This is a genomic window from Pseudonocardia sp. TRM90224 (genome assembly GCF_021245725.1).
GTDB lineage: Bacteria > Actinomycetota > Actinomycetes > Mycobacteriales > Pseudonocardiaceae > Pseudonocardia.
The window spans coordinates 1-53,086 of sequence record NZ_JAJGSX010000049.1; the positions used below are offsets into that span (position 1 = coordinate 1).

General features: G+C 71.9%; 52 protein-coding genes, 1 pseudogene and 1 riboswitch. Of the genes and pseudogenes, 26 read left to right on the top strand and 27 right to left on the bottom strand.

Annotated features, from left to right (window positions below; genetic code table 11):
* Both LL648_RS37630 and LL648_RS37635 read left to right on the top strand, forming a co-directional pair.
* Positions 1-214 (top strand): hypothetical protein (locus LL648_RS37630; protein ID WP_232667670.1); only part of this gene is annotated, 214 nt, incomplete at its 5' end.
* 90 nt (positions 215-304) lie between these two features.
* Positions 305-2,044, top strand: coding sequence for an ATP-binding protein (locus tag LL648_RS37635; protein ID WP_232667671.1), 1,740 nt, complete (start codon positions 305-307; stop codon positions 2,042-2,044).
* Between the two features lie 29 nt (positions 2,045-2,073).
* On the opposite strand, the gene LL648_RS37640 is transcribed toward LL648_RS37635, so the two are convergent.
* Entirely contained in the window at positions 2,074-3,270 is a 1,197-nt protein-coding gene (locus tag LL648_RS37640; protein ID WP_232667672.1) for a cytochrome P450, read from the bottom strand.
* A gap of 124 nt (positions 3,271-3,394) precedes the next feature.
* Complete coding sequence (locus LL648_RS37645) at positions 3,395-4,579, bottom strand: MFS transporter (protein ID WP_232667673.1); 1,185 nt, start codon at positions 4,577-4,579, stop codon at positions 3,395-3,397.
* An 87-nt stretch (positions 4,580-4,666) separates the two neighbouring features.
* On the opposite strand from LL648_RS37645, the gene LL648_RS37650 reads away from it, so the two are divergent.
* Positions 4,667-5,239: a TetR/AcrR family transcriptional regulator gene (locus tag LL648_RS37650; RefSeq protein WP_232667675.1), complete on the top strand. Its 573-nt coding sequence runs from the start codon at positions 4,667-4,669 to the stop codon at positions 5,237-5,239.
* Between the two features lie 17 nt (positions 5,240-5,256).
* Here LL648_RS37650 and LL648_RS37655 read toward each other — a convergent pair whose 3' ends face one another.
* The gene (locus tag LL648_RS37655) at positions 5,257-6,084 is read right to left on the bottom strand and encodes a TIGR03620 family F420-dependent LLM class oxidoreductase (protein ID WP_232667676.1); all 828 of its coding nucleotides are present in this window, start codon (positions 6,082-6,084) and stop codon (positions 5,257-5,259) included.
* Positions 6,085-6,192: 108 nt separating this feature from the next.
* On the opposite strand from LL648_RS37655, the gene LL648_RS37660 reads away from it, so the two are divergent.
* Both LL648_RS37660 and LL648_RS37665 read left to right on the top strand, forming a co-directional pair.
* A complete protein-coding gene (locus LL648_RS37660; RefSeq protein ID WP_232667677.1) occupies positions 6,193-6,570 on the top strand; it encodes a nuclear transport factor 2 family protein in 378 nt (125 codons plus the stop codon).
* 103 nt (positions 6,571-6,673) lie between these two features.
* Entirely contained in the window at positions 6,674-8,566 is a 1,893-nt protein-coding gene (locus tag LL648_RS37665; RefSeq protein ID WP_232667678.1) for a serine/threonine-protein kinase, read from the top strand.
* 80 nt (positions 8,567-8,646) lie between these two features.
* On the opposite strand, the gene LL648_RS37670 is transcribed toward LL648_RS37665, so the two are convergent.
* Positions 8,647-9,204 (bottom strand): dihydrofolate reductase family protein, encoded by a 558-nt coding sequence (locus LL648_RS37670; RefSeq protein WP_232667679.1) that lies wholly within the window; start codon positions 9,202-9,204, stop codon positions 8,647-8,649.
* 49 nt (positions 9,205-9,253) lie between these two features.
* Entirely contained in the window at positions 9,254-10,486 is a 1,233-nt protein-coding gene (locus LL648_RS37675) for an MFS transporter (protein ID WP_232667680.1), read from the bottom strand.
* Positions 10,487-10,599: 113 nt separating this feature from the next.
* On the opposite strand from LL648_RS37675, the gene LL648_RS37680 reads away from it, so the two are divergent.
* A complete protein-coding gene (locus LL648_RS37680; RefSeq protein WP_232667681.1) occupies positions 10,600-11,322 on the top strand; it encodes a class I SAM-dependent methyltransferase in 723 nt (240 codons plus the stop codon).
* Positions 11,323-11,325: 3 nt separating this feature from the next.
* Here LL648_RS37680 and LL648_RS37685 read toward each other — a convergent pair whose 3' ends face one another.
* The gene (locus tag LL648_RS37685; protein ID WP_232667682.1) at positions 11,326-11,916 is read right to left on the bottom strand and encodes a TetR/AcrR family transcriptional regulator; all 591 of its coding nucleotides are present in this window, start codon (positions 11,914-11,916) and stop codon (positions 11,326-11,328) included.
* Between the two features lie 104 nt (positions 11,917-12,020).
* Here LL648_RS37685 and LL648_RS37690 point away from each other — a divergent pair, with 104 nt between their 5' ends.
* Complete coding sequence (locus LL648_RS37690; RefSeq protein WP_232667683.1) at positions 12,021-12,815, top strand: SDR family NAD(P)-dependent oxidoreductase; 795 nt, start codon at positions 12,021-12,023, stop codon at positions 12,813-12,815.
* A gap of 5 nt (positions 12,816-12,820) precedes the next feature.
* On the opposite strand, the gene LL648_RS37695 is transcribed toward LL648_RS37690, so the two are convergent.
* Both LL648_RS37695 and LL648_RS37700 read right to left on the bottom strand, forming a co-directional pair.
* Positions 12,821-14,740, bottom strand: coding sequence for a serine hydrolase domain-containing protein (locus tag LL648_RS37695; RefSeq protein ID WP_232667685.1), 1,920 nt, complete (start codon positions 14,738-14,740; stop codon positions 12,821-12,823).
* Between the two features lie 135 nt (positions 14,741-14,875).
* Positions 14,876-16,027, bottom strand: coding sequence for an MFS transporter (locus tag LL648_RS37700; RefSeq protein ID WP_232667686.1), 1,152 nt, complete (start codon positions 16,025-16,027; stop codon positions 14,876-14,878).
* A gap of 71 nt (positions 16,028-16,098) precedes the next feature.
* Here LL648_RS37700 and LL648_RS37705 point away from each other — a divergent pair, with 71 nt between their 5' ends.
* Complete coding sequence (locus tag LL648_RS37705) at positions 16,099-17,088, top strand: ROK family protein (protein ID WP_232667688.1); 990 nt, start codon at positions 16,099-16,101, stop codon at positions 17,086-17,088.
* Between the two features lie 25 nt (positions 17,089-17,113).
* Here the strand turns inward: LL648_RS37705 and LL648_RS37710 are convergent, their stop codons facing one another.
* Entirely contained in the window at positions 17,114-17,737 is a 624-nt protein-coding gene (locus LL648_RS37710; protein ID WP_232667689.1) for an LppU/SCO3897 family protein, read from the bottom strand.
* A gap of 140 nt (positions 17,738-17,877) precedes the next feature.
* Here LL648_RS37710 and LL648_RS37715 point away from each other — a divergent pair, with 140 nt between their 5' ends.
* Positions 17,878-18,951 (top strand): DUF2855 family protein, encoded by a 1,074-nt coding sequence (locus LL648_RS37715; RefSeq protein ID WP_232667690.1) that lies wholly within the window; start codon positions 17,878-17,880, stop codon positions 18,949-18,951.
* Between the two features lie 86 nt (positions 18,952-19,037).
* Here the strand turns inward: LL648_RS37715 and LL648_RS37720 are convergent, their stop codons facing one another.
* The 7 genes from LL648_RS37720 to LL648_RS37750 all read right to left on the bottom strand — a co-directional run bounded on the left by LL648_RS37720 (position 19,038) and on the right by LL648_RS37750 (position 27,058).
* Positions 19,038-20,486, bottom strand: coding sequence for a phenylacetate--CoA ligase family protein (locus LL648_RS37720; RefSeq protein WP_232667692.1), 1,449 nt, complete (start codon positions 20,484-20,486; stop codon positions 19,038-19,040).
* Complete coding sequence (locus LL648_RS37725; RefSeq protein ID WP_232667693.1) at positions 20,476-21,936, bottom strand: purine-cytosine permease family protein; 1,461 nt, start codon at positions 21,934-21,936, stop codon at positions 20,476-20,478. The genes LL648_RS37720 and LL648_RS37725 overlap by 11 nt, the downstream gene beginning before the upstream one ends.
* Before the next feature lie 137 nt (positions 21,937-22,073).
* The gene (locus LL648_RS37730) at positions 22,074-23,642 is read right to left on the bottom strand and encodes a PucR family transcriptional regulator (RefSeq protein ID WP_232667695.1); all 1,569 of its coding nucleotides are present in this window, start codon (positions 23,640-23,642) and stop codon (positions 22,074-22,076) included.
* Positions 23,643-23,651: 9 nt separating this feature from the next.
* A complete protein-coding gene (locus LL648_RS37735; RefSeq protein ID WP_232667696.1) occupies positions 23,652-24,566 on the bottom strand; it encodes a polysaccharide deacetylase family protein in 915 nt (304 codons plus the stop codon).
* Positions 24,548-25,654 carry an oxidoreductase gene (locus tag LL648_RS37740; protein WP_232667697.1) on the bottom strand — a complete coding sequence of 369 codons (1,107 nt, stop codon included), beginning with the start codon at positions 25,652-25,654 and terminating at the stop codon, positions 24,548-24,550. The genes LL648_RS37735 and LL648_RS37740 overlap by 19 nt, the downstream gene beginning before the upstream one ends.
* A complete protein-coding gene (locus LL648_RS37745) occupies positions 25,651-26,277 on the bottom strand; it encodes a DUF1989 domain-containing protein (protein ID WP_232667698.1) in 627 nt (208 codons plus the stop codon). The genes LL648_RS37740 and LL648_RS37745 overlap by 4 nt, the downstream gene beginning before the upstream one ends.
* Before the next feature lie 193 nt (positions 26,278-26,470).
* Positions 26,471-27,058, bottom strand: coding sequence for a TetR/AcrR family transcriptional regulator (locus LL648_RS37750; protein ID WP_232667699.1), 588 nt, complete (start codon positions 27,056-27,058; stop codon positions 26,471-26,473).
* A gap of 66 nt (positions 27,059-27,124) precedes the next feature.
* On the opposite strand from LL648_RS37750, the gene LL648_RS37755 reads away from it, so the two are divergent.
* Genes LL648_RS37755 through LL648_RS37775 form a run of 5 tightly spaced genes read left to right on the top strand, consistent with a single transcriptional unit; the run spans position 27,125 to position 31,446 of the window.
* A complete protein-coding gene (locus tag LL648_RS37755) occupies positions 27,125-27,571 on the top strand; it encodes a hypothetical protein (RefSeq protein ID WP_232667701.1) in 447 nt (148 codons plus the stop codon).
* On the top strand, positions 27,568-27,939 hold the full coding sequence (locus LL648_RS37760) for a nuclear transport factor 2 family protein (protein WP_232667702.1): 372 nt from the start codon (positions 27,568-27,570) through the stop codon (positions 27,937-27,939). The genes LL648_RS37755 and LL648_RS37760 overlap by 4 nt, the downstream gene beginning before the upstream one ends.
* Positions 27,933-29,969 (top strand): molybdopterin-containing oxidoreductase family protein, encoded by a 2,037-nt coding sequence (locus tag LL648_RS37765; RefSeq protein WP_232667703.1) that lies wholly within the window; start codon positions 27,933-27,935, stop codon positions 29,967-29,969. Before LL648_RS37760 ends, LL648_RS37765 begins: the two co-directional genes overlap by 7 nt.
* A gap of 52 nt (positions 29,970-30,021) precedes the next feature.
* Complete coding sequence (locus LL648_RS37770) at positions 30,022-30,405, top strand: MmcQ/YjbR family DNA-binding protein (protein WP_232667704.1); 384 nt, start codon at positions 30,022-30,024, stop codon at positions 30,403-30,405.
* Positions 30,406-30,450: 45 nt separating this feature from the next.
* Entirely contained in the window at positions 30,451-31,446 is a 996-nt protein-coding gene (locus tag LL648_RS37775) for an AraC family transcriptional regulator (RefSeq protein ID WP_232667705.1), read from the top strand.
* A gap of 65 nt (positions 31,447-31,511) precedes the next feature.
* On the opposite strand, the gene LL648_RS37780 is transcribed toward LL648_RS37775, so the two are convergent.
* Positions 31,512-32,426 (bottom strand): ROK family protein, encoded by a 915-nt coding sequence (locus LL648_RS37780; protein WP_232667706.1) that lies wholly within the window; start codon positions 32,424-32,426, stop codon positions 31,512-31,514.
* Between the two features lie 87 nt (positions 32,427-32,513).
* On the opposite strand from LL648_RS37780, the gene LL648_RS37785 reads away from it, so the two are divergent.
* Entirely contained in the window at positions 32,514-33,224 is a 711-nt protein-coding gene (locus LL648_RS37785; protein ID WP_232667707.1) for a copper homeostasis protein CutC, read from the top strand.
* A 4-nt stretch (positions 33,225-33,228) separates the two neighbouring features.
* On the opposite strand, the gene LL648_RS37790 is transcribed toward LL648_RS37785, so the two are convergent.
* Genes LL648_RS37790 through LL648_RS37805 form a run of 4 tightly spaced genes read right to left on the bottom strand, consistent with a single transcriptional unit; the run spans position 33,229 to position 38,426 of the window.
* Positions 33,229-34,809, bottom strand: coding sequence for an ABC transporter ATP-binding protein (locus tag LL648_RS37790; RefSeq protein WP_232667708.1), 1,581 nt, complete (start codon positions 34,807-34,809; stop codon positions 33,229-33,231).
* Positions 34,806-35,672: an ABC transporter permease gene (locus tag LL648_RS37795; RefSeq protein WP_232667709.1), complete on the bottom strand. Its 867-nt coding sequence runs from the start codon at positions 35,670-35,672 to the stop codon at positions 34,806-34,808. The genes LL648_RS37790 and LL648_RS37795 overlap by 4 nt, the downstream gene beginning before the upstream one ends.
* Positions 35,669-36,622, bottom strand: coding sequence for an ABC transporter permease (locus LL648_RS37800; protein ID WP_232667710.1), 954 nt, complete (start codon positions 36,620-36,622; stop codon positions 35,669-35,671). Before LL648_RS37800 ends, LL648_RS37795 begins: the two co-directional genes overlap by 4 nt.
* A gap of 7 nt (positions 36,623-36,629) precedes the next feature.
* On the bottom strand, positions 36,630-38,426 hold the full coding sequence (locus LL648_RS37805) for a peptide ABC transporter substrate-binding protein (RefSeq protein ID WP_232667711.1): 1,797 nt from the start codon (positions 38,424-38,426) through the stop codon (positions 36,630-36,632).
* Positions 38,427-38,579: 153 nt separating this feature from the next.
* Between LL648_RS37805 and LL648_RS37810 the strand changes: the two genes are divergently transcribed.
* On the top strand, positions 38,580-39,701 hold the full coding sequence (locus tag LL648_RS37810; protein ID WP_232667713.1) for an ROK family transcriptional regulator: 1,122 nt from the start codon (positions 38,580-38,582) through the stop codon (positions 39,699-39,701).
* Positions 39,702-39,709: 8 nt separating this feature from the next.
* Positions 39,710-41,125, top strand: coding sequence for a M81 family metallopeptidase (locus tag LL648_RS37815; protein WP_232667715.1), 1,416 nt, complete (start codon positions 39,710-39,712; stop codon positions 41,123-41,125).
* A gap of 95 nt (positions 41,126-41,220) precedes the next feature.
* Here LL648_RS37815 and LL648_RS37820 read toward each other — a convergent pair whose 3' ends face one another.
* Positions 41,221-41,970 (bottom strand): SDR family oxidoreductase, encoded by a 750-nt coding sequence (locus LL648_RS37820; RefSeq protein ID WP_232667716.1) that lies wholly within the window; start codon positions 41,968-41,970, stop codon positions 41,221-41,223.
* 100 nt (positions 41,971-42,070) lie between these two features.
* Between LL648_RS37820 and LL648_RS37825 the strand changes: the two genes are divergently transcribed.
* Both LL648_RS37825 and LL648_RS37830 read left to right on the top strand, forming a co-directional pair.
* On the top strand, positions 42,071-42,691 hold the full coding sequence (locus LL648_RS37825; RefSeq protein ID WP_232667717.1) for a TetR/AcrR family transcriptional regulator: 621 nt from the start codon (positions 42,071-42,073) through the stop codon (positions 42,689-42,691).
* The gene (locus LL648_RS37830) at positions 42,688-43,791 is read left to right on the top strand and encodes a hypothetical protein (RefSeq protein ID WP_232667719.1); all 1,104 of its coding nucleotides are present in this window, start codon (positions 42,688-42,690) and stop codon (positions 43,789-43,791) included. The genes LL648_RS37825 and LL648_RS37830 overlap by 4 nt, the downstream gene beginning before the upstream one ends.
* Before the next feature lie 10 nt (positions 43,792-43,801).
* Here LL648_RS37830 and LL648_RS37835 read toward each other — a convergent pair whose 3' ends face one another.
* Both LL648_RS37835 and LL648_RS37840 read right to left on the bottom strand, forming a co-directional pair.
* Positions 43,802-44,248 (bottom strand): nitroreductase family deazaflavin-dependent oxidoreductase, encoded by a 447-nt coding sequence (locus tag LL648_RS37835; protein WP_232667720.1) that lies wholly within the window; start codon positions 44,246-44,248, stop codon positions 43,802-43,804.
* A gap of 84 nt (positions 44,249-44,332) precedes the next feature.
* Complete coding sequence (locus LL648_RS37840) at positions 44,333-44,668, bottom strand: hypothetical protein (RefSeq protein WP_232667722.1); 336 nt, start codon at positions 44,666-44,668, stop codon at positions 44,333-44,335.
* A gap of 120 nt (positions 44,669-44,788) precedes the next feature.
* Here LL648_RS37840 and LL648_RS37845 point away from each other — a divergent pair, with 120 nt between their 5' ends.
* Entirely contained in the window at positions 44,789-45,415 is a 627-nt protein-coding gene (locus LL648_RS37845; protein WP_232667723.1) for an RNA polymerase sigma factor, read from the top strand.
* Positions 45,402-45,920: a hypothetical protein gene (locus LL648_RS37850; RefSeq protein WP_232667725.1), complete on the top strand. Its 519-nt coding sequence runs from the start codon at positions 45,402-45,404 to the stop codon at positions 45,918-45,920. Before LL648_RS37845 ends, LL648_RS37850 begins: the two co-directional genes overlap by 14 nt.
* 9 nt (positions 45,921-45,929) lie before the next feature.
* On the opposite strand, the gene LL648_RS37855 is transcribed toward LL648_RS37850, so the two are convergent.
* Positions 45,930-46,793 carry a mycofactocin-coupled SDR family oxidoreductase gene (locus LL648_RS37855; RefSeq protein WP_232667726.1) on the bottom strand — a complete coding sequence of 288 codons (864 nt, stop codon included), beginning with the start codon at positions 46,791-46,793 and terminating at the stop codon, positions 45,930-45,932.
* A 108-nt stretch (positions 46,794-46,901) separates the two neighbouring features.
* On the opposite strand from LL648_RS37855, the gene LL648_RS37860 reads away from it, so the two are divergent.
* The 3 genes from LL648_RS37860 (at position 46,902) to LL648_RS45575 (ending at position 49,313) form a co-directional block, all read left to right on the top strand.
* Positions 46,902-47,381, top strand: a complete 480-nt coding sequence (locus LL648_RS37860; protein WP_232667727.1) for a MarR family winged helix-turn-helix transcriptional regulator — start codon at positions 46,902-46,904, stop codon at positions 47,379-47,381.
* Between the two features lie 115 nt (positions 47,382-47,496).
* Positions 47,497-48,123 (top strand): isochorismatase family protein, encoded by a 627-nt coding sequence (locus LL648_RS37865; protein ID WP_232667728.1) that lies wholly within the window; start codon positions 47,497-47,499, stop codon positions 48,121-48,123.
* Between the two features lie 26 nt (positions 48,124-48,149).
* Positions 48,150-49,313: an alpha/beta hydrolase family protein gene (locus tag LL648_RS45575; RefSeq protein WP_232667730.1), complete on the top strand. Its 1,164-nt coding sequence runs from the start codon at positions 48,150-48,152 to the stop codon at positions 49,311-49,313.
* A gap of 270 nt (positions 49,314-49,583) precedes the next feature.
* Here the strand turns inward: LL648_RS45575 and LL648_RS37875 are convergent.
* A pseudogene (locus tag LL648_RS37875) lies at positions 49,584-49,907 on the bottom strand (low temperature requirement protein A); the annotation flags it as partial.
* A gap of 59 nt (positions 49,908-49,966) precedes the next feature.
* On the opposite strand from LL648_RS37875, the gene LL648_RS37880 reads away from it, so the two are divergent.
* Positions 49,967-50,770 (top strand): alpha/beta fold hydrolase, encoded by an 804-nt coding sequence (locus tag LL648_RS37880; RefSeq protein ID WP_232667731.1) that lies wholly within the window; start codon positions 49,967-49,969, stop codon positions 50,768-50,770.
* Between the two features lie 12 nt (positions 50,771-50,782).
* Here the strand turns inward: LL648_RS37880 and LL648_RS37885 are convergent, their stop codons facing one another.
* Positions 50,783-51,634 (bottom strand): hypothetical protein, encoded by an 852-nt coding sequence (locus LL648_RS37885; RefSeq protein WP_232667732.1) that lies wholly within the window; start codon positions 51,632-51,634, stop codon positions 50,783-50,785.
* Between the two features lie 53 nt (positions 51,635-51,687).
* A riboswitch (cobalamin riboswitch) is annotated at positions 51,688-51,899 on the top strand.
* A gap of 53 nt (positions 51,900-51,952) precedes the next feature.
* Here LL648_RS37885 and LL648_RS37890 point away from each other — a divergent pair.
* The gene (locus tag LL648_RS37890; protein ID WP_232667733.1) at positions 51,953-52,906 is read left to right on the top strand and encodes a methylenetetrahydrofolate reductase; all 954 of its coding nucleotides are present in this window, start codon (positions 51,953-51,955) and stop codon (positions 52,904-52,906) included.
* Positions 52,907-53,086: the final 180 nt, after the last annotated feature.

Below are 53,086 nucleotides of genomic sequence, written 5' to 3' on the forward strand. Positions count from 1 at the left end.
GGGGAGACCGTCGACAACGACGTTCTGGTCGTTTGTGAACGCTAACAACAGCCAAAACGTCGTTGTCGACGCCCAAGGCCGGGCCTGCGTCGAAGGCGAGGGCGCCTTAAGGAACGCGACTACCAAGACCAACAAGACCACCACCCGCAAGCCACCGGCGGACCAGCTACTGCAGAACCCGAACCGAGACATGATCACGATCTACAAATGGTAGTACTGGCCCGACGCCACCCAGGCCACCCTCGCTTGCACCTGGCACCACCTTGGTGCCATAGTGGCGCCAACAGGCGTTGGGGGTGATCGGGTGGGCATCGAGCTGACGCTGCTCCCCCGGGTCGCCTTCCGCGGCCAGGACATCAGCGGGCCTCGGCGCCGCGCGCTGCTCGCCCTGCTGGCGACCGACCTGCGCACGGGTTGCGACACCGCCCGGCTCATCAACGAGCTCTGGCCGGACGGCCCGCCGGACCGGCCGGCGAAGGCGCTGCAGAGCCTCGTCTCGCGCACCCGCACCCAGCTGGGACCGGACGTCATCCTGAGCACACCCACCGGCTATCGACTCGCGCTCGACGAGGAGCAGGTGGACGCCGCCGCCATCGCGGTGCGGGCAGCCGCCGCCGAACGGGCGACCCGCGCGGGCGATCCCGCGGCGGCACTGGCACAGGCCGAACGTGGCCTCCGGCTGTGGGACGGTGCCGATCCCGCTGATCCCGCCGATCCCGCTGAGCCGGCGGACCCGGTGGCCGCCCTGCGGCGGCAACGTCGGGGCACGCACCGGTCGTTGCATCGGCTGCGCGCGCTGGCGCTGGCGCGGCTGGGCCGCTGTGCGGCGGCGCTCGGGCCGCTGACCGCACTGGTCGACGCCCACGCGGGCGACGAGGAACTGCTGCTGGAGCTGCTGCGTTGCGAGGCGGCGGAGCTGGCGCCGTCGGCCGCTCTGCGCAGGTACGACACGTACCGCCGGACGCTGCGCGCCGAGCTCGGGCTCGACCCCGGCGTCGAGCTGCAGGCCCTGCACCGGCAGCTGCTCGACAGCGACCGCCCGCCGATCCGGGAGGGCGTCCCGCACGAGCCGAACCAGCTGCTCGGCCGCGCCGCCGACGTCGCCGCGGTGGCCGAGCTGCTGCACACCTCGCGTGTGGTGTCCATCGTCGGCACCGGCGGGCTCGGGAAGACCCGCTTGGCGGTCGCCGCGTGCCACCGCAGCGACCACCGGGCGATCTACATGGTCCCGCTCGCCGCCGTCGGTCCAGATGGAGACGTGGCCCGGGAGGTCGCGGCGGCGCTCGGGCTCGCCCCGGCTCCGGGCGAGCACCGGGCCGACGTCGCCGGTCGTATCGTGCGCGCGATCGGGCCCGGTCGGGCACTGCTCGTGCTCGACAACTGCGAGCACGTCACCGACTCCGTCGCGGAGCTCGTGGGCGCGCTGGTCGCGTTGAGCCCCACGCTGCAGGTGCTCACCACCAGCCGGGCCCCGCTGGGCCTGACGTCGGAGGCGGTGCACGACCTGCCGGGGCTGAGCATCGACGCCGCCGTCGAGCTGTTCGAGCAACGCGCGCGGGCGGTGCGGCCCGGGGTCGAGCTGCGGCCGGACCCGCTGGCCCGGCTGTGCGCGCACCTCGACGGGCTACCGCTCGCCGTCGAGCTCGCCGCGGCGCGGGTGCGCACGATGTCGGTCGCGGAGATCGCCGACGGCATGGCCGAGCGACGGTTCGTGCTGCTGCGAGGCGGCGCCAAGGACACCCCGGAGCGCCACCAAACGCTCGCCGCGGTCGTCGGCTGGAGCTGGAAGCTCCTCGACGCGACCGGCCGGCAGGCCATGCGGACGCTCTCGGTGTTCCCCGACGGCTTCACTCCCGCTGCCGCCGGCGCGCTGCTGGGCGAGGCCGACGCGCCGGCGGTCCTCGAGCGCCTGGTGGGCCAGTCGCTCCTGATCGTCACCGACACGCCGTCGGGCACCCGGATGCGCATGCTGGAGACGGTCCGGCAGTTCAGCGCGAGCGCACCTCACACAGCGCCCCACAAAGCGCATGGTGTTGTTGCATAGGTCATGCCGTGTGTGGCGTCAGTCGCCGATCACCACTGCATTGGGAACGTGTTCAGGCCGTAGACGGCGCTGAAGATCCTCGCGTCCATCTCGTCGGGGTGCACCGCCTGCAGGGTCGGGAACCGCCGCAGCAGTGCCGGGAACGCGAGCCGCATCTCCATGCGGGCGAGCGGTGCGCCGAGGCAGTGGTGCACGCCGTGGCCGAAGCCGAGGTGGCCGAGCGCGCCGCGCCGGACGTCGAGCTCGTCGGGCCGCTCCACCAGCGCCGGGTCGCGGTTCGCCGGCGGCAGCACGCTCATCACGAGCTCGCCCGCCCCGAGCTGCTGGCCGCCGAGCTCGGTCGCCTTCGTCGTCATCTTCGCCGGCCCGGAGTGCAGGACGCTCAGCCAGCGCATCAGCTCCTCGATCGCGGGCTCCACGGCCGCGGGGTCGTCACGCACGAGCGCGAGCTGGTCGGGGTGGCGCAGCAAGGCCATCGTGCCCAGGCTCAACATGTTGGACGTCGTCTCGTGCCCGGCGACCAGCAGCAGCGCGGCGACGCCGATGAGCTCCGCCGTCGTGATGTCGTCGCCGTGCTCGCGCACGAGCATGCCGAGCATGTCCTCCCCGGGCTCCGCCTGCGCCTTCGCCACGAGGCCCGCCATGTAGGTGCGGACGTCGAGCGACGCCTGCACCTGCTCCTCGGGCGGCAGCGACTGGTCCAGCTGCCGCACGCTCAGTTCCTGGAACTGCTCGCGGTCGGCGTAGGGCACCCCGAGCAGCTCGCAGATCACGAGCGACGGGACGGGCAACGCGAAGTCGGCGACGAGGTCGGCCGGCGGGCCCTTGCTCTCCATCGCGTCCAGGTGGTCGGCGATGATCTCGGTGATCCGCGGCTCCAGCCGGCGGATGCGACGCATCGTGAACTCAGGGGTGAGCATCCGCCGCAGCCGGCCGTGCTCCGGCGGGTCGAGCGAGAGCAGGCTGCCCACCTGCGTCTCGGCGATCTGCTCGGCCGTGGCCTCGTCGAACGCCGCGAGCTGCGCCTTCGCCGCGAGCGCATTGCTGAAGGTCGCGGGATCGCTGAACACGGTGCGGATGTCCTCGAACCGCGTCACCACCCAGCCCTCGAACCCGCCACCGAAGTCGACCTTCCGCACGCCCTCGTCGCGCATCGCGCCGAGCTCCGGAGTCGGGTCGAAGCCGTTCCGCGCCATGAAGAACGGCACAGCAGGCGTCTCTGTCACTGGAATCCCCACTCGGTCCACCGCGGCACCGGTCGCCGCGCTCAGACCCGATCATGGCTGCCCCCCGATGCAAAGGGGATGCATCGTGGATGCAGAGCGGATGCATCCACCCGATCGCGTCCGGTCATCCGGCCGACCCGCCTACCGCCTCCTGCACGGCCGGTGCCTCGATCCGGCTCGTGACTGCGGCCAGCACGACGGCGACGGCGGCGATGCCCACGGCGGTGAACACGGCCGCCGTGACGTCGAGCCGGTTAATCGCGATACCGCCGACGAAGGAACCGAGCGCGATCCCGAGGTTGGCTGCGGACGCCGGCAACGACTGGGCGAGCGCCGCGCCCGGCCCCGCCAGGCTGATGGTCCGGTACTGGATGGACGGCACGCTGCCCATCCCGAACAGCCCCAGCGCCAGCAGCGCGAGCGCCACGGCGAACGCGTGTGCGCCGAGCAGGTAGAGCGCCAGCAGTGCGGCCGCCGTTCCGATGGTGCCGACGACCAACGTGAGCGCGGCGTTGCGGTCGGCGAAGCGACCGCCGCCGACCGAGCCCAGCGCCGTGGCCACGCCGTAGGCGAGGAGGAATGCGCTCACCAGCGCCCCGGACACCCCGGTCACCTCAGCCAGGAACGGCGCGAGGTAGGTCAGCGCCGCGAACACGGCCGCGAACAGGACGACGCTCAACAGGAGCACGGCGAGCACCCGCGGCGCGAACGCGTGCCGGGCCTGGCTGCCGAGGGCGGTGCCGGTGGCGACCACCGACGGCACCAGCACCGCTGTCGCCGCCAGCGCGGCCACGCTCAGCACCGCGAGCGCGAGGAAGGAGCCTCGCCACCCCAGCTGCTGCCCCACCAGCGTGCCCAGCGGCACCCCGAACGCCGCCGACGTCGCCACGCCGCCGAACACCGCCGATATCGCCTGCCCCGCCCGCTCCGGCGCCACCACCGAGATGCCCACCGAGAAGCCCGCCGCGATGAACAGGCCCTGCAACGCACCGGTCACCACCCGAGCCGCCAGGAACAGCCCGTAGCTGGGGGTCAGCACCGCGACAAGGCTGCCCACGACGCACAGGACGAGGGCTCCGATCAGCACCGTGCGTCGGTCGAGCCGGATGGTCAACGCCGTCAGCAACGGCCCGCCGATGGCCAGCCCCAGCGCGTAGGCGGTCACCAGCGCTCCCGCGGCCGGGATGGACACCTGCAGGTCGGCGGCGATCACGGTGAGCACGCCCACCACCAGCATCTCCGCGCTGCCGAGCACGAACATCCCCAGGAACAACGCGGCCAGCACCAGGTTCGGACTCCGCCTGCTCATGCGCACTCTCCATTCGTAAGGGAACGATCCCTAACATCGCACGTTAGGGTACGATCCCTAACAAGGCAAGCCGCATTGGAGACCCTCATGCCCCGGACGTCCGTCCAGACCCGCAGCCACCTGCTGGAGATCGCGGGCCGCCTCTTCTACGCGAACGGGATCCGGGCCACCGGTGTCGATCTGGTCGCCGCCGAGGCCGGTGTCGCCCCCACCACCCTCTACCGGCAGTTCGCCTCCAAGGACGACCTGGTCGGCGCCTACGTCGAGCACGCGTTCGACGACTTCCGGGCAGCGTTCGACGCGGCCGTGGCAGCCGCGGGCGCCGACCCGCACGAGCGGATCATGGCCGCGGTCGACGTAGTGTGCGCCGAGGTCGACTCCGAGCACTTCCGCGGCTGCTCGTTGATGATGACGCTGGCCGAGTTCCCCGATCCCGAGCTGCCCGCCCACCGCAACGCCGTCGCCGCGAAGACGTGGATGCGGCAGAGCTTCGGCGAGCTGGCCGCTCAGCTGGGCGTCGAACGGCCCGACGAGCTGGCCGACCACCTCATGCTCGTCGTCGAAGGCGCCAGGGCGACCGGCCAGGCCCTCGGCCCCACCGGGCCGGCCCGGCAGGCCCGCGATCTCGCCGGGTCGATCGTCGCCGCTGCGCAGAGATAGCGGGCGTCACAACGCTGCTATCCGAGCAGGTGCGCGGCGAGCAGCCCGGTCGTCTCGACCTCGCTCGGACCGCCCTCGACGCCGAGCGGCGCGACCACGACGTGATCGGCCCCGGCCGCCACCTGCTCGCGCAGCCGCGCGACCACCTGGTCGATCCCGCCCCACGCGACCGCTGCGTCGACGAGCCCGTCGCTCACCTCGGCGATCTCGGCGTCGCTGAACCCCATCCGGGAGAACGCGGCGGCGTACCCGCGCACCTGCGACAGGAAGCCGAGGATCTCCCGTGCCGCGGAGCGGGCGGCCTGCGGGTCCGCCACCACCGTGACCATCTGGTCGGCCACGAGCGTCGGCCCGTCCCCGAGGCGCTTGCGGGCCCATGCCGTGAACTCCGGGTTCACCAGCAGCGTGACCGCCCCGCCGAACCGGTCCCCGGCCAGGTCCAGCTTGCGTGGTCCCATCGCCGCCAGCAGCCTGCGCTCACGCGGCGCCACGCCGGCAGCGTCCAGCTCGTCGACGGCCTTCTCCAGCGCCGCGAGCCCGCCGACGAGCACACGTTGCGGGCCACCCAGCCCCACCACGAGACGGCCGGGCGCGATCCGCTCGGCCTCCGCGTACAGCTCGGCGATCGCAACGGGGTCGTGCACGTCGAGCGGAATGATCCCCGGCACGACGGCGACCCTGGTCGTCGCACGCAGGATCCGCAGCAGCGGCTCCAGCGACTCCAGCTGCCCGCCGGCCACCCAGATCGCCGAGTACCCCTGCCGCTCGACGGCGGCCGCGCTCGCCTCCAGCTCGTCGTCCACGGTGAGCGCGACGCCGTAGCGCCCCAGTGCTTCGATCGTCATCTGCCGAACGTAGGAGTTGAACGCAACTTCAGGTCAACCCGGGCCGGGTAACGGCAGCCGACCGGGGCGCGACTTCGCACCCGGGTCGGGGCCACGAGGAGGCTGGTCATGTCGGATCGGGTCGAGGTGTTGCAGGCGATCACGGCGGCGTTCAACGCCCACGACCTCGACGCCATCATGGGGTTCTTCGCCGACGACTGCTCGCTGGACATGCCGCGCGGCACCGAGCCGTGGGGCCGGCGCCTGACCGGCAAGACCGCGGTGCGCGACGGCCTGGCGTCCCGGTTCGCGGGCCTGCCCGACGTCCACTACGGCGAGGGCAGGCACTGGAGCAGCGGTGATTTCGGCGTTTCCGAATGGCTCCTCACCGGCACGACACCCGATGGTCAACAGGTGCGCGTGCGCGGCTGCGACCACTGGACGTTCCGCGGGGACAAGATCGTCCGCAAGGATTCGTACTGGAAGATCGTGGAAAGGCCGAGCTGACGCCGTTTCCCGGACCGGGTCGTGCGCCGGCCCACACCGGAGGCCGTAGTCTCCAACCAGAGGCCCGGTCGACGCACCGTGCTCGCAAGGATGACCACGGGACGTGTCGAGAGGAGGACCGGGGGCCAGCCGCGAGCCGGCACCCGGACTGCTGGTGCCGGAGCAGCAGAGGACAGCCGCCGCAGGCCTGGTGGGGCGCGTCGTGGCCGGCCACCGCATCGACGCGCTCGTCGGCGAGGGCGGGATGGGCGTGGTCTACCGGGCGACCCACCTGCGGCTGCAGCGAGCGGTCGCGCTGAAGGTGCTGCCGCCGCCGCTGGCCGCCGACCAGGACTACCGGCGGCGGTTCGAGCGCGAGGCCGCCATCGCGGCCAGCCTCGAACACCCGAACGTCGTGCCGATCTACGACGCCGGCCACGCGAACGGGCTGCTCTACCTGTCGATGCGCTTCGTCGACGGCGAGGACTTCGGCTCGCTGCTGCGGCGGGAAGGTCCGCTCGGCGTCGAGCGGGTCTGCGCGCTGCTCGGTCCGGTGGCCGACGCGCTCGATGCCGTCCACGAGGCCGGGCTCGTGCACCGCGACGTCAAGCCCGGCAACGTCCTCATCGGGCGGACCGTGCGCCCGAACGGGCACCGGCAGGTGTACCTCTGCGACTTCGGGATCGCCAAGAGCCGCGCCGCGGGGCCCGACCTCACCTCGGCCGGCCAGTACATCGGCACGCTGCAGTACTCCTCGCCCGAGCAGATCGAGGGGCGGTGGCTGGACGGGCGATCCGACCAGTACGGGCTCGCCTGCCTGGTGTTCCGCGCCCTCACCGGACAGGTGCCCTACCCGCGCGACGACAGCATCCGGGCGGTGATCTACGCCCACCTCGCGGCCGACCCGCCCCGGCCGCGGCTGCACCGCCCCGACCTGCCGCCCGCGGTCGACGCCGTCGTCACGCGGGCTGCCGCGAAGCACCCGGACCACCGGTTCCCTACGTGCTCGGCGTTCATCGCCGCGCTGCACTCGACGCTGGTCCCGTCGCCGCGCCAGCGGTCCAGGCCGGCCGCTCCCCCGCCTTCGCCGCCGCCCCCGCCCCCGGTTGCGCCCGCCCGGCCGCAGGCGGAACCGGTCCGTGACGTCGGCCATGACGACGGTGGCCGGTCGCAGCCCGCCCCTCGCCGGCTGCCTCCGACGTTGCCGCTCCCCCAGCCGCCCGACCCCGACCGGCCGACCCGCCGGGCGGAGCAGGGCGAGCCGCCGCCCGTCCCGCCGGCCCCGGAGTCCCGGGCCCCGGAGCCACCGGCACCAGAACCACCGGCACCGGCACCGGCACCACCGCGCCCGGTTTCGGACCCGGCATCGGCGTCCGTGCCACCGTCGAGGCCACCGTCGGGGCCGACGGCCCTGCCCACGCCCACCGAAGTGCGGGCGACGCGGGACGGCACCGACCCGTCGATCACGATCACGTGGACGCCCGGCGGCCCGGAGGACGTCGAGTACAAGATCAGTCGGCGCACCGCGGACGGCCGCTGGCAGGTCGTCGGGCGCACTGCGTCCACCTCGATCCTCGACGGGGCCATCGCGCCCGATGCGGCGATCCCCGTCTACGGCGTGGTCGCCCGGCTGGGGTCGGACGTCTCCGACGTCGCGGAATCGCAGTCCTTCACCGACAGCGCCGACGAACCCAGGGTCGACGAGCCGTCCGGCATCCCGCCGGCCCGCCACCTCACCGTGACCGTGGCGGGCCCGCTGCTGTTCGAGTGGCCGTCCGGCGTGACCGAGGCGATGGTCGTGATCCGGCCGGACCGGGCGCCCGAGTCGCCCGGCGACCCCGCCGCGACCTCGTGGAAGATCACCAACATGCGCTACGAGCTCGACGGCGGCCTGGTGCTGCCCCCGTCGATCCCGCGGCCCTGCCACGTCGCCGTGGCGTCGTGCGAGCGGGCCGGCGGCACCCTGGTCGTCGCGCCGAGGTTCGACCCGACCGCACACACCGTCGTCGGAGCCTGACGAGCGTCGACAACGACGTTCTGGCTGTTTGTTAGCGCTCACAACAGCCAAACCGTCGTTGTCGACGGGTCGGCCACCCTTCAGCGGCGGACGCGGTAGCGGATGTGCGTCGCCTCCGGGGTGTCGATCACCCCGAGCACCTCCAGCTCGACCAGGGACGGGAGCACGTCGAACAGCCGCCGGCCGCCGCCGAGCAGCACCGGGACCTGATGGATCTGCACCTCGTCCAGCACACCGGCCTCGAGCGCCCGCTGGGCCACGTAGCCGCCGCGGACCTGGACGTCCCGCTCTCCGGCGGCCGCCTTCGCCTGCGCCATGGCGCTCTCGATCCCGTCGCTCACGTACGTGACCAGCGGGTAGCCCCAACGCGCTGCCGGCGGGGGCGGGCGGTGGCTCGGCACGAAGATCGGGGCGCCGTTGTGGCTGCCGCCCCAGTGATCCATGAGCTCGGCGGTCCGCCGCCCGGCGACGATCGCGCCCGCAGCACCCCACTCCTGCTCGAACCGGTGGGTCGTCGCGGCCTGCGGAGCGGCCGCCCAGGCATGCAGGCGCTCCCCGTCGGCACCGCCGAGGTAGTCGTCGTGATCGGCGACGTACCCGTCGAGCGACATCGACATGTCGAGAATGGAGACGGACATTGCATCCTCCTGATGATCGGGTTCGCTGTTGCGCGAGCCTTCACCAGACCTACGAACGCGACCCGTCCCGTTCGACACCCTCTCGGTCGACACCGCGCCACCGCGCTTCGATCGCGACCGTCCCGATCCCGGCGAGCGCAGCGATCGCGCACACCCAGGCCACGGCGGTCAGCTGCCCGGTCGCGGCGATCGCGCGGCCGCCGAGCAGGGCGGCGAGGGTGATGCCGATCTGGAACGCCGAGACGTTGACGGCCCCGGCGAGGGTGGGCGCCGCGGCCCCGACGGCGAACACTCGGCCGTGCACGGCGGGGTTGAGCACAAACGCCGCGAACCCGAGCAGGAAGAACAAGGCGATCATCGCCACGGGGCTGCGCGCCCACCACAGCATCGCCACCGAGACGGCCGCGATGGCGGCGAGCCCGCCGGCCAGCAGCGGGTACGGGTAGCGGTCGGCGACCCGCCCGCCCACGGCCAGCCCGAGCACGGCACCGATGCCGAACAGGGCCAGCACGACGGGCACCACGCTCTGGGCGACGCCGCTGACCTCGGTGAGGACACCGGCGATGTAGCTGTAGACGGTCATGTACGACCCGGTGCTGAGCACGGTCGTGGTGTAGGCGACCCACAGCCGCGGCTGCGCCATCGCACGCAGCTCGCGGCGAACGTCGGCCCGCTCGTCGTGGCGCCCGTCACGCGGCAGCACCACCAGCACGGCAACCGCGGTCGCGGCCGTCGCCACCGCCAGCGCCCAGAACCCGGCCCGCCAGCCCGCGAGATCGCTGACGACGGAGCCGAGCGGGCCGCCGAGCACCATCGCGAGGCTGAGCCCGCCGACCACGACCGCAAGCGCCCGCGCGGCCCGGTCCGGCGCGACCAGCCGCAGCGCCGTCACCATCGCGGCCGCCCAGAACCCGGCGTAGGCCAGCCCGACCACCACCCGGGAGACGAGCAGCGGCCAGTAGCCGTCGACCACCATCCCGAAGATCGTCGCGGCGACGTACACGAGCTGGCTGGCCACCAGCGTCGTCCGCCGCGACCACCGCAGCGTCAGCAACGCCAGCGGCGGCGCACCCACGACGACCCCGATCGCGAACGCCGAGATCAGGGTCCCCGCGGTCGGCAACGACACCCCGAGGTCCCCGGCGACAAGCGGGAGCACCCCTGCGATGAGGAACTCCGAGCTGCCGATGGCGAACAGGCTCAGCCCCAGCAGGTACACCGCGGCCGGCATCCGGTCCGCCGTTACCCGTACAACCCGATCATCGAGCTGCTTCTCGATCATCACACCACCTCCTGCGCGTCACGATCACCGCGATTCGCACGGGACGGCAAAACGGTTTGCGGGTTCCGCAAACCGCCGAGCCCGGCAGACCAGAAGATGGTAATCATTGTCATATGACGACAGAGTGGTCCGAGTACGCGGACTCCGCCGAGTACCTGCACCTGCTCAGCAAGCCGATGTGGACGGGGATGGCCGGCCGGCTGCACGCTGTCCTGCGCGGCGTCGACCCCGCCGCGGGGCCGGTGCTGGAGCTCGGCGCCGGCACGGGCCTGGGCACCGACATCGTCCTGGCCGCCACCTCCAACGAGGTGTTGGCAGCCGAACCCGCTCCCGGGCTGCGCGCAGTGCTGCTGGCGCGGCTCGCCGACCGCGACGAGCAGCGGGTGACCGTCCTGCCCTGTGGCGCACTCGACGTACCACTCCCCGAGCGGCTGGCGGCGGTCGTCGGGATGCACATGGTCGGCCACCTCCCACCCGACGACCGCCGCCGGCTGTGGCCAGAGCTCGCGCGGCGACTGGCCCCGGATGCACCAGCCGTGTTCAACGTCCAGCCGCCGGCCACCGCGACGGCCGTTCCGGCATGGCCGTGGACCGGTGCCACCATCGGCGGCTCGACCTACGAGGGCACCGGCGAGGCCGAGCCGACCGGGCCGGCCGAGGTGCGTTGGCGGATGAGTTATCGCACCCGCCGCGGCGAGACGTTGCTCGCATCGGCCCGAGCCACCTACCGCTGGTGGACCATCGACGCGGAGTCGCTGGCCGCAGAGCTGGCCGAGGCGGGTATCGAACCGACAGTGGACGACGACCTGGTCATCGGACGGGCAACCGCCGGGTAGCAGTCAGCCGAGGCCGCTGCTCGCGCCGATCCCCCTCAGCAAGGTGTCGACGACGAGCGTCGCGAGCGTGTCCGTGTCCGTCGTGTCCGGCTCCTGCGTCGCCTCGAAGATCAGTGCGTAGTAGACGCGCCGAGCCCAGTCGAGGTCGGTGTCGGCCCGGAACACCCCGGCGTCGCGCGCCCTGAGGAGCAGCCGGTCGCACTGCTCGCGCACGCCGGCGTGCACACCCGCCACCTCGGAACCGCCGGCTGCGGCGCGGCCCATCGCGAACGACCAGCCGATCTTGATCTCCAGGACGTTCGCGGTCACCTGGTACAGCGCGACGAGGGGCGGTGCGGTCTCCGGGCGGGCGCGGCGCACGGCGTCGCCGAACCGGCGGGCCGCCGACACGGTCAGCTCGTCGATGAGCGCCTCCCGCGAGGCGAACCGCCGGTGGACGGTCGTCCGGGCGACACCGGCCGCGGCGGCGATCTGCTCCATCGACGCGCCCGGCTCTGCGCTGAGCACCCGCTCGGCCGCTTCCAAGATCGACTGCACGGTGCGCTCGGCGTCGGCACGGCGGGGCCGTCGCGTCACCGTTGTTTCCTCCGTCACACCGAAACAGTACAGCGGCGTACCTTGAATCTTACTACTTGCATCAGTACTGTCGCAACTAGTACGCCAGATGCATCGAGATTGACGCAATCGAGGAGAAGGTCATGGACCTGCAGCTCAGCGGCAAGACAGCCCTGGTGACCGGCGCCAGCCGAGGGATCGGACTGGCCGTCGTCAGCAGGCTGATCGAGGAAGGCATGCGGGTGGTGGCCGGTTCGCGCACGCTCACCCCGGAGCTGGCCGCAACCGGGGCGAACACGAAGCAGGTCGACCTGGCCACCGCCGACGGCCCGAATCTGCTCGTCCAGCACGCGCTGGAGGAGCTGGGCGAGCTCGACGTGCTGGTCAACAACGTCGGCGGCGGTGACAGCGACGGCAACGGCAACCTGGCCGCCGGCTTCGCAGCCTTCAGCGACGAGCAGTGGGCGCAGATGTTCGAGCTGAACTTCTTCAGCGCAATCCGCACCACCCGCGCCGCACTGCCCAGCCTGCTGCGCCGCCGGGGCGCGATCGTGAACATCTCGTCCAACGGCGCGCGGATCCCGCACGCCGGGCCGATGCCGTACACCACCGCGAAGGCTGCGATGACGGCGTTCAGCAAGGCGCTGACGGAGGAGGTCGGGCCGCAGGGCGTGCGCGTGAACGCCGTCTCCCCCGGCCTGGTGCGCACTGCGTTGTGGGAGTCCCCGCAGGGGTACGGCGCCGAGCTCGCCCAGTCGCTCGGCGCCCCGCACGAGCAGCTCCTGGAGCAGCTGCCCGGCAGCATGGGTGTGCTCACCGGACGGTTCGTGGAGCCTGCGGAGGTCGCGGCGCTGGTCGGCTACCTCGCATCGCCGCTCGCCGCCAGCGTCACCGGCGCCGACCACATCATCGACGGCGGCTCGATCAAGACCGTCTGAGTGCGTCACGCCCAGGGCCACGCCAGCAGGTTGTACTCGCGCAGCAGCACCACGAACGTCGTCAGCGCGGCGGCGACCAGCGTGAAGTGCAGCCTGGCCGGCCGGCTCCACCAGCCGCGGCGCCAGGCCAGCACGGCCCCGACGAGCACGGCGGCCGTCATGATCGCGGCGATGCCCGCCGCGATGTGCAGCGCGCCCAGCTCCCAGGTGGCGCCGAGGATGGCGTCGAGAGCGCGGTCGATGTCGCCCAGCAGGTAGGCACCCATCGCGAGGAGCAGCCCGACGGCGACCACGGCCACCATCGCCACCAGGTGGGCGAACCGCCCGTCGGGGTGGCGCCAGGTGCCGGTCCGGATCCGGCGAACGGCGGCCGCGACCGGCCACCCGAACGTCGTGAGCAGGACGGCGAGGCAGCCGGCGGCCACCGCGATGTGCACACCGAACGACTGCCACCACGCGACGCGTTCCCACGCGATCGTGGGGTCGTCGCCCACGCCCATGGCCGTCACCCGGCCGTCACGGTCGACCTGGAACGCGAGCAGCTCGTCCATGCCGTCGGCGCGGAACAGGTTCTCGCCGACCGGCAGCCAGCGCTGGACGTCCGGAGCGTTCGGGCTGGTGCCGATGGAGCCCGTGGTGACGATCGTGCCGTCGGCACCGGCCTCCACCTGCACGGGGTTCAGCGCCGCCGCGGGGAACCGCGAGGCGTCGCTCCCGCTCATGCGGGTGTATCGGTAGTCCCCGGCGAACCGTTCGGTCGCGGCCGGGACGGCGGCCGGTGGTGCGGCGGCAGCCGGAGCAGGCACGAAGTGCTCGGCGAACCGCCTGGTCAGCTCGATGAGACCGCCGCCGGCGCCGATTCCGGTGCCGTCGCCGTTGGCGACGAGGTAGATGCCGACCCCGCTCTCGGGGTAGAGCGTGAGCAGCGAGTGCGAGGCGAGCCCGTCGCCGCCGTGCCCGGTGGCGCGGCGCCCGCCGTGCGACTCGTTGATGAACGTGTACGACATCCCCGGCAGCCGCGGGTCGAGCGCGTGGTGCCGGGCCTGCATGTCGGCGGTCGTGGCCGGCTGCAGGATCCGCGCGCCGTCCGCGAGCGCGCCGCCGCCCAGGTGGGCCAGCATGAAGCGGCTCATGTCGGCAGCGGTCGTGACGGCGTTGCCGGCCGGCCCCATCGCACCGAACGAGGGCGGCAGGTCGACCATGCCGTCGTCGCCCTCCGGCCGGTAGAGGCGGGTCAGGGCCTGCAGCTGCGGGCCGGTCGGTGTTATGTCGAACGTCGTCGTGGTCATGCCGAGCGGGCCGAAGACGTGCTCGGCGACGTACTGCTCGAAACGCATCCCGCTGGCGACCTCGACGATGTGCCCGGCCAGCGCGACGCCGTAGTTCGAGTACGCCGGCACCGTGCCGGGCGGCCACAGCCGGGCCGGCTGGTGCGCGGCGAGGTAGGTTCCCAGCGGCGCATCGCCGCCGCGCAGGATCCCCACGTTGCGCTCCTCGAACCCCGCCGTGTGCGTGAGCAGGTGGCCCAACGTGACCGGTCGGCCCGGGAACGTGTCGGCCAGCCGGAACTCGGTGAGGTACTCGTTCACGTCGCGGTCGAGGGCGAGCGCGCCCCGCTCGACGAGCTGCATCACGGCGGTGCCCGTGAACAGCTTGCTCACCGAGTCGGTCGGGAAGGTCGTGGTAGCGGGGTCGACGCGGCGGCCGGTGGCCACGTCGGCAACGCCGTAGCCCGCGGTCAGCACCGGACGGCCACCGGCGACGACCGCAACCGCCAACCCCGGCACCCGCAGCTCATCCAGCACCGTCGGCACCTCACGATCCAGGAATGCCGCCACCGCTGCCGGGTCGATCGGGTCGGGCGCGGCGACCGCCGGACCCGCCCACCCGACCGTCGCGGCGCCCACCCCCACCACGACCGACACCGTCGCAACCACCTGCCGCCAACGCCCCATCACAACCCCCCGATTCGGCACGATCGCCGAAGGTAGGGATCGGGGCCGGCGGGAACCATCCGGCCAGCCACCCGATGCGCTCACCGGGTAGCCACCTGCGCGCGCCTACCGGCCGGTGCGCATCGCCCCGGCTCCGACGGCGAGCAGCGCCGCCAGCGCGGTCACGACCATGAACGAGACGGTCAGGCTCGTGCTCTGCGCGATCAGCCCGATCAGCGACGGCGCCACCAGCCCGGACGTGTAGGTGATCGTGGCGACGCCGGCAATGGCCTGGCTCGGGTCGGGGCCCTTGTGGCCGGCCGCGGCGAAGGCGAGCGGGACGACGACCGCGATCCCCAGCCCGATCAGGCCGAACCCCGTGACGGCCACCGCAGGGTGTGGCGCGACGACCACGAGCAGGCCACCCACGGCGGCGATCAGCCCGCTCGCGCGCACCGAACGGACCGGGCCGAACCGGTCGACCGCGCGGTCGCCGAGCAACCGGGCGATCGTCATCGTCAGGGCAAAACCCGTGGTCGCGACGGCGGCGGTGCCCGCCGACGTCGAGAGGACGTCGCGCAGGTAGACCGCCGACCAGTCCAGGCTCGCACCCTCGGCGAACACCGCGCAGAACCCGACCGCGCCGACGAGCAGCGCCGACCGCGGCGGCAGCGCGAAGCGGGGCGGCGGCACGTCGTCGGCCTCCGGGTGCAGGTCGAGGACCTGGCGGCAGACGAGGAGTCCCGCGACCGTGAGCACAGCCGCGGCCGCGATGTGGTGGAGCATCACCGGCACGGCGAAGTGCGCCGCGACCGTGCCCGTCGCGGAGCCGGCGAGCGCGCCCGCGCTCCACATCCCGTGCAGCCCGGACATGATCGAGCGGCCCATCCGCTTCTCGATCTCGACGCCCAGCGCGTTCATCACGACGTCGGCCAGCCCCGACGCCGCCCCGTACGCGAACAGCGCCGCGCAGAGCGCGAGCAGCGACGTCGCGAGCGATGGCAACACGAGCGACAGCGTCCAGAGCGCGAGCAGGCCGCTCAGCGCGGTGCGGGTGCCGAAGCGGTGGCTCACGCGCCCGGCCAGCGGCATCGCCAGCGCGGCACCGATCGCGGGGAACGCCAGCGCGAGCCCGAGCTGCCCGGCGCTCGCCCCGGTCTGGTCCTGCAACGACGGGATCCGGGTGGCGAAGGAACCGACGACGCTGCCGTGCACGAGGAACACGGCCGCCACCGCTACCCGGGCGCGCCGAACCGCCGCCGTGCTCGTCTCCCCCACCACTGCACACAACCACAGGCCATCCGCAAGCCGACCGACCGGGTCGACGAGTGACCACACGGGTGCGCGTCGTGCCCGAACGCCAGCTCGACGAAACCGACCACTACGCTACCCACCCGAGTCCAAAGAGGAGAGCGCTCGATACCTGGAAGGGCGGCCGTTTGACTGCGCGAATCGGCGTCGACATCGGCGGCACGAAGATGCTCCTGCTGGCCAGCGGGCCCGATGGCCAGCTGATCGGCGAGCGTCTGCTCAAGACCGGCCCGACCATCGCCCCGTCCCGGATCGAGCGCCACATCAATCAGTTCGCGGACGACTTGCCGACACCTGTCGACGCCATCGGCATCGCGGTTCCGGGCCTCGTGCACCGCGACACCGGGCAGGTCGAGATGTCCGACGTGCTGCCACAGCTCAACGGTTGGCAGCCTCGAAGGCTGCTCGGCGAGGACGTCACGCAGGTGCTGGTCAACGACATCCGTGCCGCTCTGATCCACAGCAGTCGATCCCTGCGGTCGGACGCGACCGCCGCGATCATGCTGGCAGGTACGGCGATCGGAATGGCGGCGATGAGCGGCGGCCGCGTCGTGACCGGCGTCAACGGATGGGCGGGCGAGATCGGCAGCGTGCCCATGCCCACACCGAACGGCATCCGCCGGCTCGACCAGATCGCCGGTGGTTTCGCGATCGTCGCGGCGGCCGGCATGCCGGCCACGCAGGTGCACGCGGCTCTGGCTGCAGGAGACGTGCGCGTTACGGAGATCGTTCGCTCCGCAGGCGAAGCCTTCGGACTGGCGATCGCCACAGTCGTCAACCTCTTCAACCCGGAGGTCATCACACTGGCGGGCGGGACGTTGAAGTACGACAGATACCTCGACGCGGCGCTCCTCGTCGCGGAGCAGACGTCGCTGCCGCCTTTGTGGCAGGCATGCTCAGTGCGGCGGGCCGAGGACGCGGACCACGTCGTCGCACTGGGGGCGCTCCTGCTGGCGGACCGGGCCAACGCGGGGTTGCACATCGAGAACGACGCTATTGCTGATTCTGCGGTAGCCGAACAGCAATAGCGTCGTTCTCGACGGTGCTATCGCCTCAGGACTTGGCACCCACGCAGAGCACGGTGTAGTCCGTCTTGCCGTTGGACACCTCGACACCGGCGACCTCGGAGCTCTCGGTCCAGCCCATCGGGAACAGGCCAGTGGCACCCTCGACGCCGTCGCAGGAGCGGTCGACGGCGTCCTCCGCCACGGCGTCGACCCGCTTCAAGATCGTGTACGCCGCTGCCGGATCGGAGCACGGCCTCCGCTCCGCGCCGGTTTCGGTCAGGCACTCCCCCGCCGCGGCGGTGTTGAGCGAGGTGGCCGGGTCGACACCCTTCGGACCGAAGCAGGTGAGCTTGGCGTAGCGGCCGTCGACGGTGGACTGCTCGGCGCCGGCCACCGTGCGGCAGTCGCCGGCCCGCGGCAGCTGGGCGAGCACGGTGAGCGTGGCCTGCGGATCGCCGCAGTCGCGCACCTCGTAGCTGGCGCTGCTCCCGGTGCCGACGATCGCGGCGCAGGCGCCGACCTCGGCGCCGCTGATCCCGTTGGCCGTTGCGACAAAGCGGTAAATGACGAACCCGGCACCGATGACGATGATCGGTAGTGCACTGATCAGACGCTTCCGGTAGCGCGCCCAGAAGCCTTGCTGTGAAGACGGCGGACCGTCGACGCTCATGTTCCCCCCAGGAAAATTTGCCGTAGGTACGAAAACTGCCCGCAGGCACTTGACCTGCGGGCACGTCTCGCCCGAGCAACATATCGACGCCTGCGCGCGCCCGTTACAGAGCGCTTGCCTGGAGAACTAGTCTCGGCGTGGTGACCGACTTCCTGGTACGGCGCGACGACCTGCGGGTCTGGCGGACCGTCGAGAGCGACCCCGCACCCGCCCCCGCGGCCGGCGAGATCCAGCTACGGGTGGAGCGGTTCGGCCTCACCGCGAACAACATCACCTACGGCGCGTTCGGCGACCAGCTCGGCTACTGGCGGTTCTTCGCGGCCCCGGAGGGCTGGGGTCGGATCCCGATCTGGGGATTCGGCGCGGTCACGGCATCGGGTGTCGACGGAATCGCGGTCGGCGATCGGTTCTACGGCTACCTCCCGATGTCCAGCACGGTGACGATGCGGCCGCACGTCGACGCCGCCGGGTTCGTCGAGCAGTCGCCCGCCCGCGCCGACCTGGCGGTGTTCTACAACCGCTACCTGCGCGCTCTGCCGGAACTGGGCTTCGCGCCCGCGCACGACGACGTGAACGCCATCATGCGGCCGCTGTTCATGACGGGATGGCTGCTCGCCGACCAGCTCGAAGAGGCCGGCTGGCACGGCGCAGGCGCGGTCGTGCTCGCCAGCGCGTCCAGCAAGACGGCGTTCTCGACGGCGTTCGAGCTGGCGGCGCGCAGCGAGCGACCCGCCGTCGTCGGCCTCACCTCTCCCGCCAACCTGGAGTTCACCCGGGGCCTCGGGTGCTACGACCAGGTGCTGACCTACGACGAGGTGTCGACGCTGCCGGTCGAGGATGGCGTCGTCTTCGTCGACATGGCCGGCTCGCCCGCGGTGCGCCAGGCCGTGCACGAGCACGCGGCCGATGCGTTGCTGGCGTCGATCGCGGTAGGGGCGACGCACTGGGAGAGCGGCGGGCTCGGCGGGGGCGAACTCCCCGGCCCGACCCCGGAGTTCTTCTTCGCCCCGACCCGCGGCGAGCAACGCGCCGCAGAGCTGGGGGCGGGCCGCTTCCAGCAGCAGGTCGGCGCGGCCTGGGCGGCCTTCGCAGACCGCCTCCCGCAGCTGCTGGAGATCGAGTCCGGCAGCGGAGCCGACGCGCTCGGTGGCGCGTACGACGCGTTCCTCAACGGCAACGCCGACCCGCGGAAGGGCCACGTCTTCACGCTCTGAGCCACGAACTTCCCCACCGTTTTGCCAACCTGCACACCCTGGAGGCCGTGCAGGTTGGCAAAACGGTGGGGAACTTGGGCGGGTGTTCAGCCACCGCGGGTGTAGCGGTGCTTCACGCCGACCGGGAAGTACTCGGGGTCGCCGGCGGGGAGCAGGCGGACCTCCGGCAGCTGGCGCTCGGCGGGGACGTAGTGGGCGTACTCGCTGTTGAGCCGCACCAGCTGGTCGCGCACCGAGGCGGCGAGCACGGTGGCATCGCCCGTGCGGCCCGGGGCGAGCTCGACGGTCACCCGCAGCACCCGGTCGCGGTCGGCGTCCTCGACGGTCTCCAGCACGAACTTGCCGGTGACCCACGAGCTCACCTCCGGCTGCTCCAGCCCGACGGTCACGTTCTCCGGGTACACGTTCGCCCCGAAGAACGACACCGTGAACAGCGAGCGGCCGAAGACGAACACGAACGGCAGGTCCGGCCCGGCGTCCTCGGGATCGAAGCCGTTCGCCGCGCAGAAGTCGAGCATGGCGGCATGCGCGACGAGCCCGCCCTCGTCGGCGATGTGGTAGCGGACGAGCGGGATCCCGTTGTCGGCGGTGAAGAGCAGCGTGCCCTCGTGCGTCTCGAAGAAGCGGCTCGCCGGGTCGTACTGGGCGAGCGTGGGCAGGCGGGAGTCGCCGAACAGCTCGCGGGCGAGGTCCGGGCGACCGGCGAGGAACCGGCGGATCGACACCGACAGCGGTGTCTCGGTGGCGAGCACCCCGGCGTCGGCGGTGCCGTAGAGCGACGCGACGTCGCGCACGGGGTCGCGCATGCCGGTGCGTTCGGCCATCAGGTTCCGCCACTCCTCGCTGAACACCTCACCTGCTAGCACGAGCTTCACCGCGTAGGCCAGCCAGTCGATCCCGGCCGCGACGCCCGTGTCGACGACGTCCTTGACGAACGGCGGGTAGCCCAGCAACACCGTCTGGTCGAAGTGCGGCGCGAGCTCGGGGAGCACACGCAGGATCTCGGCCTTGTTGTTGCCAGGGGCCACCACGGTGATCGGGTAGCCCTTGATCGTCAGCTGTCGCAGGCAGGCGAGCGTGAACAGCCCGCCCACCCAGGTGCCGAGCGGGAAGCACACCACCGCGAGCGTGCTGCGCTCGTGCGCGGCGAACCCGTCGCGGAACACCTGCTCGAACCGCGGCGTGACCGCCAGCTCGTCGACGGGTGACCGCGGCCAGATCGTCGGGGTGCCGCTCGACCCGGACGACACCGCGATCATGTCGTTGGCGTCGAGCCGGCCGTGCCTGCAGAGCAGCGGCAGCGGGTACCGGCTGTGGTAGGACGCCTTGTCGATGATCGGCAGCGCCCGGAAGTCGGCCATGGTGCGCACCGCGTCCGGGCTGATCCCGCGCTCGGCCAGCAGCGCGCGGTAGGCCGGCACCTCGGCGCTGACCTGGCGGAACAGGGCCAGCGGCCAGTTCTGCTCCACCGGGTCGGGCGCGCCGACGAACGTCTGGAGGGCTTCGACGTACCGGGCGGGGCGGTCAGCGTCCACGCGGATGATCGTCGGCGACGACCGGGGCCGGCGTCCAGTGGCTCCCCGCCCGTCGTGCCTGCTGTCGAGTGAGCAGGAAGTACAGCCCGCCGGCCACCAGCGAGCCGGACAGCCACGACAGGTCGGTCCCGCCCATCGCGGTCGCGACGGGCCCTTGCATGGCCGGCACCAGCCCGAACTGCCAGCTCCACCCCGCAACGATGCCGGCACCGAGGCACAGCAGCGCGCCGACGTTCGTCGAGCCGTGGGGCGAGGCCGCCGCCGGCGCGTAGAGGGACGTGACGTCCAGCCGTCCACCGCGCACCACCCAGAAGTCGACGAGGACGATCGCGGCCCACGGGCTGATCCACACCAGGATCGAGACCATCCAGTGGTCGAACGCGAGCGCGAAGCTGTCGGCCTGGACGAACACGACGAGCACGGCCGAGGCGACGAGGCCCGCGACGAGCGTCAGCTTCCACCGCGCCACGGTGATCCCGATCGACAGCGCCGCCAGTGAGCACGAGTACAGGTTCAGAATGTTCGTCGCGACCGGCCCGTGCATGATCAGCAGCAGCACCGGTATCGCCATCACACCGAACGTGCTGATCACCAGCGCCGACGGGTCGGCGCTCGCGCCACCGCTCGCCAGGCACGCGCCGAGCGCCGCGAGCCAGACGGTCGGCAGGTACATGCCCAGCGCCGACGCCCAGAAGACCGACCGCGGGCTCGCCGACGGCCGCACGAAACGGCTGTAGTCGGCCGAGTACGGGATCCACGACACGCCCCAGCCGACCCCGATCGCCGTCAGCAGCTGGGTGATCGCGGTGACCTTGTCGACCTCCGCGTCGCTCCCCCGCGTCCAATCCACGTCGGTGCCGGCCAGCGCCAGTACCGTCATGACCGCCATCAGCGCCACCGTCACGGGCACCGTGTACTTCTCGAAGCTGCGGATCGCGTAGAACCCGTACAGCGCGAGCACCAGCTGCAGGATCATGATCACGGCGGCGACCAGGTACTTCGTGCCCAGGCCGACGTCGAGGCCGAGCTGGCGGAGGATGCCGAGCACCAGGTCGAGCACCACCCAGGTGTTCACCCCGACCCACGCCATCGTCAGCACGCCTTGCACGACACCCGGCACGACCGCGCCGCGCCGCCCGAACGGCGCCCGGCCCAGCACCATCTGGTTGACGGCCGTGCGGTGGCCGATCACGTTGAACACACCGAAGACGGCGCAGCCGACGACGTTGCCGAGCGCGACGACCACGAGCGTCTCGACCAGCGAGAGGCCCAGCGTCACGCCGAGCGCGCCGAGCACCCAGTTGATCGGCGCGATGTTCGCGCCCGCCCAGATCCAGAACTGCTCCATCGGCGTGGAGTCGCGCGCGCCGTCGGGGATGGGCTCGATCCCGTGGCGGTCGAACGGGACGGCATCGGGGGTCGAGGGCGGGGTGGTTGTGGGCGGGGACATCGGTGGCCTCCCTGATGGCTCGGCGAACGAGCGCCGTTGTGATGCACCGACCGAACCAGCCGCGGTGGGCCGCGAACACTGGCGGAACGTCCTGACCTGCACCGATGTCGGTGGAGGTTCACACACCGACCGTCGGTTCAGCTCATCCCGTCGGCTTCGAGCGCGAGGTAGAGGTCGACGAGGTCCTCGATCCGGCCGGGGTCGCGCCCGGTCAGCTCCGCGATCTTGTCGAGCCGGTTGCGCAGCGTGTTGACGTGCACGAACAGCGCTGCGGCGGTGGCGGCGAGGTGCCCGTCGTGCTCGAAGAAGGTGCGCAACGTGCGTTCGAGCTTGCCGCCCCGGCTCTCGTCGTGGGCGCGCAGCGGCGTGATCACGCCGGCGGCGAACCCGCGCAGCTCGGCCGGGCTGTGCAGCCCGAGGATCAGCCGGTGGGTCCCCAGCTCCGCGAACCGCGCGATGTCCGGGGCCGTGGTGCGGCGCCGCAGCACGGCGCACGCGTCGCGGGCCTGCACCAGCGACTGTTGCAACGTCGTGGAGTCCGGCGCGGGCTCGCCCAGACCCAGCACCGGGTGCACATCGGGCAGCCGCCGGCGCACGGCGTCCAGCACCCGCCGGCCCAGCTCGGGCAGGCCCTCCGGCGGCCCCCGCCACGGCAGCACCGCCACCACGTCCTGGCTGCCCCCGACGACGACCGCGGGGATCCCGTCGGCCAGGAACGCGTCGGCCACGGCGTCCGCGGCCCCCGCCCAGCCCGGGTGGTCGGCGCGCCCGTCCTGCGCCCCGCGCACGCCCATCGCGAAGACGACGAGTGGGCCGGTCGGGTCGATCCCGAACGCCCGCAGCCTGCCTTCCAGCTCGTTCGCGCGCTGCATCCCGGAGAGGATCATGTCGATGACCTCGCCCGCGAAGCGCGACTCGATCGCCTGCACGGCCTGGCGCTTGGCCACCTCGACGCTCAGGAACCGCGCGCTCTGCTCCAAGGCGCTGCGCTCCCCCGCCTCCAGCTGCGCGATCGAGCGCAGGCAGAGCAGGCCGGCGTCGACGTCGCCGATCGCGCCGACCAGGTACAACGCGGCAAGCCGGCCGCCCAGGTCGATCTCCAACGGTGGCGGCCGCATCGCCAGGGCGGCCGCGACGCGGGCGCGCTCGTCGACGTCCAGCCCGGTGCCCGAGGTGGCGGCGAGCTGCCGGCCCATCCGGTCGACCACGACGAGCGGCAGGTCGTGCTCGGAGCGCAGCACGTCCAGCACGCCGGTGGCGCCGGCGCCGTGCGCGATCGCGTCGGCGAGCGCTTCGCCCCGGCGCAGCATCCCGACCAGCTCGTCCTGCCGCGACCGCGCAGTCAGCGCCGCGGCAGCCATGGAGATCGCGGTGAACGGCACCCGCGGCGAGATCTCCACGAGCGCCATCCCGGCGTCCTCGCAGGCCCGCACCAGCTCCGGTGGGGTCAACGGCATCTCCGGGCGCAGACCGAAGACGAGCCCGGACGCGCACGCGATCCGCTCGACGAACTCCGCCGGCGTCGCCTCGTCGAGCCACAGCCCGTTGGTAAGCACCAGCTCGCGGTCCCTGACGTACGGGGAGGGGTCGGGCAGCTCCGTGTTGTGCACCCACAGGACCGGCGCGTCCAGCGCCCCGCCCGCCCCTTCGGCGAGCACGCGCAGCTCCAGGCTCGCGTCCTCGACCAGAGCCCGGATCGTCAGCACTGAGCCAATCTACGGATGCTCGGGAAACACCGACGGGTCGACGTTCGGCGGGCGCGGCCGGCGCGTCGCCAGTTCGGGGTCCGCCATCGCAGCGGCCGCGACGTCGCGGCAACGGCTGAACCGGACGTCACCGCGGTCGAGCGCGAACTCGATCAGGCTGCGCAGCGCGACGATCCGGCCCGGCCGCCCCGACAGGAACGGGTGCACGCACAGGTTGAACAGGCACCGGTAGCGGCGCATGGCGTCGAGCTCGTCGCGCCACATCGCCAGCACCGTCGACGGCGCCGTGATCACCGATCCGACCTGCGGCGCCGGCAGGAACGCGTACTGCTCCCAGTCGTCGAGCGACCAGTGCACCGGCAGCTCGACGATCTCCTGCCCCGACTCCGTCGCGAGCCGGTAGGGCCGATCGTCGGCCATCAGCGACGAGTCGTAGAGCAGGCCGTGCTCCGCGACCAGCTCTGGCGTCAACCAGCTCGCCTCCCAGAGCGCCGCGCGGTACCCGCTGATCTCGACGCCCTGCTCGGCGAACACCGCGAGCGCCCGCTCGAAGTCGGCCCGCTCCTCCTTCGGCGTGAGCGATGTCGGCGCGCGGTGGCTGTAGGAGTGGTGCGCGACCTCGTGCCCACGCTCGACGATCGACGCCGCGAGCCCCGGCCGCTGCTCGGCCACCCAGCCCGGCACGAAGAACGTCGCCGGCACCTCCAGCTCGTCGAGCATCTCCAGGATCCGCGGAACCCCCACGTCAGGGCCGTAGGACTGGTGCGACATCGTCGACATGTGGCCGGCGTAGCCGCGGCCCTGGGCGAGGATCGGGGTCTCGGCGTCGACGTCGAACGTCAGCGTGGCGACCGCCGCCGCGCCCCCGTGCCAATTCGACCCGTGCCAGCTCGACCCGCTCACGGTCAACTCCCGTTCCGCCATCGCCGCACGTTCGCCAGCGTCACAGACGGCGAGAGCATCGTCGAGTCGAAGCGGATCGGTGTCTCGCCCGCCTCCAGCTTGCGCGGCAGCTGCGGGTCGCCCAGGGCGCCGCGGGCGATCGACAGGATGTCGGCGTGGCCGCCGGCCAGCACCTCACCGGCCTGCACCGGGTCGTGCATACCGCCGTTGACGATCACCGGCAGGCCAGTCGCCGAGCGCGCGAGCGCGGTGACTGTCGTCCCGCTCGCCAGCCGTGCGGTGTCGATCCAGTTGCGGCCCTCGCTGGCGATGTGCAGGTAGTCGGCGCCGGCGGCGGCCAGCTCGGTGAAGATGGTCTCCGCCTCGCGGTGGCCACCGGGCCAGCGGTACTCGAAGTCGTTCACCTTGGTCTGCGAGAGCCGGACCCCCACCAGGGCACCCAGCTCCTTGACCGCCGTGACGATCTCCGCCGTCAGCCGCGCCCGGTTCTCGACCGTGCCGCCGTAGGCGTCGGTGCGCTGGTTCGTGTAGACGGTCAGGAACTGGTCGAGCAGGTAGCCGTTGGCCGCATGCAGCTCCACGCCGTCGAATCCGGCCGCGAGCGCGTTGCGCGCGGCGGCCACGAAGCCCGCGACGACCTCGTCGATACCGGCCGTGGACAGCTCGGCGGGGGCGCTCCACGGCCCCTCGCCGCCGTACTCCTCCATCATCACGCCGAGCGGGGTCACCGCCGACGGCCCCACCGTGCCGTGGCCGAAGGCGTTGCCCTGCGAGATCGCTCCCGCGTGCATGAGCTGCGCGATCATCACGCCGCCCGCCTCGTGCACGCGCCGGGTGACGTGCCGCCAGCCATCGACGTGCTCGGGCGACGCCAGCCCCGGCTGGTTGAGGTAGCCCTGGCTGTGGGCGGTGTCGGTGTAGGTGCCCTCGCTGATCACCAGGCCGAAGCCGCCCTCGGCGAACGCGGCGTAGTACTCGGCCATGTCGGCGGTCGGGACGCCGTCGGGGGTCGCGGAGACGCGGGTCATCGGCGCGACGGCGTAGCGGTTGGGCAGGACGTGCCCGGCGAACTCGATCTTGCTGAAGGCGGGGTGGGAGCTGGTGCTCATGACTGCTCTCCTGCACGGATCTCGATGGCCAGCGGGGTCGGGCCGGCGCCGTTGACGTCGATGAGGTCCTGCGGGCACGCCGACACCACGACGACGCAGTCGAGCTCGGCCCTGAACGTGATCGCGTCGCCCGGCGCCGTGCGGGCCGACAGCCAGCTGAGATCGCCCTTGGCGTCGACGGGGATGCGCATGAAGACGTTGATCGGCTGTGGCGCGGGCCCGGCGAACCCGATGCCCACGTCGGCCAGCGCCTCACGCAGGTTCTGGGAGCACGAGCGGTGCACCTGCGCGCCCAGCGCCGCGTAGCGCTCGGGGTCGCAGGCGGCGATCAGCATGTCGTGGTCGCCCGGCGACGTGTCCTCGACCAGCGTGAGCACCGGGCGCCGCCGATCGGTCACGAACGACTCCCCGACCGCCGGGAACAGCCGGTTCGTCACCCCCCGGGTGTGGGACGCGCTGTGGTGCTCCAACGACCCGTCGGCGCCCGGGACGACGACGAACACGTCGCCGACCTGGCTGCCCTCGACGTCGACGATCCGGACGTGCTGGCCCGCGGCGACGCGGACCGCCCGCCCCGTCGAGGCCGGGACGTCGATGCGGTCGATGAGTGGTGTGGCGTGCATGGTTCCCATGGAAGCGCCCGCCGGGCCCGGGCAACAGTGGAGGAAAGTCCACTGTTCGCGGCGCCTGGTGGCGAGACCTCCAGCGAAATGCGTGCGTCCCGCACGCGAGGGCAGGAAAGCCACTTTCATGCCCTGTGAGGGCCGGAAAGTGGCTTTCCTGCCCTCCGCGCACCGCAGCCCGGTCGACCAGGCCTCACCCCCGCCCGGCGGCCCCCACCAGCACTCGCAGCGCGTCGGCCGCCCGTTCCAGCGCCTCGCGGGACCCGCGCACGCGGGAGATCATCTCCGCCCCCTCGATCAGCGAGAGTGCAGTGAGGGCCAGCTCGTCGGCCTGGTCGGCCGCGAGCCCCGACCCGCGCAGGTGCTCCGCGAACAGCTCCTGCCAGGCGGCGAACGTCTCGGCGGCCGCCGCCTGCAGCCTCGGGGACCGGCCGATGGTCTCCAGTGCCGTCGTCGCGACCGGGCAGCCGTCCTGCCACTCCGTGTCCTCCAGCCCGTCGGCGAGCAGGAGGGCGCAGGCGGCGAGGGCGTCGCCGGGCCGTTCGTGCGCCGCGAGCGCGGCCGCGAACTTCACCTTGACGTCGTCGCCGCCGCGGCGCATCGCGGCCGCCGCGAGCTCTTCCTTGCCGCCCGGGAAGTGGTAGTAGAACGAGCCCATGGGCGCGCCCGACTCGCGCGCGATCTCCTTCACGACGGTGGCCTCGTAGCCCTGCCGCGAGATCAGCCGCAGCGCGCCGTCGACCAGCCGGTCGCGGCTGCCGGACAGATCCTGTCTTGACATGCGCGCAGCCTACCAACAACTATGACGAGCGCTCTAATATAGCGAGCGCTCTAGTTGGGAGCCGCCATGTCGTACCGCACTCGCCCGATCCGCTTCCTCGAGCTGTGGCCCGTGGACGGCTGGCGGGTGAAGATCTACGGGATCACCGCCGTCGGCGAGCGGCCCGACCCGGAGCTCGTGACAGCGGCCAAGGCGGTCGCCCGCGATCGGCTCCCGACGCCGACCGACGGCGGGCGCCACGGCATCGCGTTCCTCACCGTCCACCAGGGCGCGCAGAGCGCCTGGGCGCTCGTCGACTGGTGGGTCGACGGCCACCTGCTCCACCACCACCTCTACGGCAGCGGCGACCCGTCGTCGTTCGACCTGCGGCCCGTCACCGACGGGCTCACCGCCTGCACGTGGGAGCTCGCCGTCATCGGGTTCGAACGGCAGGTCTGGCTGGACACGGTGTACGCGGCCGACGAGCCCGACATCGACGCGTACCTGAACACCCGACTGGAGGCAGATGCATGAGCGACACCCTGGAGATGCTCGACGCGTTCTCGGCCGCGTGGGGCGACGGCGACCTCGAGAAGGTGCTCGCGTTCGTCGACGACGACGCCGTCTACCTCGGGTCGTTCGGCGACGACCTCGACGGCACCGCGTTCGTCGGAAAAGCGGCGATCCGCGAAGGCGTCGCGCAGTACATGGCGAAGTTCCCCGGCGGCCGGTACGAACGGACCGCGGCGATCATCGACGGCGACCGGGCGGCGATCGCGTGGACGTTCACCTGGCCGACGTCCGACGGCGAGGAGAGCGTCCGGGGCTGCGACTTCTTCCTCGTGCGCGACGGGCGCATCCTGCGCAAGGACGCCTTCCGCAAGGAACGCCGGGCGTGGTGAAGGGACCGGCGGAGACCGTGGTCCGCGGCGCCTGCCCGCTCGACTGCCCGGACACCTGCGGCTGGACGGTCACCGTCCGCGACGGCACCGCCGTGGCGTTGCGCGGCGACCGCGACCACCCGTTCACCCGCGGCGCGCTGTGCGTGAAGGTCAACAACTACCTGGAGCACACCACCGCACCCGATCGCCTCCTGCATCCGCTGCGGCGGGTCGGCCGCAAGGGCGAGGGCCGCTTCGAGCGGATCACCTGGGACGAAGCCCTTAACGAGATCGCCGAGCGGCTCACCGGCGTGATCGACGAGCACGGCGGCGAGTCGATCTGGCCGTACTACGGCACCGGCACGATGGGATACGTCCAGGGTCTCGGCGGCGGCGCGTTCGCCCGCTTCTGGAACGTGCTCGGCGCCTCGCGGCACGACCCGTACGGCATCTGCTCGAAGGCGGGCGGCACCGGCCTCACCTACACGGTCGGCACCTCCGGCGGGATGGACCCGGAGGAGATCCAGCACGCGCGGCTGATCATGCTGTGGGGCACCAACACGCTGACCAGCGGACATCACCTCTGGAAGTTCGTCCAGGCCGCTCAGCGCGAGGGCGCGCACGTCGTCGCGATCGACCCGATCCGCACCCGCACGGCGGAGCAGGCCGACGAGCACATCGCGCCCATCCCCGGCACCGACGCAGCGCTCGCGCTCGGGCTGCTGCACGTCGTCGTCGAGATGGGCGCGCAGGACCGCGAGTACCTCGCCGCGCACACCGTCGGCTGGGATGCGTTCCGCGAGGAGATCCGGCAGTGCCCGCCCGCGCGGGTCGCCGCGATCACCGGCCTGCCGGAGGCGACGATCGTCGCGCTCGGCGAGCGGCTCGCGCGCACGCGTCCGACCGCGATCCGGGCGACCATGGGCCTGCAGCGGCACGCCGGCGGGGGCATGGCGCTGCGCACGCTGGCCTGCATCCCGGGTGTGACGGGCGATTGGGGTCGCGTCGGCGGCGGTCTCACGTACTCGACCGGCGCGTGGTTCCCGCTGAACACCGCGGCGGTGGAGCGCGACGACCTGCGCGCCCGCCCGGCGCGCACGTTGCTGATGACCCGGCTCGCCGAAGGTCTGCTCGACCGCAGCGACCCGCCCGTGCACGCGCTCTTCGTGATCGCGGCCAACCCGGCGGCGAGCGTCGCCGACCAGAACCGGGTGCGGCGCGGGCTCGCGCGGGAGGACCTCTTCACCGTGGTGATGGAGCAGTTCCCGACCGAGACCGTCGACTACGCCGACATCGTGCTCCCGTCGACCATGCAGACCGAGCACGCCGACCTGCACGCCGGCTGGGGGCACTTCTACCTCTCCTGGAACGAGCCCGCCGTCGCGCCTCCGGGCGAGTGCCTCCCGACCACCGAGACGCTGCGCAGGCTGGCCGAGCGGATGAAGCTGGACGAGCCGTGCATCGCCGACACCGACGAGGAGATGGGCCGGCAGCTGCTCGACGGGTCGGGGATCGACTTCGACGAGCTGCGCGCCAGGGGCTGGGCGCGGATCGAACGGCCGCGGCCGTTCAGCGACGGGTTCCCGACGCCGTCGGGGAAGCTGGAGTTCACCTCGGAACGGGCCGCCGCGGACGGACACGGGCTGCTGCCCGGCTTCACGCCGTCCGCGGAGGTCGACGACCCCGGGCTCGCTGCGCGCTTCCCGCTCGTCCTGATCGCGGGCGCGTCGCACTACTTCCTCAACACGGTGTTCGGCAACGACCCGCGGCAGCAGCGGCGCGCGGGTGGCCCGCGGATCCGGCTGCACCCCACCGACGCCGCCGCGCGCGGGATCAGCGACGGGCAACCCGTCCGGATCTTCAACGACCGTGGGGAGTTCACCGCGACCGCGGAGATCACCGACCGGGTGCGGCCCGGCGTCGTCGCCACCACCAAGGGCCACTGGCCCAAGCTGCTCGGCGGCGACGGTGTGAACGCCACCGTCGACGAGCGTGACACCGACATGGGCGGCGGCGCCGTCTTCCACGACAACCGCGTGCAGGTCGCATAGCCACAGTTCTGTCGGTGGAGTTTCTGTCGGTGGGGTCGTGCAGGATGTCCCGATGACCGACGAGGAGCTCGCCGCGGTCCTGATCGGCCTTCCGCACACCACCGTCGGGGAGCCGTTCGGGCCCGACGTGTTCGTGTACAAGGTCGCCGGCCACCAGGTCGCCGGGAAGGTGTTCGCCCTGCATCGGCGCAAGGCCGCGCCGGCGCAGCTCACGCTCAAATGCGACCCGGCCCGTGCCTTGCTGCTGCGCGACCACTACCCGGCGGTCACCCCCGGCTACCACACCAACAAACGCCACTGGAACACCGTCGTCCTCGACGGCTCCGTGCCCGACGACGACCTGCTCGACTTCGTGCACCACTCCTACGAGCTGGTGGTCGCCGGGCTGCCGGCGCGGCTGCGCGCCACCGGTGAGTACGACCTCGAGGTCACCTGACTCCGAGCCCGCGCCGGGCGGCGTCAGCAGGCAGAATGTCCTGTTGTGTCCATACAGCCGTCGTGCGCACCGCTGCTGGCCACCTCCGACCTGGACGTGGTGCGCCACGCGTTGAGCCGGCACGTCTCGCCGTCGATGGTGGATCTCAACCTGTCCGGCTCGACGACGGGTGAGTACCGGCTCTCGCGCGTGGCCGGGTCGGCCGACTCGGCCGGCAGCAGGATCGGGCTGATGCAGTGGGAGGTCGAGCCGCAGCTGCGGATCAGGGCGACGAGCACCCAGCGGTACACCGTCGCCGTCGGCTTCGCCGGGCAGAACGAGGTCGCCGTCGACCGGCGGCAGCTCTCCTCGTCGTCGTTCACGGTGACGTCGCCCGGTCAGGAGCTCGACACCCGGCACCGGACGACGCGGAAGTGGTTGTTCTTCGTCGGGCAGGAGCTGATCGACGAAGCGGTGCGCGGCCGGCTGGGCGACGTCCCGAACCGGCGGCTCGTCTTCGACCCGATCCTGCACGGTGAGGACCCCGCGGCAGCGGCATGGCTGCGGACGCTGCACAGCTACGCCGAGATGTCACAGACGGGGGTGCTGGCCCGCTCGCCGCTCGGCTCGGCCCACCTCGAACGCGCGCTGGTGCAGAGCCTGTTGGACGTGCAGCCGCACACGTTCACCGGCACGCTCACCCGCGACGAGGCGTTGCCGGGCCTGCGCACCCTCCGTCGTGCCGTCGAGTTCTGCGAGGCGAACCTCGCGCACCCGATCGTGGCCGCCGACATCGCGACCGCCGCGCACACGAGCCTGCGGACCATCCAGCGCCTGTTCCGCACCGAGTTCGGCATGACCCCGATGGAGTACGTCCGGGAACTGCGGCTCGACCGGGTGCGACGCGACCTCATGCGCATCCGCATGGGGGACACGACCGAAACGGTCACCGACGTCGCGTGCCGGTGGGGTTTCGTGCACCTGGGGCGGTTCAGCAGCTACTACGGCTCGCGCTTCGGCGAGCGCCCGTCGGAAACGGCCGGGTTCCGCGCGCCGGGCTGAGCGTCGACAACGACGAAATGGCTGTTTGTGAGCGCTAACAACAGCCAGAACGTCGTTGTCGACGGTCAACGCCGGCCTGCCTTGCGGGCCAGCGCCGCGCCGCCCAGCGCTGTCGCGCGCGGTCCGAGCTCCCCGAGGCGGACCGTGATGCCCACGCCGCCGCCCAGCGTCGAGGCCCGCAGCGCGGCCGCGCAGGCGTCCTCCATCAGCGCCCACGACCGCATCACGCCCCCGCCGAGCACGACGACCGGGCAGTCCAACAGCACCGCCGCCATCCCGACGGCCCGGCCGATCGCCGCTCCGGCGTCGTCGAGGACACCGCGGGCGACGACGTCGCCTGCCGCGGCGAGCCGGGCGATCTCCGCGACGCCATGACGCTCCCCGGACCGCGCCGTGTAGCGCCGCACGATGGACGGGCCCGCGGCGATCGTCTCCAGGTGTCCGACGGCCCCGCACGTGCAGATCTCGTCGCCGTGGCCCGGCGTGTGCCCGATCTCCCCCGCCATGCCGCGCGCGCCCCGCCAGATCTCGCCGCGCAGCATGATCGCGCCACCGACGCCGGTGCCGACGGCGATCGCGAGCACGTCGGGGTGCCCGGTGGCGGCGCCGGCCAGCGCCTCACCGAACAGGAACGCGTTGGCGTCGTTGTCGACCGTCACGGGTGCCCGGAACCGCGCCCCGAGCTCGGTCGCCAGCGAGCGGCCCGACCACCGCGGGAACGTCGAGCTGGCCAGCCCCACCTCGCCGGTGGCCGGGTCGATCACCCCCGCCGCCGCCACGCCGACCCCACGCACCGCGCTCTGGGTCGGCTGAGTCCGCTCGGCCAGCCGGTGCGCCGCGGTGATCGCGTTGTCCAGCATCCGGTCGCCGCCGAGCCCGGCATCCGACGAGACCTGCAGCGCGTCCAGCACCTGCAGCTCGTCGTCGCACAGCACGATGTCGATCTTCGTGCCGCCGATGTCGATGCCGAGCCAACTCATTCCGCACTCCCGATCGCCGTGATACCCAACGCCGCCAACCCGCACGCCGTGCACAGCGGCTCCGGATGGCTCAATACAGTGACTCCCGTGGCCCAGCTCGAGATCAGCGTGGAGACCCTCGACGGGGTCGTCACGGCCGCTGCCGCCGACCGGATCGAGCTCTGCTCGGCCCTCTCCGAGGGCGGGCTCACACCCAGCATCGGGCTGGTCGAGGCGGCCGTGGCCGAAGCCGACACCGCCGAGGTCCACGTGCTGGTGCGGCCGCGACCAGGCGGTTTCGCGTACTCGTGGGCCGAGCTCGCGCTGATGCGGGCCGACATCCGCCATGCCGTCGCCGCGGGCGCCTCCGGGGTGATCGTGGGCGCGCTCGACGGGGATGACATCGATCTTGACGCGACCGCGGGCCTCGTCGAGGCCGCCCGCGGCGCGTACGTGACGTTCCACCGCGCGTTCGACCAGCTCACCCGCCCGCTCGACGCGCTCGACGCGCTGGCGAAGATCGGCGTCGAACGGGTGCTGACCTCCGGCGGGCCCGCCGCGATCGACGTGGAGGCCGTGGCCGCGCTCGTCGACCACAGCCGCACCATCGGCGGCCCGACGATCATGGCTTGCGGTGGGATCCGGCCGCACAACGTCCGCGCGGTGCTCGAGCAGACCGGTGTCACGGCCGTGCACGCCGCGCCCCGCACGCCGATCGGCGCAGCGAGCGGGTACCCGGGCATCGGCGTCCCCGCAGGCCACGACCGCTTCGCCACCGACGCCGCGGCCGTCGCCGAACTGCGTGCGCTGACCCGCTGACGCCTCATCGCTTCCGCTGGGCGCGGGGGTCGGGCACCGGGACGGCCGCGAGCAGCGCCCGCGTGTAGTCGTCGCGCGGTTCGGTGAAGACCGCGGTGCGTTCGCCGCTCTCCACCACCGCACCGCGGTGCATCACCGCGACCCGGTCGGCCAGCGCGTCGACGACGGCGAGGTCGTGGCTGATGAACAGGCACGAGAAGCCCAGCTCGCGCTGCAGCGACCGCAGCAGCTCCAGCACGGTCGCCTGCACCGACACGTCGAGCGCGCTGGTCGGCTCGTCGGCGATCAGCAGCCCGGGGTCCAGCGCGAGCGCGCGGGCGATGGAAACCCGCTGGCGCTGCCCTCCGGAGAGCTCGTGCGGGTAGCGGCTCAACGCGTCCGACGGCAGCGCGACGGCGTCGACCAGCTCGGCGGCCCGGCGCTGCCGCAAGAGCCGGTCCCCGACCTTCTGCAGCACCATCGGCTCGGCGATGGTGTCGCCGACGGTCATCCGCGGGTCGAGCGACGACGCCGGGTCCTGGAAGACCATCGCCGCTCTGGCCCGGGTCGTACGCAGCGCCGCGCCACGCAGGCCGTTCAGCTCGGTGCCGAAGAGCCGCACCGATCCCGCCGACGGCCGCACGAGCCCGACGGCCACCCGCCCGATCGTCGTCTTGCCGCTGCCCGACTCCCCGACCAGCCCGAGGATCTCCCCCGGCGCCACCTCCAGCGTGACGCCCTCGACGGCACGGAAGCGCCCGAAGTCGACCACCACGCCGTCGAGCTGCAGCGCGGCCGGGCCCTCCCCCGCCGCAGGGCCCGGCCGCACGTCCTTGGTGAACCGCGGCACGGCGTCGAGCAGCGACCGCGTGTACGCATGCCGCGGGTGCTCGAACAGCTCGAAGACGTCGCCGTCCTCGACGACCTCGCCCCGGTACATGACGATCACGCGGTCGGCGAGCTCGGCCACCACCCCCATGCTGTGGGTGATCAGCACGATCGCGGTGCCCAGCTCGTCGCGCAGGCGGCGCAGCAGCGCGAGGATCTCGGCCTGCACCGTGACGTCCAGCGCGGTGGTCGGCTCGTCGGCGACGATCACCTCGGGGTCGCACGACACCGCCATCGCGATCACGACGCGCTGCCGCTGGCCGCCCGACAGCTCGTGCGGGTACTGGTGCACCCGCCGCTCCGGCTCAGGGATGCCGACCAGCTCCAGCAACCGCAGCGCCTCGCGCGCGGCCTCGGCGCGGGAGATCCCGCGGTGCAGGCGCAGCCCTTCCGCCACCTGCGTGCCGATCGTGAGCAGCGGGTTGAGCGCCGTCATCGGCTCCTGGAAGACCATCGCGATGCCGTTGCCACGCAGGTCACGCAGCTGCGCCGGGGTCATCGACGTGATCGGGACGCCGGCGTGCGACACCGCACCGGAGACCTTCGCCGTGCTCGGCAGCAGGCCCAGCGTCGTCAAGGCCGAGACGGACTTGCCCGAACCGGACTCCCCGACGATCGCGACGATCTCGCCGGGTTCGACGGCGAAGCTGACATCGGAGACGGCCTCGGTGTCGCCGAAGCGCACCGACAGGTTGCGGAACTCCACGACCGGTGTCATGCGCGCTCCCGGAACCGGACGTCGAAGGCGTCGCGCAGCCCGTCGCCGATGAACGTGAAGGCGCAGACGGTGAGCACGATCAGCAGGCCGGGCGGGAAGATCAGCCACCAGTACCCGTCGTAGGAGTAGGCGAGCCCGCCCGAGAGCATCCCGCCCCAGTTCGCCGCGGGCGGCGGGATGCCCAGCCCGAGGAAGCTGACGTAGGTGACGAGCAGGATCGCGTCGGCGACCTGGAAGGTGGCGTTGACGATCACCGTGCCGATCGCGTTGGGCACGATGTGGCGGCGGATCGCGCCCAGCCCGGTGCCGCCGGCCAGCCGCATCGCCTCGACGTAGGCGCGGCTGCGCAGCGCGAGCGACTCCGCACGCATGAGCCGCGCCGGCACCAGCCACGACACCAGGCCGATCACCAAGATCAGCACGGGCACGCTGGGCGTCACCAGCGTCGCGGCCACGACCAGCAGGAACAGGCCCGGGATCGCGATACCGGCGTCGACGACCCGCATCATGACCGCGTCGAGCCAGCCACCGTAGAAGCCCGCGACCGCGCCCCACGCCGTGCCGATCACCGTCGCGAGCGCGCCCGCGGCCAGCCCGATCACGAGCGAGGTCTGCCCTGCCGCCATGAGCCGGCCGAGCACGTCGTAGCCGAGGTCGTCGGTGCCCAGGGGGTGCCCCTGCTCCCCCGGCAGCAGCCGGGCCGCCTCCAGCACGGTGTGCACCTGGTCGGTGACGTAGACCAGCGGGCCGAGGAAGCAGAACGCCACGAGCAGGACCAGCAGCGCCGCGCCGACCAGCGCGAGCTTGTTGCGCCGGAACGCGAGCAGCCGCTCGTCCGCCGAAGATCGCGCCGGGGCCGTCACGGGGTCACCTTCCGGGTGCGCGGGTCGATCAGCCGCTGGGCGATGTCGGCGAGCAGCGAGCCGAGCACCGTCGCCACCGCGATCACGAACACCACCCCGAGCAGCACCGGGAAGTCCGAGCGCTGCGCCGCGTTCCAGAACAGCAACCCCATCCCCGGGTAGTTGAACATCTGCTCGACGACGAGCGCGCCGCCGAACGCGACGGGGATGTAGTAGCCGATCATCGAGACGATCGCCGTCAGCGAGTTGCGCAGCACGTGCTTGCGCAGCAGGTACGGCTCGCTCGCTCCTTTTGCACGCGCAGTGCGCACGAAGTCCTCGTGCAGGTTGTCGATCACCGAGGAGCGCAGGTAGCGGCTGAACACCGCGATCATCCCGGCCGCCGCGGTGATCACCGGCAGGGCCAGCCCGCGTGGGTCGGACAGGATCTCGACGAGCGTGCCGCCCTGCGGTGCCTGCGCGCTGAACAGCGGGATGCGTTGCGCGAACACGATGATCAGCACGAAGCCGAGGAAGAAGACCGGCGTCGAGTAGAGCACGAAGTTGACCATCGAGAGGACGTGGTCGGACGCCCGCCCGCGGCGCACGGCCTGGAACACCCCCAGCGGCACCGCGACCAGCAGCGCCAGCAGCGTCGCGAGGCCGGTGAGCACCAGCGTCTTGGGCAGTCGGTCGGCGACCAGGTCGCCGACCCGCTGGTTCTCCACGTACGAGTCGCCGAAGTCGCCCGTCACCATCTGGCCGAGGTAGCGGCCGAACTGGACGGGCAGCGGCAGGTCGAACCCCTGCGCGTGGTTGAAGTCGTCGATCTGCTGCTGCGTCGCCTGCTGGCCCAGGATGCCGCGGGCGGGGCCGCCGGGGATGCGGTGCAGCAGGAAGAACACGATCAGGACGACGATGAAGATCACCACGATCGCCTGCAGCAACCGCACCCCGACGTAACGGGTCACTTGGGGATCACTTTCGCGACCACCGCTGCGGCGACATCCCGACCAGCGGGTCCTGCTCGACACCCTGCAGCGACGTCTTCGTCGCCGAGATCTGGTAGGCCGGGTTGGGCAGCCAGATCACCGGGAGGTTGCGCGTCAGGTATTCGCCGTACTCGCGCATGGCCGCGCTGTCGTCGCTCTGGGTCGAGCGCGTGATCAGCTCGTCGGCCTTGGGGTCGGAGTAGCTGCCGAGGTTCGACGTGGCGCCGGTGGTGAAGATGCGGTCGCCGCTCGGGTAGGCCGGGAAGTACCAGCTGCCCTGCGTGCCGAAGAAGGACAGCTGCCAGGAGCACTCGGCCTGCTCGGGCGTGCACGGCTTGCTGTTGCCGAGCACGGTGTTGAGCGGCGCCTGCTTCAGGTCGATCGCCACGCCGATCTGCGAGAGCGACGACTTCAGCTCCGACATCGTGTTGTCGGTCTCCTTCGAACCGCTCTCCGCGAGCAGCTCGAACCGCAGCGGCGTGCCGGCCGCGATCCCCGCACCGCACTGGTTCTCGGCCGCGCCGGGCGAGGTGCAGGTCGCGACGCCGTCGGCGCCGATCGTCCAGCCGTGCCCGGTGATCAGGGCCTTGGCCTTGGCGATGTCGAACGGGTACGGGTTGGCCTTCTGCGCGTCGGAGATGAACGGCGACTTCTCGTCCTGCGGCACCGGGCCGTACCCGGGGGCGGCGCTGCCGCGCCAGATGTTCTTCGCGATCGACGGCTGGTCGATCGCATGCTGGATCGCCTGCCGCACGTAGAGCTGGGCGAAGATCGGGCCGACCTTCGGGTTGTTGAAGTTGTACGGGATGTAGGTGATCGCCCAGCCCTGCCACGGCTCGACGGTGTAGCCCTGCTGCTCCAGCGCGGAGGTCTGCCCGAGGTTGGACGACGCGATGTAGCCGTAGTCGAGCTGGCCGGTGCGCAGCACGTTGTACTCGGCGTCGGCGCTGGTGAAGGGCTTCAGCGAGACGGTGGTGAGGGTCGCCTTGTCCGGCCCGGTGTACTTGTCGTTGCGCGTGAGCGTCACCTGGCCCTGCGGCGAGTACTCGGTGACGCGGAACGGCCCGCTGACGACCTGCCAGAGCGGGTCCTTGTCGTACTCGGCGATCTGCTTGGAGCGCTCGACGAGGAAGTCGAACACCTGCACGGCGGTGGCCGGGTCGCGGTCGAAGTCGCCGACCGGCCCGTCGGCGCTGGTCTTGTCCCAGGCGGCCTGCGGCAACGGCCGCAGCGTCTGGGTGAGCTGGTTCTCGGCGAACCAGTCGGTGTTGTAGACCTTGTCGAGCGTCAGCGTGAACGTCTTGTCGTCGACGATCATGAACGACACGACGTTGTCGGGGAGGCGACCCTTGGAGTAGTTGCCCCACTTCGTCTTGTTCGCCTTGATCAGGTTGAAGTGGAACTCGACGTCGCGGGCGGTGACCTTCGCCCCCGTCGACCACGTGTAGTCCTTCAGCGTGATCGTCACGGTCTTGCCGCCGTCGGAGAACACCGGCTTGTTCGCGACGCTCGCCTTCTCGTCGAAGGCGAGCGAGCCGTCGTCGCCGGCGTAGGTGTAGAGCGGTGGCCACATCAGCCGGTTGACGGCGGTGTTGATGCCGGAGAGGTGGCCCGGGATGCCGATCGGGAGGATCCAGTTCGGGGTCGCGTTCGGCGGGAGCGCGAACGTGGCCGAGTCGCTCGGGCCGGACCCGCTCTGACCTGCGGGCCCGCCGCTACACGCGGCCAGGACGATGCCCGCCGCTGCGAGCACCGCGACCAGCACCCTGCTCCGAACAGCCATTGCAGCTCCCCACCGTTGGATCGATGGGCGGCACGCTAAACCACAACTTCGAACTAAGACAAGCGATGATTCGAACTAAGTTGGCCGTGTCGGCCCTCGAAGGTGCTAGCTTCACGGCGAAACGTTCGTCGATCTCCGAGCGAAGAGGGGTCCGTGCAGGTATCCGAGCGCATCGTCGACCTCGTCGCGACGGGCGTCGCGACGTCACGATCGCAGCTGGCCAAGGAGTTGGGCCTGGCCCCCTCCACGGTGTCGACCAAGGTCGCGGAGCTGATGACGGCCGGTCTGCTGGCCGAGACCGGCGACGGCCCGTCGCGCGGCGGTCGCAAACCCCGCGTCCTGACGACGGCCGGCACGGGCATCGTGGTCGGGGTCGACGTCGGGGCGCGCCACCTGCGACTGCTCGCCCTCGACCTCGCAGGCACGGTCCTGCAGACCGGCGAGTTCCCGTTCGACATCGCCGCAGGCCCCGAGGTGGGCCTCGACGCGCTGGCGCTGCACGTCGAGCGGTTCGCGCTCGACCAGGGCAAGCGACTGCTCGCGGTCGGGGTCGGACTGCCGGGGCCGGTGCAGTTCCCCGCCGGCACCGTGCGCGTCCCCGCCCGCATGCCCGGGTGGAAGGACTTCCCGCTGCGCGAGCGGCTCGCGCAGCGGCTCGGGCTGCCCGTCGCGGTCGACAACGACACGAGCCTCATCGCACTCGGCGAGGTCGCCGTCCGCGCCAACCGGACCGCGACGATGGTCGTGGTCAAGGCCGGCACCGGCATCGGGTGCGGGCTGGTCACCTCCGGCGCGGTGCACCGCGGCGCGGGCGGGGTGGCCGGCGACATCACGCACGTGCGCGTCGACGCCGGCGCCGACATCCCGTGCGGCTGCGGCAACACCGGCTGCCTGGAGACCGTCGCCAGCGGCGCGGCGATCGTGAAGGTGCTGCAGGGCAACGGGATCGAGGTCGCCGACACCGGCGAGCTGGCCCGGCTCTGCGACGACGCCCAGCCCGAGGTGATCGCCGCGGTCCGCACGGCGGGCCGGCTGCTCGGCGAGGTGCTCGCCGCCGTCGTGAACTTCGTCAACCCGGACGTAGTGGTGCTGGCCGGCCGGCTGGCGTCGCTGGAGGCCTTCGTGGCCGCGGTGCGTGGCGCGCTCTACGAGCGCTGCCTGCCGCTGGTCACGCAGCACCTGGAGGTGGGAGTCGTGACATCGGGCAAGGATGCGGGCGCACGCGGCGCGGCAGCGCTCGCCGCGCAGGTCGCGTTGACGGGTCTCCCGGCATGAGGCCCGGCATGAGGATCGGGATCCTCGGCATCGCGATCGAGAGCAGCACGTTCTGCCCGCACCGCAGCTCCGTCAGCGACTTCACGGTGCTCACCGGCCAGGAGCTGCTCGACATCTACGACTGGGCGCGGCCCGGCCACGAGCTCGCCGAGGCGGCCGAGTGGGTGCCGGTGCTCAGGGCCCGCGCGCTGCCCGGCGGCGCGCTGCACGCGGAGGCGTACGCCGAGCTCAAGGCCGACCTGCTCGCCCGGCTGCGCGAAGCGGGCCCGCTGGACGGGGTGCTGCTCGACCTGCACGGCGCGATGAGCGTCGACGGGCTCGTCGACGCCGAGCTCGACCTCGTGACGGCAGTGCGCGAGGTGGTCGGGCCGCGGGCGTTCCTCTCGGCGGCCATGGACCTGCACGGCAACGTCTCAGAGGGCTTCGCCCGCACGCTGGACCTGCTCACCTGCTACCGGACCGCGCCGCACGTCGACACGTGGGAGACGCGCGAGCGGGCCGCGCGGAACCTCGTCACCGCGCTCCGCGCAGGTACGCGCCCGGTCAAGGCGTGGGTGCCGGTGCCGGTGCTGCTGCCCGGGGAGAAGACGAGCACTCGGGTCGAGCCGGCCGCGGCGCTCTACGCGGCGGTGCCCGGGATCGAGGCCAGGGACGGTGTGCTCGACGCCGCGGTGTGGGTCGGGTACGCGTGGGCCGACGAGCCGCGCTGCCACGCGGCGGTCGTCGTCACCGGGTACGACGCCGACGCCGTCCGGGCCGGGGCCCGCGAGCTGGCCGAGCACTACTGGCGGGTCCGGCACGAGTTCACGTTCGTCGCCCCGACCGGGACGCTGGACGAGTGCGTCGACGCGGCGCTGGCGAGCCCCGCCCGCCCGTTCCTGATCAGCGACTCCGGCGACAACCCCGGCGCCGGCGGCGCCGACGACGTCGCCTGGACGCTCGGGCGGCTGCTCGCGCGCGACCTGCCCTCGGCGGTCTGCGCGAGCGTCACCGACCCGGACGCCGTAGCGGCACTGCAGGAGCACGCCGTCGGCGACGACGTGGGCGTCACCGTCGGGGACGCCTTCGGGAGCGGGCTCGGCCAGGTCAAGCTCGACGGCCGCCTGCGGTTCGTCTCCCCCACCGCGGCGGTGATCACGGTCGGCGGGCTCGACGCGGTGATCACCGCGCGCCGCACGGCGTTCCACGACCCGGCCCAGTTCGCCGAGGTGGGGCTGGACGTGACGGCCTACGACATCGTCGTCACCAAGATCGGCTACCTGGAGCCGGGCCTGTACGCGATCGCCGCCAACTGGCTGCTCGCCCTCACCCCCGGCGGCGTCGACCAGGACCTCCTGCGCCTCGGCCACCACGGCATCCGCCGCCCGACGTTCCCCTTCGACGCGGACATGCCCGACCCGGACCTGGAGCCGCGCATCCTCTGAGGGCCGCCTCCCGCGCCACGAGGGCAGGAAAGCCACTTTCCTGCCCTCACAGGGCCTGAAAGTGGCTTTCCTGCCCTCCCCCGGGCCCCCGGCGCCTACTGCTGCTGCGCGAGCCACTTCTCGTACGTGATCTCCCCGAGCCGCGCGTCCGACCCCGGCACCAAGGTCCGCTCCCCGATCAGCGCCCCGGAGTAGCGGGCCTGCTCATCCGCGACGACCTTGCGCGGGTCGCCCTTGGCCGCGAGGCCCGTGCGCACGAGCTCGTCGAGCCGGAACTGCTCGGGCCCGCCGATCTCCTGGATCCCGTTCAGCGGCTCGCCCACCGCAACGCGCCCGACGCCCGCGGCGACGTCGTCGGCCGCGATCGGCTGCCACAGCACCGGCGGGAGGTGGACCGTGCCGTCCTCGGCCATGCTGATGTCGGCGAGTCCGGTGACGAACTCGAAGAACTGGGTGGCGTGCACGATCGAGTACGGCTGCCCCGATTCGCGGATCAGCTTCTCCTGCGCGATCTTCGCGCGGAAATACCCCGACTCGGCCAGCCGGTCGGTCCCGACCACCGAGAGCGCCACGTAGTGCCCGACCCCGGCCTTCGCGGAGTGGTCGAGCAGGTTGGTGGTGGAGGTCCTGAAGAAGTTCAGCACTGCGTCGTCCTCCCACGACGGCGCGTTCGTCACGTCCACCACGACGTCCGCCCCGGCGAGCACCTCGGCGAGGCCCTCCCCGGTCAGCGTGTTCACACCGGTGTTCGGAGCGGCCGGGACCGCCTCGTGGCCGTGCTCGCCCAGCCTCGCCACCAGCTTCGACCCGATCAGTCCTGTCCCACCGAGCACAACGACCTTCACGACGTTCCCCTTCATCCGACTTGCAGGTTCGCGAGCAAGGACAGGGCAGCTCGCGGATTTGTGACAGCACTCGAGTTAGAGTTCGTGCTCTAATTAGAGCATGAGCTCTAAACGGTCCGCCCAGACCCGTGGCCGGGTCCTCGACGCGGCGCGGGCGCTGTTCAACGAGCAGGGCACCGCGGCGGTCAGCACGAACCACATCGCGGCCGGCGCGGGCATCAGCCCGGGCAACCTCTACTACCACTTCACCGACAAGCAGGCGATCATCCGGGAGCTGTTCGGCCGGTACGCCGCCGCGCTGGACGACCGGTGGCGCCCGCAGGGCGACGCCGACCGGAACCTCGCCACGCTGGGCGAGAACCTGACGGTCGCCGCGGATCTCGCCTGGGAACACCGCTTCTTCCAACGCGAGCTGCTCGTCCTGCTGCGGGCCGATCCCGAGCTGCGCGACCGGTACACCGAGGTCTACCGGCGCCGGCTCGCCGAGGTGCAGGCGTTCGCCGAGCAGCTGGTCGAGCAGGGCGTGGTCGTGCCGCCGCGGCCGCCGCGCACGATCAACGACCTCGCGGTCGCGGTCTGGCTGATCTCCGAGAGCTGGCTGCCGTTCCTCGACCTCACCGGCGACCCGGACGACCCCGATCAGGTCGCCCGCGGCCGCGACTTGATCATGGTCGCGCTCGAGCCCTACCTCACTGAGCACGGACGGCGGCAGTTCACATGATCGGCCGCAGGCGGTTCCTCACCGCGCTGGGCGCGCTCACCGTGGCCGGGACGGGCGCGGTGACCTGGCGTGCGGTCGACCAGGGCGTGTTCGCGGCGGGGACGGGTGGCGCATTCACGGCGTGGGACGAATGGAACCCGCCCGGCGACGACGTCATGCACCTGGTCCGGGCCGCGGTGCTCGCCCCCAGCGCGCACAACACGCAGCCCTGGCTGTTCCGCCTCGCACCCGACCGGATCGACGTCGTCCCCGACGCCGCGCGCAACATCGGGACGCTCGACCCGTTGCGCCGCGAGCTGCACATCTCGCTCGGTTGCGCGCTGGAGAACCTCGTGCTGGCCGCCGAACACCGCGGCCGCGCGCCCCGCGTCGAGGGCTGGACCGTCCACCTCGGGCGGTCGACCCCACGCACCTCGGCCCTGTTCGAGGCGATCCCGCACCGGCACACCGACCGGGCCGCCTACGCGGAGCGTCCGGTCGAGCCGGCGACGCTCGACGAGCTCGTCGCCGCCGCCGACGGCCCCGTCCGGCTCGACTGGCTCGACCCGGCCCGGTTCGCAGAGCTCACGGTCCGGGCCACCCGGGCGATCATCGACGACCCGGAGCAGGCGCGCGACGACTACGCCTGGTACCGCAACGACTGGGACGAGCTGCAGGCCCGCAAGGACGGCACCGCCGTCGACACCGCGGGCCGGTCGGCGGCGATCCGCTCGGTCGCCAAGATCCTGCCCGGCTCCCACGACGTCTACAACGACTACTGGTTCCGGTCGACGAAGGACGTCCAGCTCCCGACCGCTGCCGCGATCGGCGCGCTCGTCGTGGCCGACCCGCTCGACCCGCTGCAGCGCGTGGCGGCAGGCCGCGCCTGGCAGCGGCTGCACCTGCTCGCGACCACCAAGGGGCTGGCGATGCAGCCGATGAACCAGATCGAGGAACGGGTCGACCGCGAGCACGCGGCCGGCCTGCCCCCGGAGTTCACCGCCGCCATGGCGGAGCTGGTGCCGCGAGGGCACGCCGTCTTCACCTTCCGCATCGGCCACCCCACGACCGACCCGCTGCGCAGCCCGCGCCGACGCGCCGAGGACGTGATCATCCAGTGAGGGTGGCGGGTCAATCCTGCGGGGAGAGGAGAACGATCGGGATCTCGCGGTCGGTCTTCTGCGCGTACTCGGCGTAGAGCGGGAAGATGCCCACCATCTGCGGCCAGAGGGACTCGCGCTCGGCCGGCGACGCCACCCGGGCGCGGGCGTCGAACCGGCGGGTGCCGACCTGCACCCCGACGTTCGGGTTCGCCTCGAGGTTCTTGAACCACGCCGGGTGGTCGTCCTCGCCGCCCTTGGAGGCGACGACGACGAAGTCGTCACCGGAGGTGCCGTAGATCAGCCCGTTGCGGCGCGGCTCGCCGGTCCGGCGTCCGGTCGTGACGAGCACGAGCGTGTACATGCCATCCGACTCGTGCCCCTCGGTCCCGCCCGAGGCCAGGTACTTGCGGACGTGCTCGGCCACCCAGTCCCACTTCGAGTCGGTGGCGCGGTCGAGATCCTCAGCAACAGCCATGCCCCAACGGTGCACCGCGGCGGAACATGCGTCCAATGCCAAGTCCGGCGGAAACCGATAGACAGCCTTGATGCATCGGCTCCTTCAGCCGACCTGCGCCGCGAGCCCGTCGAGCACGTCCACCCGGCTCTCGGGCACCCGAACGTCCACGACGACCCGGCCGCCGTCGGAGGAGACGTCGAAGTCGAAGAACGAGCAGCACTCGCTCTCCCGCGCCGTCAGGTCCCGCGCCCACCCCTCGATGCCGCCGGTCTCGTCGAGCACCAGCCGCAGCCGCGTCGCACCCACCCAATCGACCTCTCGCACCGACCGGAACAGGTCGCTGAACTCGGCCTGCCGCAGCGGCCGCTCGGCGGTCGGCAACGTGCACGCGTCCCCCGGCACCCAACCCGCTCCACGGGCTCCAACCTCGACATCCATCGCCCACCTCCACCTCGACCGCACCGACACAGCAACGTTAAGCCCGTACCCGGGTACCGAATGCAAGCCCAGCACCACAACAGGACGTAACGTCGACCTCCTCCCGCGGCAAGGAGGGGCATGACCACCGAGAGAGCCATGCCCCGCGCAGGGTGGGACCGCTCCCCTCCCGACCCGGCCGTCCTCGACCCCGCCTTCCCGGACACTGCGGTCGCCCGCATCGGCTCCGACCGGCACGCGCTCGACCAGCTCTACCGCGCCCACGTCGACGACGTGATCAGCTATCTGGCCCGGCGCTGCCCCGATCCGCACGACGTCGCCGACCTGACCGCCGACACGTTCGTCACCGCCATCGACACGGCCCACCGGTTCGACCCGCGCCGCGGCCGGCCGGTCGCGTGGCTGCTCGGCGTCGCCCGGCACGTGCTGCTGCGCCACTTCCGCACCCGGGCCACCGAGCGGCGTGCCGTCGCCCGCATCTCCGGACGGCGACTGCTCGACACGTCCGACATCCACCGGCTCGAAGAACGGATCGACGCCGAACGGCGCGCGCAGCGCCTGCTCGGCGACCTCGACCGGCTCAGCGCCCGGGAACGTGAGGTCGTCGAGCTCGTCGACCGCGCCGGGCTGACCACCGCCGAGGCCGCGCAGGCGCTCGGCGTCACGACGGGCGTCGTGCGGATCCGCCGCCATCGTGCCCACACCCGCCTCCGTACCAGCAAAGGACCATCCGATGTCGACGTTTGAGGACCGGCTCCTCGTCGAGCTGCACAACCACCGCCCCGCGCCCCGCCGCCGAACTATCCCGGTCGCCGCCTCGGTCAGCGCGGTCGCCGTGCTCGCGGCCGGCGCGATCGCCCTGCCGGGACTGCTCGGCACCGGCGCCGCCTACGCCATGACCACCGAACCCGACGGCTCGATCACGTTCACGTTGAAGGAGCTCCGCGACCTCGACGCCGCCACCAGCGCGCTCAACGAGGCCGGCGTGCCCGCCGTCGTCCGGGCCGCCCGGGCCGACTGCGAGGACACCACAGTCGGCGCGCGCGCCCCGTCCGACCTGCTGGAATGGCCGGTCGGCGGTGACGAGGGCAGCGTCCGCATCCACCCGTCGGCGATGCCCGACGGGCACGTGCTCGGCCTGACCGCGTTCGAACCCAAGTCGACAGGCAAGGCGGGCCCCGTCGTCAAGGTGCTGCTCTACGACGCGCCGGGCCCGCCGTGCTTCCCGCTCGGCAAGCCCGGCCCGAAGTAGGTCCCTCCGTCACTCCCGCACGGGGTTGTCGTTCACCCCCGCGATGAGAAGGTGGCCGGATTCCACCGGGATCGTCACGCCGGTGACGTTCGCGGCGAGGTGCGAGTTCAGGTAGAGCGCGGTGTCCGCGATGGCCTGCGGATCCAGCCAGGTCGTGTTGCGCAGGATGCCGTAGCGGTACCCGGCTTCCATCAGCTCCGCCTCGGTGCCGCCCTCGTGACCTGCGAAGATGTCGCGGGCGGCCTGGAAGTCGGTCATCGGGGTGCGGGTCGCACCCGGGCTGATCGCGTTGCAGCGCACCCCGTGCGGGCCCAGCTCGAGCGCGATGTTCTTCATCAGCCCGAGCACACCGTGCTTGGCCGCGACGTAGTGCGCGTTGTTCGGTCCCGGCTCGATCCCGTTCGCCGAGGACGTGATCACGATCGAGCCCGACCCGCGCTCGATCATGTGCGGCGCCACCGCCTTCGCCGACTTCCACACCCCGGTGAGGTTGATGCCGACCATCTCGTCCCACTGCTGCTCGGTGATCTCCCAGAACGGGTTGTGCGTCCAGATCCCCGCGTTGGCGATCAGGATGTCGATCTTGCCGAGCTCGTCGATCCCGCGGCTGACAGCGGCGTCGATCGCCGACTGGTCCCGCACATCCGCGTCGACGGCCACGATCCGCCGCCCCAGCGCCTCGACCTGGCGCACTGTCTCGGTGTGGTCCTCGGCCGTCGCGAGCGGGTACTCGACCTCGGCGACGGGCTTCGTGATGTCGACGATGATCACGTCGGCGCCCTCGCGGGCGCAGGTCACCGCATGCGCTCTCCCCTGCCCGCGCGCCCCACCGGTGATCAGCGCGACCTTGCCGTCCAGCAGTCCCAATCCCATACCGCGACGGTGCCCACGCCGGCTTGCACGGCCGATTCAGCCGCGCTTCATGCCGCTCCGTCCGGTTCGACCTTGTAGGGTGCTCCACCAGTACGCAGGGAGGAAACGGTGAACGGGGAGCGCAGGGACGCCGCGACCGACCTCGGCGTCCTCGCCGGCAGGCTGCTCTTCTCCGTGCAGGGCGAGCTCTTCCGGCGCCTCGGCCGGGAGGGTTTCGCCGACATCGCGCCGCGCCACGGATCCGTCCTCGCCTACCTGCACGTCGACGGCATCCGGGCCACCGAGCTCGCCCGCCTATCCGGCCAGCACAAACAGGTGATCGGCAAGTACCTCGACGAGCTGGAGGCGCTGGGTTACGTCGAGCGCCGGCCCGACCCCGACGACCGGCGGGCGAAGCTCGTGGTGCCGACCGAACGCGGGCGGGCGCAGATGAAGGCCGCCGACGCGATCATGGCCGAGATCGCCGAGCGGCACCGGCGTTCGCTCGGCCAGGAGGCCTATACGCGGTTCCTCGGCGACTTCCGCACCGTCGTCGAGCACCAGCGGGCCGCCAAGTCGCACGACGCACTCGCCACCGAAGAGCTCTGAGCCCACACACCCATGGCGTTCGTCACGTTCCGCCGTCAGAAGATAGTAATAGTTGATGACCGTCCTGATCGGTGACTAAAGTCGATGGCATCGGCCGACGGTCATGGAGGACGACGTGAGCACCACCAAGTTCAGCGAGCGCCTGACGCGCGACAACGCGGCGCTCCTGCTGGTCGACCACCAGGTCGGCCTCTACACCGGCGTCCGCGACATCGCGCTCGCCGAGCTGAAGCACAACGTCGTGGCGCTGACCAAGGCCGCGCAGGTGCTGGGCCTGCCGATCATCGTCACGACGACGGCAGCCGACAGCATGTGGGGTCCGATCGTCCCGGAGCTGGCTGCGGTGCTGCCAGCCGACCTGGCCGTCATCGACCGCTTCACGGTCAATGCGTGGGACGACCCGCGGGTCGTCGAGGCGGTCCGGGCCACCGGACGCACGAAGCTCATCGTCACCGGCATCTCGACCGAGGTCTGCCTGGCCTTCCCGGCGATCAGCGCCACCGCCGACGGCTTCGCCGCGTACGCCGCGGTCGACGCCGCCGGCACCTTCTCGGCGACCAAGCGAGAGGCCGGTCTCCTGCGGATGCAGCAGGCGGGCGTCATCCCGATCGACTACGCCAGCGCGATCGTCGAGATCCTCGCGGACAACGCCGACCCGCTGGCCGGAGAGGTCTACGGAGCACTCGACATGCCCTTCGCCGTGCTGGTGGGGCAGGTCGCGCAGGCACTCAGCAAGAGCTGAACCGTCAAAGCAACAGGAGCGCAGCAGTGTCCGTCATCGAACTCACCACGTTCACCGTCGCGGACGACCGCGTCCACGACATGCTGGCGGCGCGGCACGCCATGGTCGAGGCCTTCCGCGCCGACCGCCGCGGCTTCGTCGCCGCCAAGCTGATCCGCCTCGACCAGCACACCTGGCTCGACTCCGTCGAGTGGACCGACGACGCCGCCTACGACGAGTCGTCGGCCAAGGGCGCCAACCTGCCCGAGATCGCCGCGTTCTTCGGGACGATCGACGCTCTCGTCGAGGCCCGCCGCGGCACGCGCTACGACGACGCCGAGGACGGGCCCCGCGCCGTGCGGACCGTGCCCTACGGGCCGCACCCCTCGCAGGTCGGCGAGCTCTACCTGCCGGAAGGCGAGGGCCCGTTCCCCGGTGTGGTGCTCGTCCACGGCGGGTTCTGGACCGCCATGTGGGACCGTCGCCAGATCCTGGCGGTGGTCGTCGACCTGCTCTCGCTCGGGATCGCGGTCTACAACGTCGACTACCGCCGCATCGGCGAGGACGGCGGCGGCTGGCCGGGCACGTTCCTCGACATCGCCGCCGCGGTCGACACGATGGCCGGCATCGATCCAGCGGTCGACCCCGAGCGGATCGTGATCGTCGGCCACTCGGCGGGCGGCCACCTCGCGGCGTGGGCCGGGCTGCGCGCGGGGCTGCCGGCCGGTGCCGTCGGCGCCGACCCGGTGGCTCGTCCGGTCGGGGTGGTGTCGCTGTCGGGGGTGCTCGACCTGGTCGCCGCCGACGACGAGAAGTTCGGTATCAGTCTGCAGGACATGGATGCCGAGCCGATCTGGGGCGCGCCACCGCCCGCCCGTCCGGACGCGTGGCCCGCGGTCGCCGCGGCGGTGGCCGACGGCATCGTCCCGCTGCTGGTCGGGGCGCATGCCCGCGAGGACGCCGAGCGGATGGCCGGCACGTCACCTGCGCACATGCGGGCGGGCGACGTTCCGGTACTGGCCGTGCACGGCGACGCGGACGAGGCGGTGCCCGCGAGCTACAGCCGCGCGTTCGCCGAGGCGATCACGGCGCAGGGCGGTCAGGTCGAGTACGTCGAGTACGCCGGGGCCCGCCACTTCGACACCGTCGATCCCGCCAACCCGGCGATCTGGCCCGCCGTGCGCGAGTGGATCGCGGAGCGCCTCGGCTAGGTCAGCCCGTACCGGATCCGGTACCGCACCTACGCGGTAGTGGTGCACCTCGTAGCCCACCAGCGCAACGAGGACGGCGGCGAGGATGCCCAGCGAAACGATCGCCGGCAGCCCGGAGACCAGCGGTATCGCAAGCAGGAGCGCCACCCCGACGACCAGCCGGACGGGGTTGGCGGTGCGCAGCACGTACCGGGTGAAGCCGACGTGCGCGAGCACGTACAGCACCGCACCGCCGTAGAGCGCCGCGAGCGGAATGCCGAGCAGCAGCGCCGTCCCCAGCACCGCCGACGGCACGACCCGCACGATCTGCCCGCGCAGCTGCGGGTCCTCGCGGCTGCAGACCCAGTACATCGCCAGGTGCACCAGCCGCACGGCGAAGTAGGCGACGGCGAAGACCACCGCCCCGGACAGCCCGCCCGGCAGGTCGTCGAACGCCTCGGGGAGGGTGATCGCGCCGACGAACACCGCGATCATCGCGATGAACATGCCTAGCCGGATCAGCCCCTCGTCGGCTTTGGCGACGTTGGCCAGCCACGAGTAGGCGACCCACGACCACGTGCAACGTGGTGCCAATCTCAGTTGCTGATGCGCCACTTTGGTGCCATAGTGGCGCCATCACGCTGAAGTGCTACCGACCTTGGAGATCACCAACCATGAACAACGCGCAACCCGCCTGGTCCGGCATGGTTTCCGTCGACGACACCGCGCTGGCCGTGACCGACACCGGCGGCGCCGGCCAACCGGTCGTCTACCTCAACGGCTCCTACGCCGACCAGTCGCACTGGCGCCGGGTCATCGCCGAGCTGGGCGGCGACTTCCGGCACATCAGCTACGACGAGCGTGCCCGCGGCAGGTCGAAGCGTTCAGCCGACTACACCTTCGAGGCGTGCATGCGCGACCTCGACGCCGTGCTCGAAGCGAGGGGCGTCGACCGGCCGATCCTGGTCGGCTGGTCGTATGGCGCGATGATCGCGGTGCACTGGGCCGACCGGAACCCGGGCCGCGCGCAGGGCGTCGTGTCCGTCGACGGCGCGATGCCGCACGACTGGCTCGACGACGCCGCCCGCGAGCAGATCCGCAAGCTGTTCCGCCGGCTGAGCCCGCTGTTCCCGATCGCCCGCCCGCTCGGACTGGCCGCGCGGATGTCGGCGGCCCAGCACGCCGAGATCAACATCGAGATCAACGAGCTCATGGCGCCGGCGCTGCTGGAGCCGCTCCTCGACCGCCTCTCCGAGCCGGTTCGGTACGTCCTGGCCTCCGGTGGCAACCTCGGCGCGCAGGAGGAGCTGATCGAGAAGATCCGCACCAACCTCGACGGGGTGTTCGCCCGCAACCCGAACATCCAGCTGAGCACAACCGTCGCCAGCAACCACAGCAAGATCCTGCGCAAGGACTTCCGGGCTGTCGCCGACGCGGTCCGCGAGGTCGCCGTCAGCCGCGACCACGCAGATGGTTGATCCCGAGGGCCGTCAGCGGGCCAGTGCGGCCACGGCGCGCAGCGCCTCCCGGCGCGTCGGCGCCAGCAGCGGGCCCGCGGCGTCGGGGAACGCCAGCACGTCCGCGGCCAACGCCAGCACAGCGACCTGCGCCGACCGCGAGACCAGGTCCGCCGCGAAGCTGCGGCGCACCTGGTCGGCCAGCGGCGGGACGCCCAGCGAGTTCAGCAGCATCGTGGCGGCGTCGAACCCGCGCGGGGCGAGCCCCCAGTCCTCCCAGTCGAGGATCCAGCACCGCGGCGCGGTGACGTTCGCCCACGTCAGATCCGCGTGGGCGGCCGTCCACTCGGCGACATGGCAGTCCGGCGCGACGACGTCGAGCAGCTGAGCGGACCTACGCACCAGCTCGACCAGGTGCTCCTGCGCCGTGGTCCCCGCCCCCAGCTTGGCGAACCGAGGTGCTGGATGCGTCGCGAGCGCCGACAGCGATTGCCGCAACGACCGCCACCACTCGGCGTCCAGCCCCGGGTCGAAGGTCGGTGTCGCCGTGGTCGCGACCGTCGGCTCGACGACCAGCGCGGTCTCGTCGGCCCGCCACCACACCCCGTGCGCCGGGTCACGCCATGAGAGGGCGCGGATCCACGCGGGCATCCGGACCCCCGCCAGCGCCGCGGCAGCCTCGATGCCGCCCGACCCGTGGACCTCGACCCGCTGGTCGGTACGGCACTCGATCCGCAGCCAGGTGCCGCGATCGGTCCGGCCGCTCACGGTGCGGCGCTTGCAGCGCACCTCGTCCAACCGCGTGCCGAGATCAGCCTGGACGTGCTCCAGGACGGCCGAAACGTCCACGAGGCGCAGGTCGTCGGGCGGTTGAACGTCCTGCACGCAGGGAACGTACTGCCGCACCCCCGTCAAGGGCGCGGGCTGCCTCGAACCACTAGTCTCGGAGCGCCGACGGTTCGGGCGCGGGTGTTCGACGCGTCCGAGGCAAGAGGGAACCCGGTGTGAATCCGGGGCTGCCCCGCAGCGGTGAGTGGGAACGACCGCCGTCACGAGCACTGGGCATCGACGCCCGGGAAGCGACGGCCAGTAGGTGCACGCGGTGTGCGCGCCCGCGAGTCCGAAGACCTGCCGTCGGTGCGTGCGCCGCCGGCGCGCGCTGCTCCGCGGCCTCGAGGGCGGGCCCACCAGGAGGAGAAGGCAGTGCCACGGACGACGTTGCAAAAGAAGATCGTCGAGCGGAGCGGGGAGTTCCTGCTCTTCGCTTTGACCCCGCCCCGGCTGGCCACCTCGGAGGCGGACGCGCAGCAGATCGCCGACGTCACGATGGACCGGCTGCGCCCGCTGGACCTCGACGGTCTCGTGCTCTACGACCTCGACAACGAGAGCGACCGGACGGAGCAGGAGCGGCCGTTTCCGTTCCTCCCGACGATGGACCCTGCCGACTACCTGCAGAACCACTTGGCGGCGTGGACCACCCCGACCGTGCTGTACCGGGTGACCGGGAAGTACCCCGAGGACACGCTGGGTCGGTGGCTGGGCGAGCAGGACCCCGAGCGGGTGCTCTCGGTCTTCGTGGGCGCCTCCTCCCACGACAAGCCGGTGGCCACGCCGCTGGGCCGGGCCCAGGAGCTGCGGGCCGAGACCGCGCCGAACCTCCTGCTCGGCGGCGTCGCGATCCCGGAGCGGCACACCCGCCGCGGCGACGAGCACCTGCGCATGCACGCCAAGCAGGACGCCGGCTGCTCGTTCTTCGTCACCCAGATCATCTACGACGTCGAGGCCGCGAAGAACCTCGTCTCGGACTACTGGTTCGAATGCACTGCCCGCGGCGTCCAGCCGGTCCCGATCGTCTTCACCTTCACCGTCGTCGGATCGATGAAGACCCTGAAGTTCCTGCAGTGGCTCGGCGTCGACGTGCCGCGCTGGATCCACAACGACCTGCAGTACTCGGACGACCCGCTGCTCGAGTCGTACGAGAAGGCGGTCGAGAGCGCGACCGACCTGATCACGTACTGCAGGCGGCTCGGCGCCCCGTTCGGCCTGAACGTCGAGAGCATCTCCAACCGGCGCGCCGAGATCGACACGGCGGTGCGCCTCGCTGCAACGCTTGACGGGGTGCTGCAGCGGCACACGGTTCAGGCCGCGAAGACATGACCCGGACTTCGTCGGGGTATTTGGTCGGGGTCCACCCACCTGGGCGGAATGAACTCCGGTAGCCCATCCGCTATTCGGACGACCCATTCCGTGGCATGGATCTTGAGGTGCTACGAAGATCTCGGACCCGGATCCCATAGGATCTAGTCCGGAAGGTGATGCAGGAATGGCAAGGAAATA

Excerpts from the sequence above, each read along its gene's own strand:
- LL648_RS37675 (WP_232667680.1), bottom strand. The coding sequence starts at position 10,486 with ATGATCGAGAAGCAGCTCGATGATCGGGTTGTACGGGTAACGGCGGAC.
- LL648_RS37680 (WP_232667681.1), top strand. The coding sequence starts at position 10,600 with ATGACGACAGAGTGGTCCGAGTACGCGGACTCCGCCGAGTACCTGCAC.
- LL648_RS37710 (WP_232667689.1), bottom strand. The coding sequence starts at position 17,737 with ATGAGCGTCGACGGTCCGCCGTCTTCACAGCAAGGCTTCTGGGCGCGC.
- LL648_RS37690 (WP_232667683.1), top strand. The coding sequence starts at position 12,021 with ATGGACCTGCAGCTCAGCGGCAAGACAGCCCTGGTGACCGGCGCCAGC.
- LL648_RS37840 (WP_232667722.1), bottom strand. The coding sequence starts at position 44,668 with ATGGATGTCGAGGTTGGAGCCCGTGGAGCGGGTTGGGTGCCGGGGGAC.
- LL648_RS37825 (WP_232667717.1), top strand. The coding sequence starts at position 42,071 with ATGAGCTCTAAACGGTCCGCCCAGACCCGTGGCCGGGTCCTCGACGCG.
- LL648_RS37880 (WP_232667731.1), top strand. The coding sequence starts at position 49,967 with ATGAACAACGCGCAACCCGCCTGGTCCGGCATGGTTTCCGTCGACGAC.
- LL648_RS37745 (WP_232667698.1), bottom strand. The coding sequence starts at position 26,277 with ATGCACGCCACACCACTCATCGACCGCATCGACGTCCCGGCCTCGACG.
- LL648_RS37670 (WP_232667679.1), bottom strand. The coding sequence starts at position 9,204 with ATGTCCGTCTCCATTCTCGACATGTCGATGTCGCTCGACGGGTACGTC.
- LL648_RS37660 (WP_232667677.1), top strand. The coding sequence starts at position 6,193 with ATGTCGGATCGGGTCGAGGTGTTGCAGGCGATCACGGCGGCGTTCAAC.
- LL648_RS37815 (WP_232667715.1), top strand. The coding sequence starts at position 39,710 with ATGAGGATCGGGATCCTCGGCATCGCGATCGAGAGCAGCACGTTCTGC.
- LL648_RS37805 (WP_232667711.1), bottom strand. The coding sequence starts at position 38,426 with ATGGCTGTTCGGAGCAGGGTGCTGGTCGCGGTGCTCGCAGCGGCGGGC.
- LL648_RS37830 (WP_232667719.1), top strand. The coding sequence starts at position 42,688 with ATGATCGGCCGCAGGCGGTTCCTCACCGCGCTGGGCGCGCTCACCGTG.
- LL648_RS37650 (WP_232667675.1), top strand. The coding sequence starts at position 4,667 with ATGCCCCGGACGTCCGTCCAGACCCGCAGCCACCTGCTGGAGATCGCG.
- LL648_RS37725 (WP_232667693.1), bottom strand. The coding sequence starts at position 21,936 with ATGTCCCCGCCCACAACCACCCCGCCCTCGACCCCCGATGCCGTCCCG.
- LL648_RS37655 (WP_232667676.1), bottom strand. The coding sequence starts at position 6,084 with ATGACGATCGAAGCACTGGGGCGCTACGGCGTCGCGCTCACCGTGGAC.
- LL648_RS37645 (WP_232667673.1), bottom strand. The coding sequence starts at position 4,579 with ATGAGCAGGCGGAGTCCGAACCTGGTGCTGGCCGCGTTGTTCCTGGGG.
- LL648_RS37855 (WP_232667726.1), bottom strand. The coding sequence starts at position 46,793 with ATGGGATTGGGACTGCTGGACGGCAAGGTCGCGCTGATCACCGGTGGG.
- LL648_RS37845 (WP_232667723.1), top strand. The coding sequence starts at position 44,789 with ATGACCACCGAGAGAGCCATGCCCCGCGCAGGGTGGGACCGCTCCCCT.
- LL648_RS37750 (WP_232667699.1), bottom strand. The coding sequence starts at position 27,058 with ATGTCAAGACAGGATCTGTCCGGCAGCCGCGACCGGCTGGTCGACGGC.
- LL648_RS37735 (WP_232667696.1), bottom strand. The coding sequence starts at position 24,566 with ATGGCGGAACGGGAGTTGACCGTGAGCGGGTCGAGCTGGCACGGGTCG.
- LL648_RS37780 (WP_232667706.1), bottom strand. The coding sequence starts at position 32,426 with ATGAGTTGGCTCGGCATCGACATCGGCGGCACGAAGATCGACATCGTG.
- LL648_RS37790 (WP_232667708.1), bottom strand. The coding sequence starts at position 34,809 with ATGACACCGGTCGTGGAGTTCCGCAACCTGTCGGTGCGCTTCGGCGAC.
- LL648_RS37850 (WP_232667725.1), top strand. The coding sequence starts at position 45,402 with ATGTCGACGTTTGAGGACCGGCTCCTCGTCGAGCTGCACAACCACCGC.
- LL648_RS37770 (WP_232667704.1), top strand. The coding sequence starts at position 30,022 with ATGACCGACGAGGAGCTCGCCGCGGTCCTGATCGGCCTTCCGCACACC.
- LL648_RS37755 (WP_232667701.1), top strand. The coding sequence starts at position 27,125 with ATGTCGTACCGCACTCGCCCGATCCGCTTCCTCGAGCTGTGGCCCGTG.
- LL648_RS37835 (WP_232667720.1), bottom strand. The coding sequence starts at position 44,248 with ATGGCTGTTGCTGAGGATCTCGACCGCGCCACCGACTCGAAGTGGGAC.
- LL648_RS37760 (WP_232667702.1), top strand. The coding sequence starts at position 27,568 with ATGAGCGACACCCTGGAGATGCTCGACGCGTTCTCGGCCGCGTGGGGC.
- LL648_RS37740 (WP_232667697.1), bottom strand. The coding sequence starts at position 25,654 with ATGAGCACCAGCTCCCACCCCGCCTTCAGCAAGATCGAGTTCGCCGGG.